Genomic DNA, 55,553 nt, shown 5'->3' on the forward strand with positions numbered 1-55,553 from the left:
CGCCCCTCCTACGACACCGGCAGCCACACACGGGGAGACCACACCGGCACCGGACTCCCCGAGTTCGACACCGGCAACCACACACGCCCCTCCTACCCCGACGGCAACACCCCCCTGTGGGGCGAGAGCAGCGGCACATTCGGCTCCCCGGGCGCACCCACCGTTCCCGGCGTGCAGGGCGGCGGCCCCGGGCTTCCGGGAGGCCCCGGATCCGTCGGCGGACCGGCGGCGCCCGGCTCCCACGCCGGACCCGAGCGGGAGGCTCCGGCGCCCGGCGCGCCCTCCCCCTTCAACGGCGGGCCCGTCGGCCACCCCGTCTACCCGGGCGGTCAGGACGGCGCCCCGTACCCGGGCGGCCCGCAGGGCTACCCTCCCCTTCCGCCCACTGGGGGCTACCCCGCCGAGCAGCTGCGCGGCGAGGTCGCGCCGGGCTACGGCGGCTACCAGGAGCAGGGCGACCGGTTCGGGCGACCGCCCGGCCCCGGCGGCCCGGGCAGCGGCTACTCCGAGATGCTGGGCGGCTCCTACCCGGCCCAGCAGCCGCCGCAGCAGCCCGACTACGGCGGCTACCCGCCGCTGGAGGGATGGCAACAGCACGGTGACGAGGGACGGCCGGACGGCCCCGGGGCGCCGGGGCCCTACCCGCCCGAGCAGCCCCACGACCAGCGGGGCTACGGCCAGGAGCGGTACGAGGGCGGGTACGAGGACGGCCGCTTCCGCTGAACCGGCGCGGTCCGGGCGGCCCTGACGCGCCGTGATCCCCCCGCGCCGCCGGACTCCGTCCGGCCCCACCGCTTCACATCACCGAGGTGCACGGGACAGCCCCGTCACCTCGGTGTTTTTTCTGTCCTGATTTGTCCCCACGTGTTGTGAAGCCGGGAAAACAGCCACTGAAACCACAACAGATGGTAACCCTGAGCGACGAAAGTTGACTACAGTTGGTGATTGACAGGCGACCCTTCGGGGTTTCGTCGTGTCCCCGCGTTCATCCGCACACCCCCCGATCCGGACACCGTCGTCCCCGTGCGCCTACGCCTCACTTGCCTGGTCCAACCCGAACGGAGCAACCATGCGCAACGACGCCCAGGGAGTACAGCCCGACGCGCCGCCCGCAACCGCGGCGCCACCGGGCAGCCACAAGGACCGCAAGGGGGTCGCCGCCGACGTCGGCGCCTCCCTGGTGGTCTTCCTGGTCGCCGTCCCACTGTCACTCGGGATCGCCGTCGCCTCAGGCGCCCCTCTCATCGCAGGAATCATCGCCGCCGTCGTCGGCGGCATCGTCGCAGGACTCGTCGGCGGCTCCATGGTGCAGGTCAGCGGACCGGCCGCCGGGCTGACGATCATCGTCGCCGACCTCGTCGCGACCTACGGCTGGCGGGTGACCTGCCTCATCACCCTGCTCGCCGGTCTGGTCCAGCTCGTCCTCGGGGCCGTCCGCATCGCCCGCGCGGCCCTGGCCGTCTCCCCCGCCGTCGTGCACGGCATGCTGGCCGGGGTCGGCGTCACCATCGCCCTCGCCCAGCTCCACGTGGTCCTGGGCGGGGCCCCGCAGAGCTCGGCGGTGGCCAACATCGCCGACCTGCCCCACCAGATCGCGCACAACCACTCCGCCGCCGTCGCCGTCGGCGTCATCACCATCGCGATCATGTTCACCTGGAACAAGCTGCCCTCCTTCGGGCGGCTGCGCCCGGCGGTGGTCCCGGCCGCGCTGGTCGCGGTCGGCACCGCGACCGTCATCGCGACCGTCGGGGACTGGAGGGTCGAGACCGTCGTCCTCCCGGACTCCCTCGCGGACGCCTGGAACGGACCGATGCTCCCCGCGGCCGGGCAGTGGCACGGCATCGCCGTCGCCGTGGCCACGGTCGCCCTGGTCGCCAGCGTCGAGTCCCTCCTCGCCGGGATCGCCGTGGACCGCCTGCACAACGGCCGCCGGATCATGCTCAACCGCGAGCTCTTCGGCCAGGGCGCGGCCAACACCGTGAGCGGTGCCCTGGGCGGCCTGCCCGTGGCGGGCGTGATCGTGCGCAGCACCGCCAACGTGCGCGCCGGGGCGCACACGCCCCGGTCGACCATCCTGCACGGTGTGTGGATCCTGCTGTTCGTCGCACTCTTCGCGCACGTGGTCGAGCTGATCCCGATGGCCGCACTGGCCGCGCTGCTGGTGTTCATCGGCGTCCAGATGGTCTCGATCGCCCACCTGCGCGACCTGCGGCGCCACCACGAGGCCAGCGTCTACCTGGTGACCCTGTTCGGCGTGGTGCTCCTGGGCCTCATGGAGGGGGTGTTCATCGGTTTCGCCCTGGCCATGATCGTGTCCCTGCGCAGGCTCACCAAGCTGACCGTGACCACGGAGGAGCGCCACAACCGCGTCCACGTCACGGTGCACGGCTCGCTCACCTTCCTCGGGGTGCCCCGGCTCGCCCACGTGCTGCGCACCGTCCCCGAGGGCTCCCAGGTCGACCTGGACCTGCACGTGGACTTCATGGACCACGCCGCGTTCGAGGCCATCCACGCCTGGCGCGTGGACCACGAGCGCACCGGGGGCGCCGTCGACATCGACGAGGTGCACGAGAGGTGGTACGCGCGCAGCTCCACCAGTTCCGCCCCCGCCTCCAAGACCGCGCCCGGCGGCCTGGCGCGCTGGTGGGCGCCGTGGGGCATGCGCCGTGCCCCCGAGGAGACCCCGCGGGAGGTCAACCCCCTGGGCCTGCTCACGGCCGGCGCCCGCGAGTACCACGCCAGCACCGCCGACCGGATGCGGTCGCTGATGGGCCGGCTGTCCCACGGACAGCACCCGACCGCGCTGTTCATCACCTGCGCCGACTCACGGGTGGTGCCGAACCTGATCACCTCGAGCGGACCCGGCGACCTGTTCACCGTCCGCAACGTCGGCAACCTGGTGCCCAGGCGGGGCACCCCCGGCGACGTGTCGGTGGGTGCGGCGGTCGAGTACGCGGTGAACGTCCTGCGGGTGCCGTCGATCGTGGTGTGCGGCCACTCGCACTGCGGCGCCATGAAGGCGCTCCTGGAGAAGGCCCACCAGGAACCCGGGGACGAGCGGACCTCGAACATGTGCCGCTGGCTGGCGAACGGGCACGAGAGCCTGGTGCGGGCCGGGGAGGAGTCCGGGGCCCTGGCCGGCCTGCCCGCCGCGGAGGCACTGCGGCGGCTCGCCCAGGCCAACGTGGAGGAGCAGCTCGGCAACCTCATGGGCTACCCGGTGGTGCGCGAACGCGTGGAGTCGGGCGACCTGGAGCTGTCGGGGATGTACTACGACCTGGAGACGGCGAGGGTCCACCTGCTGGACACCGCGACCGGGGAGTTCCGTCCCGTGCAGGGAGTGCAGGACGTGGGCGATCCCGTTCCGCACCCCCGACCGGGAGCGGACGGGGGTCAGCTTCTGGAGGAGTCGTCGCCGGGCGCGTCGTCACGCTCGTCCTGCTGAACGCCTGAGGCCTGATAGGTGGCGAGCATGACGATCGCCACGATGGCCAGGACCGGCAAACCGAAGAGGACCACCCAGAAGACGGTGGAGTCGAACAAGAGTCACCCATTCCCGTGAACGCGGATGCCCGCTGGGCCGTCGACCCCGGACGTCGGCCCACGGGCGCACGCGCTCCGGCACTCGGCCCGGGGTATGGAGCGCAAGGGCCAATCTATCGGTGCGCATGGGCGGCAGGCCATCACCGGCAGGCTGTATGCCTGTATCCATAGGACTTCCCGCGCCCCGGAGTTCCCACGCGCCGCGCGCGTCGCTCCCCGACCGGGGCCGGCCGGGGTTCGGCGGGGCTCCGGGCGGCGCGGGGCCGGTACGGCTCAGCGCCGGACGGAAGGCCCGCGAGCGCCGCGATCCGGAACTCGGGCGGCGGTGGCGGCGAGCCGATCCCGGCCGCCGCCCCGCCGTCCGCGGCCCCGTCCGGGCGGCACCCGGCCCACCGGGGCGCAGGCGCCCACCGGCTGCGGTCCCGGCCCCGCGGGCGCGAACCCGGCCACCGGAGCCGATGCCGTCGCACGTGGCGGGGAAAGGGGCCGGGGCGGGCGCCGGTCCCCGGGGATCACACCTGACCGGGCCCGCAGTGGGGAGGGCGCGCCGCGGGCCCCGCGATCCGTCCCGGGCCGGGCCCGGACAGGGCGGGACATCCGCAGAGGAGCTGGGACGCGGGGCGATGGACCTGCTCCTGCGGACCCGCTGATCGACCGGAGCAAACAGAGAGCGAACACGGTCGGCTCCCCCGCGCTACGGCGCAGGTCAGAAGCTGAGAGAGGGGGGAGTCGGCCGGTAAGCCGGATTCCACCACGCCCGTTCCGCTGACCTCGACCGATACCCACAGAAGCCGCGTCACCTGCGATGACAGGTCTCGCGGCTTCTCGCTGTTCCTCGGTACTCCCCGACCTGTTCCGGAACACAGACGGAACAAGACTGGGCTCGATAAGTGAACCAAGACTGAAGGAGATGTTTACTTCGAGGGACCATCCCCAAGCTCCGTGCGCTTTTTTCTTCCAATAAATCTTTTGGATTTATCGTTGTGCAATTTCAGTGGGATAATCATAGAAGCCCTTCGCGCTTGACTGATGCTTTCGACTGCACGAGCCAGCAAATCCGGATCCCATGCATCCATCAGGCTTTTTTGGCTTCGATGCACACCAGAAAATTTCTCAATCGACTCAAATGATGCCCAAACTTCATCCTTTCCTTCAAAATCCCGAGTGGCATAGTACTCAGCACGAGCCCTGCCAAGAGAGTCTACAATTGCCATTACGTATTTTTCCCTCTGGCTCCAACTGGTTACATCGATGTCTGCCGAGACAAGCATGTAGACATTTGCAGCATCACCGACATCCAAGAAGCTCGACAGCAGGCTATCGATCCTCGAAGTCTCCCACTTGGCAGTCTCCAGAGACGCCTCCCACCTGACTCGATTCTCAGCGATTCGAGTCTGCGTCCACCACGTCACACCACCAACAGCCAGCACTGAAACCGCTGCAATAATCGACCCAATTAAAGCAACATCCACTTTATTAGTTCCTCCATTCAAGTCGGCAAATAATATGCAACCACTGGAGAGTATCAAGAAACTATCGCCTCTGCCATAAATAATCCTTCACCTCTTTCTCTGCCTCACCTGCTCCTCTGAGGTCCTGCCTTCCGTGTGCTGTCCCGCTCCACGGTTGCTGTCTGGCCCTGGTTGTCTGGCAGACCCGCCGCCCGCCCCGCCCGCTGTCGGTCCACCACACCCCCTGTGTCCCTGGACTGTTGCTGCCCCTGGTTCGCCCACCCTGTGAAGAATCGCCGTGCCCACTGGGCTCGGCGGGGCGCGCGAGGACGCGCCGCGCGGGACGCAGGCGGCAGCGGACGCGGCGCGCCTACCGCCGGACACCCCCGGGTGACCGCAACCGCGCTTGCGCACTCCTGGTTGCCGCGTACATCAACACGCTTCGCACTCGCCCTCTTCGGAGGATGCCCCCCGGGTAGAGATGTGCCCGCGACACCCTCGGCGCCCTGGTCCCGCGCGCTCTCCATCTCCCGCACCCCGCCGGCCTTTTCCGCGTACCCCGCCCGCGGCTTGGTCCTCCCACACCCGACCCGGCCCGCCTCTCCCGTTCCACGCCTCGACCCCCCTGGTCGAACCAGCAAAGGAACCAGGCCCACCCCCGCCTCCCCCTTCCCCACCACGCTCCGACCCCGTCCCTCTTCCCGTCACCCTTCGTCCACGCACCGCGCGACCGCGCCGTTCAGGGGCCACAAGGTGGAGCGCCCCACTGTCCGAACGACCTTGTGGCCCCTGGGCGGTGTGGTAGGTCCCTGACTGGACGAAGGGTGAGGGGGAGAGGGGCGCACCGCCACAGCAGACCCCGGCCGTGCGCGGCTGCCCCCGCTTCCTGGATCCCCGAGTCCCCGCCGGAGGCTGTGTTCTCACCAGGGGAACCGCGGGGCTGCAGCCGCCAGCAACGCGCCCGGCCACCCGCCCTCCGGCCGCGTCCGGCACCCGACCGCCCAGCCCAGCCGCAGGCTGCCCCGCACCGCAGGTGCGGGCTTGAAGACGTAAGGAAACTTCTCATCACCCGGCTCCGGGCATGAAGAAACCCGGCTCACCTCACGGTGGCCGGGCATCTCCTGGCGTCGTCTAGTTGGCGGGCCACTCGTAGTGGAGCTCCCACTGGTAGGTGGGCATGACATGCACACAGATCTCTACCGCCCGGTCGTTCTCGTCCCACGCCGTGTGAAGGATCTCGAACACCTGCTGCTCCGGGTCGGACTTCAGGAAGTCCGCCTCCTCCGGGGTGACGGTACGAATCCTGACGGCCTCAGTGAAGCGCGCAGGACCGAACCCCTTCTCGGCCAACCGGGAGTAGGTCCCACCGGGCCCGGTGTCCTCCTCGACGATGGCGGTGCCTTCGGCCAAGTCCCAAGGGACATACGACGTCGCAACCTGGACAGGAGTCTCGTCCGCGAGCATGTGGCGCTTGCGAATCGCGACGGGCGCACCCTCCTCGATCCCTAGGGCCTGAGCCGCATGCTTCGGAGCTTCGGTCTGTCCATGCTGAACCAGGGTGGTCGTGGTCTCGTGACCCCGTTCCCTCAGCTCGCTGTCGAAGGCACCCCGAGCGCTGCCGGCCTCCCGGTTGGACTTCGCGTAGCGCTTGTTGGCGAACCGGGGAATCGGCGGAACGTCACGGACGTACGCGCCTACGTTGTCCACCACTCGCACCAACCCCTCCCGACGAAGCACAGCGATCGCGTTGCCCACGGTCCGCTGAGTGATCCCGAACTCTTCCGCAAGCTTCGGCTGACTCGGCAGCTTCGATCCCGGGCTGTACTCCCCGCTCGCGATAGCTGCCCGGATGTGGTCTGCGACCTGCTGGTACCGGTGTCGTGGCGACTCAAGGCTCATACCTAGCTCCTTCCCCCTAGCTCGGAGGTTCACGTTACCCCTAGTGGTAACGAAGCGAAAAACGGACTTACCGGGCGTCGGACCTTACCTTTCGGTTAGATCCACATCTCCTGCTTGCCTCCTAGTTACTAGGACTGTACTGTTGGCCTTGTTCCTAGCAACTAGGTTCTAGCTACTAGAAAGAGTTCGAGATGCGCAGTATTCCCGTGGACACGTCCCAGATGGTCTTCATCGCGGCCGGATCCCCGCGTCCCAAGGTCAAGGACCGCACCACCGGCGAGATCAAGTACAACGCCGACGGCTCTCCGATGTGGCAGCTCAAGGTGCTGGCGCAGGTCGAGGACAACGACGCGGAGACGCTGCTGGTCAGCTTCCCTGCGACGCACGCCATCACCGCTCGACTGGGGACCCCGCTCACCGTTCAGGGCCTGGTCGCGATCCCGTGGGAGACCAACGGCCGTCACGGCGTGGCCTTCGGTGCCGCCACGGTCGCCCCCATGGACCTGCGCAAGGCCACGGAGTAATGCCCAGCTGCTTGACCTGCACGGGCACCGGCGAAGTCCGGCACATGCCCGACTACCGACTCACCCTGTGCCCGACCTGCAAGGGCAAGGGCGAAACCTCTTAAGGAAGGGATGACGATGTTCCCCGAGATTCTGTGGGCGGTTCCCCCGGCCGCCGCTGCGGTGCCGCTCTCGGCTGCCGCCTGGCACCATTGGTCCCCGAACACCTGGTCCTACGGACCCGGCCTGGTCGGCTCCGCGTTGCGGGTCCACCTGACCTGGGAGCACGTCTCCCAGGGGTGCGGGCTCTCTGTGACTCGCCGCAAGATGAAGGTCAAGGGCGGTGTCCGGCAGGTCAGCGTGGAGAAGAAGCCGAAGCTCCGCCGCTTCCGGCCGACCCCGTTCGGGTTCCGGGTCCGTGCTCGGCTCCACGACGGGCAGACCCCCGACGACTACAAGGACGCCCTGGCCCGGTTGGCGCACGCCTGGCGGGTGGACTCGGTCCGGCTGCGCACCTCGGGTCCTGGCTGGGTGGAGTTGGCGGCATCGCGACGTGACCCCCTGGGCACCGTCACCGAAGCGGCTCCACTGGGTGAGAACTGGGACCTGCTCAAGGTCCGAATGGGCACGCTGGAGACCGGTGACCCGTGGGTAATCGACTTCCGGGCGGTCCCCCACTGGCTGATCATGGGCGCGACGCAGTCGGGCAAGTCCACCGACCTCAACGCCCTGGTGTACCAGCTGGCTCCTCAGCCGGTGGCTCTGGCGGGGCTAGATCTCAAGGGCGGGGTGGAGCTGACCCCTTACACCAAGCGAATGTCGAAGCTGGCCACGACTCGGTCCGAGTGCATGGGCCTGCTCGATGACGTGATGGTGATGCTGACCGATCGGATGAGTCAGTGCAGGGAAGCCGGTGTCCGCAACATCTGGCAGCTCCCTGAGGCAACCCGTCCGACACCGGTGGTGATCGTGGTCGATGAGGTCGCTGAGCTGTACCTGATGACGGACAAGGCCGAGAAGGACGAGATCGCTCGGACCTCGACTCTGCTGCTGCGCAACGCCCAGCTCGGGCGGGCGTTCGGTATCCACCTGGTGATCGCTGGCCAACGAGTGGGGTCCGACCTCGGTCCCGGGGTGACGGCCTTGCGTGCCCAGATCACGGGTCGGATCTGCCACCGGGTCAACGACGGGGAGACGGCCAAGATGGCGCTCGGCGATCTGGCCCCCGACTCGCTGTCGGCCGCGATGCAGATCCCCGCGGAGATGCCGGGCGTGGCCGTGACGGTGGGGGCAGACGGGCGCTGGTACCGGGTCCGCTCGGACCTGACCACGGAGGAGATGGCCGAAGACGCCTCGCAGGAGTACGCCCACATGGCTCCGGACTGGGACGACCTGGTTGCCGGTAACGCGAACTCGACGGCCCCGGTTCCCGGAGACCTGGACTGGGAGCTCCTGGAGAAGGAGATGTCCTGATGACTCTCTCGTACTGGTGCACCTACTGCACAAAGCCCGCATGGACCAAGACCACGAGCACGGACGAGTGGGTCTGTGAGGAGCACTACCGGAAGATCGAGGGGGCGTGAGATGCGACGCGCACTGTCGGCCTCCGCTGACTGGGGACCGATCCTGGTCCTGGCCGGAATCGCTGCCGCGGGAAGCTTCACCCATATCCGGGATCTGGCGGAGAAGTCGGGGCAGCACGGGTGGATGGCGTGGGCCATCGCGGTATCGATCGACCTGACCTGTGTGATGGCTGCTCGGGAACGGCAGAGGGACGCGACTCGCAAGACCGCTGAGGGGGTGCTGACCTGGCCGACCGTGGTCCTGTTCGGGGCAGTGATCCTGACCCTGGCCGCGAACCTGGCCACAGCGCAACCGACCGTGTGGGGTTGGATCATGGCGGCGGTTCCCGCAGCTGCGTTCCTGGTCGCGATGTCGATGCTCGAACGCCGTGCGGCGCACCGGGTGCCGGCCCCCGACCAGAACCCGGACACGGTCGAATCCTCGGAGTCCTCGGAGGAGCGAGACGAGTTCCGGGTGACCGAGGTCCGCTGGCAGCAGACCGAGACCGTGCCCGCTCCGGAACCTCCGCCGGTCCCGGTGTCCTCACCGCCCGAACCCGCTCCGGCCGCCGTGGAACAGGGCCATCCGTTGGCGCCGTTCGCCGCGCAGCTGGCACAGGACTACCGCATCACCCACGGCCATGAGATCACCGTGACCGCGCTGCGCTCCCGGCTCGGTGTCTCCGAAACGGTCGCCGCATCCCTGCGCGAGCAGATCACCCACTGAAACAGAAAGGTCTGAACATGCCAACCAAGACCGTGAAGTGCCTGGACTGCGCTGGTACCGGCCGCGTGGTGTCCGAGAAGCTCGGCCTCTTCGCCCGCCGCTACACGGCCTGCTCCACCTGCGGGGGCACCGGGAAGGTGACGGTGCTGTGCCGACCGTGACCAGCCACCTGTGCTCGACCTGCAACGGCCACGGGGTCCTCAGCGAGGGAGACACCTGTCGAGACTGCTCCGGTTACGGCATCACCGCTACCTGACCGCAGAGGACCGGTCCTGCTTCCACACACCGGCCGTCCGCCGCAGAACCGCCTGACCAACCAACCCAACACGCGAAAACGAACGAAGGAGAGGGCCTCGTGAACTGCTGGGAGAACCCCACCAAGACCACCGCTACGACACTCGGGGGGAGGAAGGACCGATGAGGCGCAACGAGACCTGCCGCAACTGCGGAGAGACGGTCAGCTACAGCGGCCCGCTCGGCACCGTCCCCGAACGCTGCTTCGGCTGCCCCAAGTAGAAGAGAACGGCCATCCGGTCGATGGCCATGCCGCCCTACGGGGCGGTGTGGGGACCAACCGGGTCCGTCTGAAAGGAGCAGGAGGCTCTTCATGGGACGACTGGAAATCTGTAGCAACTGCGGTGACCTGATCTACAGCGACGGGAGGTCTGACTATCACCCGAACAATTGCCCCAAAGCCTGATCCAAGCCCGGGGTGCGGCGCTGCTTCCACACACCTACCGCACCCCGGTTCACCTACCCAACGAACCCAACACGCGAATGCAAGGAACGAAAGGGGCCCGACCAGCCTATGGCATCGAACGCCTTCCCCACGGTGCTCGCCGCGATGACCGCTGCGCACCACGTGGGCGACTACCTCACGCAGACCGATCACCAGGCGCAGAACAAGGCCGAGTCCTGGACCGCGAACCAGGCGCACGTAGCCAGTTACCACCTGGCCCAACTCGCCGCGGTCGGCATCGTCTCCCGGACCCTCGGACTGCGGCTCTCCCCCCGCCGCCTGGCCGCAGGTGTGGCCGTGTCCTGGGTGTCCCACAGCATCATCGACCGTAGGTGGCCGGTGCGCTGGTGGATGACCCACACCCGTGCCTCCGCCTTCTACGAGGCCGGTGGGGCTCCCCATGTCGATCAGGCCATGCACCACACTGCCCTGTTCGCCGCCGCGCTCATCGCCACCTCGGGCGGTGACCGCTCGTGACCTGCCCGAGTTGCGGTGGCGACGACATCACCGAATACAGCTACGACGGCGGCAAGACCGTCACCGGTTACGAGTGCCGGGACTGCGAAACCACCTGGTGACCTGACCTGCTCGACCGCCCCGGCGACGGCGCTGCTTCCACACACCCGCCTCGCCGGGGCCTCACCTATCCATGAAAGGCCCTGCTTCGTCATGCCCGAACCCGAACACCTCGGCGGTCTGATCGGTCCCGTCCTGGCGCGGATCACCGCGAGGGACGAGAACCACCTGGACCGTTGGATCGACCGTGCCCGCTCGCTCCGCGGCTGCTCCTGCCCCGTCCGGCTGACCGGAGAAACCACCCGTGTGGACGCCACCACGGGCGAACTGATCTCGCAGTACTCCACCGCCTCCGAACCGGCGAACGAACTGCTGGTGCGCTGCAAGAACCGGCGTGCCTCCCGTTGCCCCTCCTGCTCGGAGGAGTACCGGGCCGACACCTACCACCTCGTCAAGGCCGGTGTCGTCGGCGGAGACAAGGGCGTCCCGACTTCGGTGGGCGTGCACCCCCGGGCGTTCGTCACCCTCACCGCTCCCTCCTTCGGGGCGGTCCACCGGGGTCCGGGGAAAGACGGTCGCACGCGCGTCTGCCACCCCCGTAGGAACGACTCGTCCTGCTTCAAGCACCACCGTGCCGAAGACCCCCTGATCGGTCAGCCGCTCGATCCCAGCGTCTACGACTACATCGGCCACGTCCTGTGGCACGCCCACACCGGGGAACTGTGGCGCCGGTTCACCCTGTACCTGCGCAACCACCTCGCCTCGGCCGCCGGCCTTTCCCGCACGGAGTTCTCCAAGAGGGTCCGGGTGTCCTACGCCAAGGTCGCCGAGTTCCAAGCTCGGGGAGCAGTCCACTTCCACGCGGTCGTGCGCCTGGACGGCTACACCAAGGACCCTTCCGGGTGGCCCCCTCCTCCGGTCTGGGCGAGCGTGGACATGCTCGCCGCGGCTGTGGACTCCGCCGCTCGGGCCGTCTCGGTCACCTCTCCCGAGGTCAACGGACGAACCTGGGATCTGGTGTGGGGCAGGCAGGTGGACGTGCGTCCGATCGAGTCCTTCGGCCCCGACCAGGCCCTCACCGACACTGCGGTGGCGGGCTACATCGCCAAGTACGCCACCAAGGCCGCTGAGGACACCGGCACCATCGACCAGCGCATCCACGACATCGACCACGTGGACATGTCGCAGGTGCGCCCCCACGCGGGACGGCTGATCTACACGTGCTGGCGACTGGGCAACGCGCGTCTGTACCCCCAGCTGGAAGACCTCAAGCTGAGGACCTGGGCGCACATGCTGGGCTTCCGGGGTCACTTCTCGACCAAGTCCCGGCGCTACTCCACCACGTTGGGCAAGCTCCGCCAGGTCCGTACCGACTACGCCGCCGGGCGCCCGTGGGATGACGAGACCTTCACTCCCCCCGTGGTCCAGGAGGAGGAGTCCACGCTGACCCTGAAGACCTGGCACTACCTCGGACAGGGGCTCACCCTCGGGGAGCTGGCGTTGGCGTCGATGGTCGCCGGAATGGGCCGCTCCACCGGTAAGGAGACGTCCCCGTGAAGACCCTCGAACGCCTCTGGACCCTGGGCGAAGCCGCGGTCTATCTCGGGGTGCCTCCCAAGACCCTCTACCAATGGCGCTACCTGCGCACCGGTCCCCCATCACACCGGGTGGGCCGCCATGTTCGCTACGACCCGACCGAGGTTCGCGCCTGGGTCCTGGATCAGGACTGAGGTGACTTGATGGGACGCGTACGCGACCTGTGGTGGCGCAAGGCCAAGCAGCCCGACGGAACGATGGCCAAGGAAAAGTCCACCCGCTACGGCAAAGGCAAACGCTACCTGGCCGTGTGGATGGACCCCAGCGGGGATGAGGTGTCCCGGGCGTTCCCTCGCAAGATCGACGCCGAGAACCACGTGGCGCTGATGGAGGCCGACCGCTTGCGCGGGTCCTACGTGGATCCCCGGGCGGGAAAGGTGTCTTTGCGGGAGTACGCCGAGACTCGATGGCTGCCCCAGCTCGTCCACGTGGCCGAGAGCACCCGGGAGACCTACGAACGGCACCTGAGGCACCGCGTCTACCCGGCCTTCGGGGGCCGCGAGGTCGGGAGTGTTACCCGGGCCGACGCCAAGTCCTTCGTGGCCAAGCTGAACGGTGACCCCGGCTTGTCAGCCAGTACGGTGCACATCGCCTTCGCGACACTGCGCATCGTCATGCAGGCCGCCGTCGATGACGAGATCATCACCGCCAACCCGTGCTCCCGGGTCAAGCTGCCCCGTCTCGGTGACCGGGTGATCGACCCCCTTCCCGTGGAAGCGGTTGGGGACATGGCCGACGCGATCACGCCGCGCTACCGCATAGCGGTCTTCCTCGGTGCGGGTGCCGGCCTTCGCCGCGGAGAGGCACTGGGACTCACGATTCCCCGGGTGGCCTTCGCCAAGCGGCACCTCGACATCCGCATGCAGGCGCAGAAGGGCAAGCTCGTCGAGCTGAAGACGAAGTACTCCCGGCGCATCGTGCCCGTGGACGACCTGGTGCTCGAAGAGATCGAACGGCACATGAAGCTGTACGAACCGGCCCCCGGGGACGTGCTGATCAGCAACACGTGGAAGACCGTGGCCAAGCCCTCGGCGTTCAACTCGGCGTGGTCCCGGGCGGTCAAGAAGGTCGGCCTGCCCGAGGGCACCCGCTTCCACGACCTGCGGCACTTCTACGCCTCGGCTCTCATCGCCGCCGGGGTGAACCCCAAGGCCATTCAGCGCCGGATGGGCCACGCCTCCATCACGGAGACCTTCGACACCTACGGGCACCTGTTCCCCGACCACGAGGAACTCGGGCGGGGGGCGATCGACCTGCTCCTGCGCTCCCCCGGCTGAGCCAGAGCCACAACTCCTTGCAAAGAAATCAACCTTGAAGGTCTATCGTCCCTCAGATTGACTAGACGAAAAGCATCATCCCCTGAAACAATACATCAAAATCGATACCAGCAAACACCCACACACTCCGGGGCGGATCTATGGGAATTGGGATCAGCATTCTAGCTCTCAGCATCTCCGTTGCCTCTTTTCTATTTAACTTCTTCTACAACAGAAGCCTCAAAAAGAGAGACCTACTCCTGAGCATGCATCAAGAGATGATAAGCACTGAAAATCAGAGAGGCCGAGGAATTCTCGTTAGGTTAGCAAAAGAGAATCGGGAGGTGACGGAACTAAACGAGGAAGAGCGAGAGGCAGTGAACCACGCCTTGGCTCAGATCGACGTCCTCGGATACTACTGCAAAATGAAGTACATCAAGGAATCCAGCGTCATTGATCTATGGCAGTCTTCCTTCAGGATGATCGAACCGAAGGCAGAAGATTTCGCAAAGATTCTGGACCAAGAGAAAGATATGAAAGTCTGGCCTCACGGCCGCAAACTCCTCGACAAGGCGAGGATGAAGCGACTCACCCGGTAATCCGGAACAGGGCCGGAACACGGTCGGCTCCCCCAACCTGCACCGCAGGCCAGAAGGCCGAAAGGAGGGGAGTCGGCCGGTAAGCCGGATTCTGTCGGTCCCCGGAGGGACCGGACGGTCATCCATCTGGGGCCGCCGTTGCCGACGACCTCGGTGCGGTCTACCCGCGAACTCGGGCGGGCCGCCCTCGAACATCCGCGCGGGAGCCCGGAGGCTCCCTTTTTGACCTTGCTCCGGGTGGGGTTTACCAAGCCGCCCGGATCACTCCGGCCGCTGGTGGTCTCTTACACCACCGTTTCACCCTTACCACCGCGAGCGGTGGCGGTCTGTTTTCTGTGGCACTGTCCCGCGGGTCGCCCCGGGTCGGTGTTACCGACCACCCTGCCCTGTGGAGTCCGGACTTTCCTCGAACCCGCGCACCCGGCGCGGTCCGCGACCGTCTGGCCGACTCCCCTCGCCCCGCATTCTACGCCCGTTCCGGGCCTCCCCGGCCCGCCCGGTCCCGGACCCGGTCCAGGTGGGCGGTGTCGTTGAGGGAGCGCACGACCATCGGCCCGTCCGAGAAGACGTCCACCTCGGTCAGGCAGGCCGTGTCCAGGTGCATCCGGTACAGCGCCGCCAACGGCGCCAGGACGGCCTGCTGCACCGTCAGCTTGATGGGGGTCACGTGCGTGACCACGAGGACGGTGCGTCCCCGGTGGCGTCCGACCAGCGCGTCGCGGGCCTTCTCGACCCGACGGGCGACCGCCGCGAAGCTCTCCCCGCCCGGCGGCCCGACCTCGGGGTCGGCCAGCCAGCGGTCGACGGCCTCGGGCGCGCGCTCACGGGCCTCCGCGAACGTCAGCCCCTCCCACGCGCCGAAGTCGGTCTCCACGAACCCCTCGTCCACCTCGACCGGCAGCCCGAGCTCCCGCGCGGCGAGGGCCGCCGTGTCCCTGGCGCGCAGCAGGGGCGAGGACACCACGGCGTCGATCGGCCGTTCGGCCAGTCGGCGCGCGGCCGCCCCGGCCTGCGCGCGGCCCTCCTCGGTGAGGGGGATGTCGCCCCGGCCCGCGAAACGCCCCTCCACCGACAGGGGCGTCTGCCCGTGCCGGAGCAGGACGAGCCGGGTCGGGGCGGTGTCGGGGGCTCCCCAGCCGGTGCTCACTGCTCGGCCTGGCCGCCCAGCCCGGATTCCTCGGTCCGCACCAGGATGCGGCGGCAGTCCTCACAGCGCACGACCTCGTCGGCGGCGTGGGCGCGGATCTCGTTGAGCTCGACCGTGCTCAGGGCGAGCTTGCAGCCGCCGCAGCGGCCGTAGCGCAGCGGCGCCGCGCCGATCCCGTCGTACTGGGCGCGCAGCTTGTCGTAGAGGGCCAGCAGGTCGGCGGGGATCTCCCCCGCCACGCGCTCGCGGTCCTGGGCGACGCGGGTACGGTCCCACTGGATCTCGGCGGCGGCGGTGTCGCGGCGGGCGACCACCGCGGTGTGCTCGGCGACGGCCTCCTCGCGCTCGGCGGTCAGGCGGGCCACCGTGGCGTTCAGCGCCTCCGCCCGCTCCATCACCTCCAGGACGACCTCCTCCAGCTCGGCCTGGCGGCGGCCCAGCGAGGCGATCTCGGACTGGAGGTTCTGCAGTTCCTTGGCGTTGGTGGTCTGGCCCGACTCCAGGCGCTTGGCGTCCCGGTCGGCGCGGCTGCGCACCTGGTCCACGTCGCTCTCGGCCTTGCGCTGCTGGCGTTCGACGTCGGAGACCTTCGTCTGCGCGGCGATCAGCTCGGTCTCGAGCCGGTCGGCGCGTTCCTTGAGCCCGGCCGCCTCGGCGATCTCCGGCAGGGTGCGGGCCCGGTGGGCCAGGACCTGGAGCTCGGAGTCCAGTTCCTGGAGGTTGAGCAGTCTGGCCTGTGCGGCGGGTTCGGCTTTCACTTGTACACGTCTCCTGGGGTGGCTGGGGAAGGCGAGAACGCCGCCCGCGCCCTACTCTGTGCGGCTCTGTGCAATTGGTGTCGGGGCCGCCCCTCGCGGGGCGGTGTGCTCTCAGACGTGTGGCAAGGCCTGTGACCAGGCGTCCGTCACCGTCGTCGAGACGCGTGTCTCCACGTTAGTCCCCCCGGGGTGCCCCGCGCGCCCGAGTGCCTCCACGAGGCGGGCCGCCCCGTCCGCGAGCCAGGGCCACTCACTGGCGAAGTGGGCGGTGTCGACCAGGGCCGGGCCGCCCGGGTTCTCCACGAACTCCGAGGCGGGGTGGTGGCGCAGGTCGGAGGTGACGAACACGTCGACCCCGGCGGCGCGGGCGGCGCCGAGCAGGGAGTCCCCCGCTCCCCCGGACACGGCGACGGTGCTCACGATGCGGTCCAGGTCGCCGGCGACGCGGACCCCGGCGGCCGTGGCGGGCAGGGCCCGGGCCACCTGGGCGGCGAAGTCGCGCAGGACGGCCGGGCGGTCCAGAGCGCCGATCCTGCCGATGCCCCGGTGGCCCTCGGGGTCGGTGGTGTCGGGGTCGAGGGGGCGCAGCGGCCCGGTGACGCCGACGGCGCGTGCGAGCGCGTCGGAGACGCCGGGCGAGGCGGTGTCCGCGTTGGTGTGCGCCGTGTACAGGGCCGTTCCGGAGCGGATCAGGCGGTGGACGACCCGTCCCTTGGGGGTGTCGGCCGCCACGCTGGTGACACCGCGCAGCATCAGCGGGTGGTGGGTGATGATCAGGTCCGCACCCCAGGTGAGGGCCTCGTCGACGACCGCCTCGACCGGGTCGACGGCGAACAGGACCTTCGCGACGTCCTGCGCCGGGTCGCCGGCCACGAGTCCGACCGCGTCCCAGGAGGCCGCCCAGTGGGGCGGATAGACCTCCTCGAAGGCGGAGATCACGTCGGACAGGCTGGGGTGCGGGGTCGAGGAGCTCACGGCCATGAGACTAGCGCTCTCCCGGCCGCCCGGCGACGCGGTCGCCGCCGTGTCCGAGGCGGGCGCCGAGCGCGCGCAGCCGGTCGGCCACCCCGGGAGGGGCGTCGAGGTCGAACTCGGCGCCGAGAGCCAGCACGGCCAGCGCGTACTGGCAGGCCAGGTCGGCGGAGTCGGTGCTGATCCTGACCAGGCACGTGTCCGGCCCCAGGGGTTCGATCCAGCCGGGGAAGGGGCCGTGGACGCGGGCGCGCAGGTCGGCGGCCGGCATCCGGACGGTGATCCGGGTGGTGTGCAGGTACGTCGCCGCGGCGAACGTCCGCAGCAGGTGGGCGGCCGGGTCGGGCGCGGGCAGCTCCCGCGGGGTGAACCGCCCGTGGGTGGCCCGGGGCCCGATGATGCGGTCGGTCCGGAAGGTGCGCCAGTCGTCGCGGTCGGTGTCGTACGCGATGAGGTACCAGTGCCCGCCGTGGGAGACCAGGTGGTGGGGCTCGACCCGGCGGGCGCGGACGGCGCCCGCCCGGTCCCGGTAGTCGAAGTCGGTGACCACGCGGTCGCGGCGGTGGGCGGCGAGCATGCCGAGCACCGACGGGTCCGCGCTCGCGGGCGCCGCGGGGTGGGCCACCGCGGACGTGGTGTCCCTGACGGCGGCCAGGCGCGGGCGCAGCCGGGCCGGCAGGACGCGTTCGAGCTTGGCCAGGGCACGCAGCGCGCTCTCCTGCACCCCGGTGACGGTGACCAGGCCGAGGGCGATGGCGACGGCCTCGTCGTCGTCCAGGAGCAGGGGCGGGAGGTCGTTCCCCGAGGCCAGGCGGTAGCCCCCCGCGACGCCCGGGGTCCCCTCCACCTGGTAGTCGAGGTCGCGGAGGCGCTCGACGTCCCGGCGCAGGGTGCGCGCGCTGACGCCGAGGCGCTCGGTGAGTTCCGCGCCGCTCCACTCCCGCCTGGCCTGCAGCAGGGACAGCAGGCGCAGCAGCCGTTGGGGCATCCCCTTGCGGACCGACTCGCTCATGGATCCAGTCTGCCGGACATCGCGGTCACGTTGTGACCGCATCGGTTCCTACGGTGGCCCTGTGGACGAGACGAAGAGGAGTGCGGGCATGCCGGAGATCGAGAACACGGGGAAGGACCGGGACCGGGCGGGCGCCGGGGGCAACCCGCCCCGCCCGGCGGACGCGTCCGCCGCACGGGCGGCGGAGTCCCTGGCGGCCCTCGTCGCCGGGCCGGTGCACGCGCCCGGGTCGGAGGGCTACGAGGCGGCCCGCACGGGGATGCAGCTGCTGGACCGCCACCTCCCGGTCGCCGTGGTGGAGGCGCGGGACGCCGGGGACGTGCGGGCGGCCGTGGCCTGGGCCGCCGGGCGGGGCCTGCGGGTCGCGGCCCAGCTGACCGGGCACGGTCTCGGCTCGGGTCTCGGCGGCGGGGAAACCGCGGCCTGCGGCGGGGCGGAGCGGGAGGAGCGCACCGCCGGGTCGGGGGGCGACCGGCCGCCGGCCGGCGTCCTCGTCGCCACCGGCCGCCTGCGCGGTGTGCGGGTGGACCCCGGCCGGGCGACGGCATGGGTCGGCGCGGGATCCACGTGGCAGGACGTCATCGACGCCGCCGCGCCGTACGGGCTGGCGCCCCTGTCGGGCAGTTCCCCGGGCGTGGGCGCGGTGTCGTACACGCTGGGCGGGGGCGTGGGACTGCTGGCCCGCCGGTACGGGTTCGCCGCCGACCACGTGAAGCGGCTCGACATGGTGACGGCCGACGGGCGGCTGCGCGAGGTGACGGAGGAGGCCGAACCCGAGCTGTTCTGGGCCGTGCGCGGCGGAGGCGGCGCGTTCGGCGTGGTCACCGGGATGGAGATCGGCCTGTTCCCGGTCGCGCGGCTCTACGGGGGCAGCCTGTACTTCGACGCGACCGCCGAGCCGGGTGTCCTGGACGCGTGGCGGCGGTGGGCGGAGACGACCCCGGAGGAGCTGACGTCGGGGGCCTCGATGCTGGCGTACCCCGACTTCCCGGGCGTCCCGGGGGCGATGCGGGGCCGCCTGGTCGTCCAGGTGTCGGTGGCCTGGTCGGGCCCGCCCGAGGAGGGGCCCGACCTGGTGGAGCCCCTGCGCTCGGCCGGCCCGGTGCTGGCCGACACCCTGGGGGAGCTCCCGTACGCCGATTCGGGCGCCGTCTTCGACGAGCACGACGACCAGGCCGGGTATCGGGGCCGCAGCGTCCTGGTCGACGGGCTGGACGCGGAGTCGCTGGGCGCCCTGACCCGGCTGGCCGCGACCGCTCCGTCGATGTGCGTGGTCTGGCTGCGGCACCTGGGCGGCGCCCTGGCCCGCGAGCCGGGGAGCGCGAACGCGGTGGGGCACAGGGACGCCGCCTACGCCCTGACGGTGCTGACGTTCGCCGACGGGGAGGACACCGGGGAGTCGGAGGCCCTGCGCGAGCGGGCGGCGGGGCTGGTCTCCGACCGGGCGGTGGGGCGCTCGTCCACCCTGGGCTTCGGACCGATGGACGGGGCGGCGGTGCGCGAGGTGTTCGATCCCGGGGCCTACGCGAGGCTGACCGGGGTGAAGGCCGAGTTCGATCCGGACGGGGTGTTCCACTCCAACCGCCCGATCCCGCCGCGCGGCTGACGGGCCCTCCGGGGGCGGCGCCGGCACGACGCGCGGGCCCCGGCCCGCGATGAACGCGCACCCACGGCCGGTCGCGGCGCCGGGCCCGCCGCAGGCATCAGGACCACCGCGGGGCGGTGCCGCGGGCCCGGAAACCCGGCCGGCCCCGGGGCCCGGTGTGAGCACCGGCACGGACGGTCCGCGCCCGGAGCCCCGTAGGCTTGTCCGTCGATGAGCAACAGTGAGCAGCGGCGACCCGCGTCCCCGGTCGGAGCCCACGTCCCGGTGGCCGGCGGCATGGCCGACAAGGGGCTGGCCTACGCCGAGCAGATCGGCGCCGAGACGGTCCAGGTGTTCGTGTCCAACCCGCGCGGGTGGGCGACCAACGGCGGCGACCCCGGACAGGACGCCCGGATGCGCGAGCGCACCGACCTGCCGAAGTTCGTGCACGCCCCCTACCTGATCAACCTGGGCACCCCCGGGGACGAGACGGCCGGGAAGTCGGTCGCCTCCCTGGAGCACGCGCTGCGGCGCTCCTCGCAGATCGGCGCCCTGGGCGTGGTGGTGCACACCGGCTCGGCGGTGTCCGGCGGACGCGAGGCGGGTCTGGCCCGCACCCGGGAACGGCTCATGCCGCTGCTGGAGAGGGTCGGCGAGGACGTCCCCCCGGTCCTGCTGGAGCCGATGGCCGGCCAGGGCCAGGTCCTGTGCGCCACCGTCGACGACCTCACGGCCTACTTCGAGGCCCTGGAGTGGCACCCGCGCGTGGGCGTGTGCCTGGACACGGCGCACCTGTTCGCGGCCGGGCACGACATCTCGACGGTGGAGGGCATGCGCGCGGCGCTGGACCGCTTCGGCGAGGTCGTCGGCGCCGACCGCCTGAAGGTCGTGCACTGCAACGACTCCAAGGCGCCCTGCGGGAGCAACAAGGACCGGCACGAGAACATCGGCGCCGGGCACATCGGCGCCGAGCCGTTCGGGGAGCTGTTCCGGCACCCGGTCACGGCGGGCGTCCCGCTCATCCTGGAGACCCCCGGCCCCGCCGACCCGCACGCCGCCGACGTGGCCACGCTGAAGAGGCTGCGCGAGGGCGCCTGAGGCCCCTCCCGGCGCCGGCCCCCGGTTCCGGACCGGCTCCCCCGGGCGCCCCGGCGCTCGGGTGCGTCCCGCCGTGCCCGGAGCCGTCGGCCTCCGCCTCGTCGCACGCGCGTGCGGCGTCGGCGACGGCGCGGCGCGCGTGGAGGACCGCGACGGCCATCACCAGGCCTCCGGCCACGAACGGCAGCGCCAGGTCGGTCCGTCCCAGGAGCCCGCCCAGGAACGCGCCCACCGGGGACAGGCCCCAGCCCACGGTGCGAAAGACCGTGGACGCGCGACCGCGCACGTGGGCGGGGACGACCACCTGGAAGTAGGGGGACCCCGCGATGTTGCTCGCGGCCAGGCAGAACCCCAGGAACGCCCAGGCGGGCAGGGCCACGAGGGCGTGCGGCGACAGGCCCATGGCGATCGCGGCGGCCGCCACCCCCAGGTAGCCCGCCGTCATCACGGCCCGGCGTCCCAGGGCGGTGACCAGACGCGCGGCCAGGGCGGACCCGAGGAGCCCGCCGACGGCGATCCCGCCGACGAACAGGCCGTACAGCGCCGCCGGGACGCCGAGTTCGTCCCGCGCGAACAGGACCAGGACGGCCATGCCCATCTGGATGCCGATCATCATCCCGGCGTTGGCGACCATGAGCCTGCGCAGCACGTAGTGGCCGAAGACGTAGCGGAACCCGTCGGCGAGGTCCTCCACCGCGCTCCGCGGCGGGGCCCCGCCCCCCGGTCCGGCTCCGGCGGCGTCCTCCGCCCCGGGCACAGGTCCGCTCCTGCGCAGGAGCAGCGCCAGGCCCAGCACGAGGACGGCGCACAGCACGTAGGCCCCCGCCGCCCCGGCCACCGGGGCCACGGCGGCGACGGCGAACAGCAGGCCGCCCACGGGGGACCCCAGGCAGTCCTGGACGACGAGGCGGCCGCCCTCCATCCTGCCGTTGGCGCGGTCGAGCCGGTCCCTGGCGACCACACGGGTGACCAGCAGTCGGCTCGCGGGGTCGGTCACCGTCTCGCAGCTCATGACCAGGAACATCGCCGCGTACAGCACCCGGAGGTCGGCCTGTCCCGCCGCGACCGCGACGGCGAGGCCGGCGACGGTCACGGCCGAGACGGCGGTGGACACGGCCATGGCGCGCAGCCGGTCGACCCGGTCGAGCAGCACCCCGGCGAAGGGGCCCAGGAGCAGCCAGGGCAGGTAGCGGGCGACGAGGAGCCCCGACACGGCGAGCGGGTCGTGGGTGAGGGTGGCGGCGATGAGCGGCAGGACGGTGGCCAGCACGCCGTCGCCGAGGTTGGTGGCGACGGTGGCGGCCCAGAAGCGGTGGAAGGGCCCGCCCAGGGGGGCGGGGCGGCGGGGGGAGGGGGCCGCTCCCCCGCTGGGAGAAACGGAGTCGGCGGGCCCGGGGGGCCCGCCGGGGGCCCCGGGCGCCGCGGGGGCGGGATTCCCGGCGGGGGCGGTCTCCCCGTACCGGGGTTCGGGCGGCGTGCTCACGGGGTTCCTCCAGTTCGGGGGGTACGGAGGGCGCGGGGCGGGTCCCGGGTCAGGACCCCCCGGCGGCGTCCTCCCCCCGGTCCCGGGGCCCGGCGGGGCCCGCGGGGGGCGCCTGGCGCCCGCCGCCCGGGAGGCGGGGGAAGAGGCTCGTCTGGAGCTCGACGTTCTCGGTGTCCGGATGGCTCTCGGACGTGCGCCCCTGGTACCGCGCCGCGAAGGCCCCGAGGAAGTCCGTGAGGGCCCGGCCGAACTCGCGGCTCTCCTCCGGGGTCATCCGCACGGTGGTGACCGAGTCGAAGGCCGCGTCCTTCCAGCGGCGCACGTCGGCCGACTGCTCGGTTCGCCAGACGTTCGCGGTCCACTCCCTGAACCGCGCCTCCCTCTCCTGGTAGTAGCGGCCCAGGACCGTCTCCGCGACCGTGCGGGTCTCGGGGTCGCCGAGGAACTCGTGGCCGCGCATCCTCCAGCCGCCGGGCCGGATCCGCCACCACCGTTCGCGGCCCCCGGACCGGCCGGGCTCGGCCTCGATGAACCCGTACCGGGACAGCTGCCGCAGGTGGTAGCTGGTCGATCCGCTGCTCTCCCCCAGCCGTCGGCCGAGGATGGTGGCGGTGGCCGGGCCGTCGGACGTGAGCTCGTCGAGGAGGCGCGCGCGCAGCGGGTGGGCCAGGCCGCGCAGGGCCTGCGCGTCGATCTGCATCGACGGCGGGGCCCCGGGGGTCCGCGGTCGCTCGTGGTCGTCGCTGTCGTTCATCCCCCCACCCTAAGGCAAAAGCACCTTTGCAAACGTCATTCTGCAAAGCCTTCTTGGCAGCGGTCCTCAGGGGCGGGACCGACCGTCCGCACGGCCGCCCGAGCGCTCCGGCCCGTCCTCGGCGGCCAGACCCGCGACGGCCTCGTCGCACAGGCGTGCGCCCTCCGCGATCGCCTTGCGGAAGGCGACGACCCCGCCCACCATGACCACGCCGCCGACGAGGCACGGCAGGACGAGGTCGATCCGGCCGAGGAACCCGCCCAGGAGCGCGCCGAGCGGGGCCAGCCCCCAGCCGACGGTACGGAAGACCGCCGAGACCCGGCCCCGCAGCCGGTCGGGGACCACGGTCTGGAAGAAGAGCGAACCGGCGACGTTCGAGGCCGTCATGCAGAACCCCAGCAGCCCCCAGGCCGCCCCGGCGATCCACACCTGGGGAAACAGGCCCATCAGCACCAGGCACACGCCCATTCCGGCGTACCCGCCCACCATGACGGCGCGGCGGCCGGCCGCGGCGGTGAGCCGCGCCACCGCCAGCGAGCCGGCCACACCTCCGACCGCGACGGCGGCCAGGAAGACCCCGTAGAGCGCGGGGACCACCCCCAGCTCGCGCTGGACGTAGAGCACCATCACGGCGGAGCCCGTCTGCATGCCGATCATCGTCGCGGCGTTGTTGAACATCAGGCCGCGCATCACACGGTGTCCGAGGACGTGGCCGAACCCCTCCCCGAGCGAGCGCAGGACACCCCGGACGCCCTGGCCGTCCCCGCCGGCCCCCGCGCCCGCTCCGTGCGCGGCGACGGGGGTCGGGGCGCGGCGCAGCAGGACCGCGACGGTCGCGGCGAGGACACCGCACAGGGCGTAGGACAGGGCGGCGCCCGCCACCGGCAGCACGGCGGCGACCGCGAAGAGCACACCCGCCACCGGTTTGGCCACGCAGTCCTGCGCGACCAGCCGGGAACCCTCCAGGCGGCCGTTGGCCCGGTCGAGGAGCTTCCCCGGCACGACCCCGGCCACCGTGATCCGGGTGGCCGGGTCGGTGACGGTCTCGCAGCAGACCACCAGGAACAGGGCCGCGTACAGGAACCCGACCGAGGCGTTGCCCGAGGCGATCACCAGGGCGAGCAGGGCGACCGCCGCGGCGGCGGTCCCGTTGGCCACGGCCATGGCCCGGACCCGGTCGACCCTGTCCAGCAGCACACCGGCGAGGGGCGCGACCAGCAGCCAGGGCAGGAAGCGGGCGGCTGCCAGCCCCGCGACGGCAAGGGGGTCGTGGGTGAGGGTCGCGGCGACGAGGGGGAGGGCGGTGGCGAGCATCCCGTCGCCGAGGTTGGTGAGGGCGCCGGCGGCCCAGAGCCGGTGGAAGGCCGCGCCGAAGCGGGGGCCCGGGGCCGTGGCGGGCGGGGAGGGCGTGGTGGCCATGGGGGCTCCTGTGGGTCGGGGTGCCTCCACCGTAAGCCAAAGTTTTCTTTGCAAAGAGCTACATGCAAAGGAAACTTTGTAGATACGGAGCGCATCCGTCCCCGCGGACGAACGATCCCCCACCGTTCCTCGCCCGCTCGGCGCCCATGGGCGACAATGGACGCGTGCCCCGTACACGGGCGGGTCGAGGAGAGGAGATGTCGCCGGATGGAACCGGTCTCCATGGTCATCGGAGCGACGATCGCGCTCGGCGGTTTCCTCTTCGGCCGCCTGATGACCCAAAGGCAGTCGAGGACCGCCCTGGAACAGCGGCGCAGGCAGGAGCAGGCCCGCGTCATGAGCGGCCCGCAGAACCCGCAGCCCCTCTGCGGCTGCGGCCACCACCTGGTCTTCCACGACCAGGAGACCAAGAGGTGCCAGACCCAGGTGGTCATCCCCGGCCGCTGGACGGGGCAGGCCAGCTCGACCTATCGGCAGTGCATGTGCCAGGGGTACCGCGGCCCCCTCCCCCTCGACGAGTACTACGCCCCCGACTACCTCAACGGGACCGACGGCTGACCCGCCCGGCCCCGCCCCCGCGGCGGGGCCGGGCCGCCCTGCGGCGGCGTCCCCTCGCGGCCCGCCGGCCACCGCCTCCCCGGCGGAGCCGGTCCACCGCCACCCTCCGTGAGCGCACGCGTCCCCGACCGCAAAGACGCCGCCCGCGCCGCGGCCTCCGTGCCCTCCCCTTCGGGCGACCGCCCCCGGCTCCGGCCCGCGACGCGCCCGCGGCCGCCCGCGCCGGGCCCCCGCCGGAGGGCCCGGCCCCCGCCACCCCGCCGCCCGGGGCCCGCAGCGGGAACGCCCCGGCGGGAAACCGGCCACCGCCCGTGCCCGCGCCCCGTCGCCGCGGGACACGACCACCGCCGCAGTGCGGGAACCTGGGACGTGGGAACGCACCGGGATGACAATGTCCTCCCCCACCACGAGAATGTCCCCGCACCGAACAGCCAGAGAGTGGACGTTAAGACAGTGACGACCCCTGTGACACCCACGATCGACCAGCGCATCGCCGAAGAACTCGGCGTGGGCGCACACCAGGTCACCGCCGCCGTCGAACTCCTCGACAGCGGATCGACCGTGCCCTTCATCGCGCGTTACCGCAAGGAGGTCACCGGCGCGCTGGACGACGCCCAGCTGCGCGCCCTCGAGGAGCGCCTGCGCTACCTGCGGGAGCTGGCCGAGCGACGGACCGCGATCCTGGAGTCGATCCGCAGCCAGGGCAAACTGGACGACGAGCTGGAGGCGCGCATCAACGCGGCCGACTCCAAGGCCCGTCTGGAGGACATCTACCTCCCCTACAAGCCCAAGCGCCGGACCAAGGCGCAGATCGCACGCGAGGCGGGGCTCGAACCCCTGGCCGAGGGGCTGCTGGGCGACCCCGGGCAGGACCCCCAGGAGGCCGCCGCCGCCTTCGTCGACCCGGACCGCGAGGTGGCCGACGCCAAGGCCGCGCTGGACGGCGCCCGCGCCATCCTGGTCGAGCGCTTCGCCGAGGACGCCGACCTCACCGGGGTCCTGCGCGAGCGGCTGTGGGAGAAGGGGCGCCTGGGATCGGCCGTGCGCGAGGGCAAGGAGGAGGCCGGCGCCAAGTTCGCCGACTACTTCGACTTCTCCGAGCCGCTCACCAAGCTGCCCTCCCACCGGGTCCTGGCCATGTACCGGGGCGAGAAGGAGGAGGTGCTCACCCTCACCCTGGAGCCCGAGGAGCCCCCGGCCGCGAACGCCGACGGCACGACGCCCCGCAGCACCTACGAGAACGCCATCGCCCACCACTTCGGGATCGTGGACCGGGGCCGCCCCGCCGACCGGTGGCTCCAGGACACCGTCCGCTGGGCGTGGCGCACGCGCATCCTGGTACGCCTGGACATCGACGTGCGGATGCGGCTGTGGCAGCAGGCCGAGGACGACGGCGTCAACGTGTTCGCCGCCAACCTGCGCGACCTCCTGCTCGCCGCCCCGGCCGGCAGCCGCTCCACCCTGGGCCTGGACCCCGGCCTGCGCACCGGTGTGAAGGTCGCGGTCACCGACGCCACCGGCAAGGTGGTCGCCACCGACACGATCTTCCCGCACGCGCCCCGCCGCGACTGGGACGCCTCCCTCGCCGCCCTGGCCAGGCTGTGCGCGGCGCACGGCGTCGAGCTGATCGCCATCGGCAACGGCACCGCCTCGCGCGAGACCGACAAGCTCGCCGCCGACCTGCTCCGCCTCCACCCCGAGCTCGGGCTCACCAAGGTGATGGTGTCGGAGGCCGGGGCGTCCGTGTACTCGGCCTCGGCCTACGCCTCCGAGGAGCTGCCCGACCTGGACGTGTCGCTGCGCGGCGCCGCCTCCATCGCCCGCCGCCTCCAGGACCCGCTGGCGGAGCTGGTCAAGATCGACCCCAAGTCGATCGGGGTGGGCCAGTACCAGCACGACCTGGCCGAGGCCAAGCTGTCGCGCTCCCTGGACGCCGTGGTCGAGAACTGCGTCAACGGCGTGGGCGTGGACGTCAACACCGCGTCCGTGCCCCTGCTCACCCGCGTCTCCGGCGTGACCTCGACCCTGGCGCGCAACATCGTCTCCCACAGGGACGCCAACGGCCCGTTCCGGAGCCGGGACGCCCTGCGGTCCGTGCCGCGTCTGGGCCCCAAGGCGTTCGAGCAGTGCGCGGGCTTCCTGCGCGTGCCCGGGGGCGACGACCCCCTGGACACCTCGGCCGTGCACCCCGAGGCCTACCCGGTGGTGCGGCGCATCCTGGACCGCGTGGGGACGGACCTGCCGACGCTGATCGGCAACAAGGCGGTCCTGTCCGGGGTGCGCCCCGAGGAGTTCGTGGACGACACCTTCGGCCTGCCGACGGTCACCGACATCCTCGCCGAGCTGGAGAAGCCGGGCCGCGACCCGCGCCCGGCCTTCACCACCGCCGCCTTCAAGGAGGGCGTGGAGAAGCTGTCGGACCTGGAGCAGGGCATGGTCCTGGAGGGCGTGGTCACCAACGTCGCCGCCTTCGGCGCGTTCGTGGACGTGGGCGTGCACCAGGACGGCCTGGTCCACGTGTCGGCGCTCTCGAACAAGTTCGTCGAGGACCCGCGCGAGGTGGTCAAGCCGGGTGACATCGTGAAGGTCAAGGTGCAGGACGTCGACATCCCGCGCAAGCGCATCTCGCTGACCATGCGCCTGGACGACCAGGCTCCGGCCCCGGGCCGGCGCGAGGAGCGGGGCGGCCGGGGCGGGGACCGCCGTGGCGGCGGGAACGGCAACCGCGGCGGAGCCCCGAAGGCCGGCGGCGGCCGGCGGAACGGCGGAGGGGGCCGCGGCCAGGACGACCGCAACGCCCCCGCGCCCCAGGGGGCGATGGCCGACGCGCTGCGCCGCGCCGGCCTGGGCAAGTAGCGCAAGGCCCCGGCGCCGCGGGGGCGGCGCCCCGGCCGGTCGTTCGGGGGAGGGACCCGCACGGGCCCCTCCCCCGCGCTTTCCGTACCGCCCCGGTCCGCGCCCGCCGCCCGGCCCGGGGGCCGGGCGACCCGTCCGGCTCCGAACCGGGCGTGCCCTCGGGCGGGCGGTACGCGGGCCCCGACGCGGTGCCGGGACGGGGCGGGGTCGCTCAGCCGCTCGCGCCGCGGACCCGGTCGCTCAGGGCGCGGAGCAGGTCCTCGGCCACCGGGAGCGCCCGCAGCTCCTCCGGGCCGGGAAGGCGGTCGTCGGTCCCGTCCCCGAGCTCGCGGACCTCGTTGTGCAGGCGCTCCATGGTGACGTCGAGCCGGTTGGCGGTCTCCGCCGCCTCCCGCAGCTCGTCGAGCAGGTCCCGGGGCACGTCCTTGGCGTACTTGTAGTAGATCTTGTGCTCCAGGCTCGCCCAGAAGTCCATCGCGATCGTCCGGATCTGGATCTCCACCGGGACCTGCTCGGTGCGGTCGGACATCCGCACCGGCGTCTCGACCAGCAGGTGCAGGCTGCGGTACCCGTTGGGCTTGGGCGCCTCGACGTAGTCCTTGACCTCCGTCACCCGGATGTCCTCGTGCCCGGCCAGCATGTCCCGGATCGTGTACACGTCGGAGACGAAGCTGCAGGTGATGCGGATGCCGGCGATGTCCAGGACGGTGGCCCGGATGTCCCCCAGGTCCAGCGAGCAGTTCCGGCGGCGCGCCTTCTCCATGATGCTGGCGGGCGACTTCAGCCGCGAGCTGACGTGCTCGATCGGGTTGTGGTCGTGGACGTAGCGGAACTCCTCGTTGAGGATGTTCACCTTGGCCATCGTGGTGTCGATGGCGAACTTGTACGACATCAGGAAGCGGGCCACGTCGTCGCGCGCCTCCGACAACGCCTCGGACACGTCGTCCCCCACCATCGGCCACCCCCCGTGTCCCCGTAGCCTCATGCTAGCGCCAGGGTCACAGTGGGCACGGGGCGGCCGGACCCTCCTACCTGGGTGTGAGGGGGACCTCCGCCCAGAGCGCGCGCAGGGGCTCCGCGTCCGCGGAGCGGAGCGCGTCCTCGACGTCCCACACCTTCACGGCGGTGGCTCCGGCGGTCACGGCGGGCCACCCCGGGTCCCCCGTGGCGGCGAAGTCGCGCCAGGCCGCCACCATGCGCGCGGACAGGGCCGTGTGGGCGTCGGTGGGCTTGCCGTCGAGGAGGAACAGCGCGAGGTCCGTGTCCAGGTTGCCGAACGCGAACGGCAGGTCCAGCACGTGGCAGGCTCCCAGGCGCCCGTCCAGCGCGGGGCTCTCGAAGGCCAGGCGGAAGAGGTGCGCGCGGCCCCCGGCGGCGGCGTGCGCCTCGGCGAGGCGCACCGTGTACTCGCCGAACACGGCGTCGCCCTGGATGGCGGCGTACAGCAGGCGCAGGGAGGCCCCTGGGTCCGCCGCCCGGTAGGCGGCGACCGCGCCCTCCCCGAGCCCCAGGCGGTCCGCCGTCAGCTCGAGGGCCGACTCGCCGTCGATCTCCACGCTCTGCCCCAGTTCGGTGAAGAGCCGGTACTCGTGGGCGTTGTGGCCGGTGAGCAGGTCCACCCCGGCCGCCGCCCCGGCGGCGACCGCCTCCAGCGGGGGCAGGGGCAGCTCGGGACCTCCGACGACGGGCGCGAAGCAGGTGAAGGGCTTGGCGCGCACGCCGTCGGAGGGGGCGGGCAGGCCGGACAGCACGGCGTCGACGGCCTCCAGCACCGCCTCCGGCGCAAGCGCGGCGAGGGCGTCGGCGTCCAGGGGCACCCCGGCGGCCCCGGCCACGCGCTCGGAGACGGAACGGGCGGTGTCCGCGGTGACCATGTCGCCGGGGACGCTGTGCGCGATCGCCCGGCGGAAGAGCCCCTCGGCGGCGGGGGAGGCCATGAGGCACACCACGGACCCGGCTCCGGCCGACTCCCCCGCGACCGTGACGTTGCCCGGGTCGCCGCCGAAGGCCGCGACGTTGTCGCGCACCCAGCGCAGCGCGGCCGCCTGGTCGAGCAGGCCCCGGTTGTCGGGGCGGCCCGGCACGTGGCCGAAGCCCTCGAAGCCGACCCGGTAGTTGACGCCGACGACCACGAGGCCGCTCTCCGCCAGCCGTGTGCCGTCGTAGGCGGCCTCGGAGGAGGCCCCGACGATGTAAGCGCCGCCGTGGATCCACACGAGGACGGGCGCGCGGTCGCCCTCGCGCGCGGCGGACCACACGGTGAGCGAGAGGCAGTCCAGGGACGTCCCCGCGTTCCAGGGCGCGGCGCCGAGGAGCTGGGCGCCCTGCGGGGGCGGCGGGCCGAAGGCGGTGCAGTCGCGTACGCCGTCCCAGCCGGGTGCGGGGGCGGGCGCCGAGAACCGGAGGTCGCCGAACGGCGCCGCGGCGTAGGGGATGCCGCGGTGGACGGTGACCCCGCCGTTCTCGGATCGCTGGGAGACTGCGCCCCGGACCCGTCCGGCCCTCGTCCTCACTGTGTGCTCGGCGTCCACGTGCGTCCTTCCCTCGGTTCACGACACCCCCACCTAACAACGTTAGGTATAGGCGCGCAAGCCCCCCGGCCCCTCCGCACCGGGGCGCACCGGGCACGCGCGCCGCACCGGCCCGGAACGCGGCGCCCCCGCGACCCCGGCGGGCCGGACGCGCCGCGCGCACGGCGGCCGGTAACATACCATCCGGTCGGTACGAACGCACGAAGGAAGGGTCCCCATGCGCGCCATCCAGATCACCGAGTTCGGCGGCCCCGAGGTCCTCGAACTCGCGGAACTGCCCGACCCCGAGCCCGGCCCCGGCGAGGTGCTCGTCGACGTCACCCGCTCGGGCGTCAACTACGCCGACACCCACCAGGCGGAGAACAGCTACCTGTCGCCCGCGGCCCTCCCCCTCGTGCCCGGCATGGAGATCGCCGGCCTCACCCCGGACGGCCACAGGGTCGTCGCCCTGTCCTCCAGCGGCGGCTACGCCGAGCGGGCCACCGCGGCCCCGGGCATGAGCTTCGAGATCCCCGACGAGGTGACCGACGACGACGCCCTCGCCCTGGTCGTCCAGGGCGCCACCGCGTGGGTCCTGTTGAGCAAGACGGCACGGCTGGACCCCGGCGAGTCGGTCGTGGTGCACGCGGCGGGCGGGGGCGTGGGCACGCTCGCCGTCCAGCTCGCCAAGCGGTTCGGCGCCGGGCGGGTCGTCGCGGTGGCGAGCAGCGGGGAGAAGCGCGATCTGGCACTGCAGCTGGGCGCGGACGCCGTCGTGGACTCCTCCGCGCCGGACATGACCGAGGCCCTGATCGAGGCCAACGGCGGACGCCGGGTGGACGTCGTACTGGACATGGTCGGCGGCCGGGTGACGGACGAGAGCGTGCGGGCCCTCGCCCCGTTCGGCCGCCTGGCGTTCTACGGGATGGCCTCCCGCGAGCTGCCCAGCCCGGTCCAGCCGGCCAACCTGATGAAGTACTCCACCACGGTGGGCGGCATGTGGCTGCCCCACGTGTGGCGGCTGCCCGGCGAGGTCATGGGAACGGCGATGGCGGAGCTCTTCTCCCTGGTGGCCGCCGGGAGCCTGAAGCCGGTGCTCGGCGGGACCTATCCGCTCGCGGAGGCCCGCCAAGCGCACGAGGCGCTGCGGTCCAGGGGCACGATCGGCAAGCTCACCCTCGATCCCCTCGTGTGATCCCCCGGCCCGACGGAGGCAGGACAGCGCCTTTACGGTGTAGATTCATCCGTTCGGTCGGACCCTGCGCGTTCGGCCGCCGCCGCGGCGGACCCCGGGGGGCCGCCGGCCCCGCGGGGCCGGCGCCCGCGCCCCCGGCCGGGCTACTCGGACGGGGACCGGTAGACCAGGTCTGCGTACTCGCGGTGCCGCTGGATCCAGCCCTTGACGAAGGGGCACAGCGGCAGGACGGCCAGGCCCCGGGACCGCACGTCGTCCAGCGCGCCGCGGACCAGGGCGCCGCCCAGGCCCCGCCCCTCGAAGGCGGGGTCGATCTCGGTGTGCGTGAAGGTGACCAGCTCGCCGGTGAGGATGTACTCGGCGTACCCGGCGGCCTCGCCGTCGGCGGTGATCTCGTATCGGCGCCGGTCCGGTCTGTCGACGACGTCGGTTGTCATGGGGAGTCCTCTGTTCGCGGCTCGGAGGCGGGGGACGGTGGCCCGCACCGCCATTGTCCCGCTTCCGCGCCGCTCGCGCCCCTTGCGGCACGCACCTCCGGGGACATAGAGTCTCCGTTGCATACCGACCAGTCGGTTTAAGGAGAACGTGATGACTTCCCGGTTCAGCGGCCGGACCGCCATCGTCACCGGCGCGAGCCGCGGCATCGGCCTGGCCATCGCCCGGCGGCTCGTCGACGAGGGCGCGCGCGTGTGCGTCACCGCGCGCAAGCCCCAACCCCTCCAGGAGGCCGTCGAGTCCCTGGGCGGGCCCGGGCACGCCATCGGCGTCCCCGGGCGGGCGGACGACCCTCGCAACCAGGACGAGGCCGTCGCCGCGACCCTGGAGGCCTTCGGCAGTGTCGACATGTTCGTCAACAACACCGGCATCAACCCGGTGTACGGGCGGATGGTGGATCTGGACCTGGACGCCGCCCGCAAGATCTTCGAGGTCAACGCCCTGTCCGCGATCTCGTGGGTGCAGAAGGCGTACAAGGCCTGGATGTCCGAGCACGGAGGGGCGATCGTCAACGTCTCCTCGGTCGCCGGACTCAAACCGGCCCCCGGCATCGGCTTCTACGGGGCCACCAAGGCGATGCTCCTGCACATCACCGAGGAGCTCGCCGTCGAACTCGGCCCCGGCGTCCGTGTGAACGGGGTCGCCCCGGCGGTGGTCAAGACCAGATTCGCCGCCGCCCTGTACGAGGGACGCGAGGAGAAGCTCGCCGCCGAGTACCCCCTGGGCCGCCTCGGCGTGCCCGAGGACGTCGCGGGCGCGGTCGCGTTCCTGCTCTCGGACGACGCCTCCTGGGTCACCGGCCGCACGCTCGTCCTCGACGGCGGCGTCACCCTGACCGGGGGCGTGTGACATGGACCTGACCGACAGCGGGGCGGTCGTCACCGGCGCGGGCAACGGCATCGGCGCCGCCCTCGCGCGCAGGCTGGCCGGGGCCGGGGCGCGCGTGGTGGTCAACGACCTCGACGCGGGCGCGGCCGAGGCCGTGGCCGCGGAGATCGGCGGGGTCGCCGTCCCGGGCGACGCCGCGAGCGAGGCGGGCGTGACCGCGCTCATCGCCGAGGCCGGGGCCCACCTGGGCGCCATCGACCTGTACGCCGCCAACGCGGGGGTGGGGGCGGCCGGCGGCCCCGAGGCCCCCGAGCAGGACTGGGACCTGGCCTGGCAGGTCAACGTCATGGCGCACGTGCGCGCCGCACGGGAGCTGCTGCCCGGCTGGCTGGAGCGGGGCAGCGGACGGTTCCTGTCCACCGTCTCGGCGGCGGGCCTGCTCACGATGCTGGGAAGCGCGCCGTACTCGGTGACCAAGCACGCCGCCCTGTCCTTCGGCGAATGGCTGTCGGCCACCTACGGGGACCGCGGGATCACCGTCCAGTGCGTCTGCCCGCTCGGGGTGCGCACCAACCTGCTGGAGGCCTCCGGGGACACCGGCAAGGCCATCCTGGCGGCGGAGGCCATCACCCCGGAGGAGGTCGCGGACGCCGTGATGGCCGGCCTGGCCGACGGGCGGTTCCTGATCCTGCCCCACCCCCGGGTCGCCGACCACTACGCCGCCAGGGCGAACGACACCGACCGCTGGCTCGCGGGGATGCGCCGCCTCCAGGCCAAGGTCTTCGAGGGGAACGCATGAGCGACGAGCGAACCGACCTGCCGGGGCTGGACCTGGACCGCCTGCACGCCCACCTGGACGCCGCGCGGCCGGGACTGGTCGCCGGGCCGCTGCGCGGAAGGGTGGTCGCGGGGGGCAAGTCCAACCTGACCTACGTGGTCGGCGACGGGACCGGCGAGTGGGTCGTGCGCCGGCCCCCGCTCGGGCACGTGCTGGCGACCGCCCACGACATGTCCCGTGAGTACCGGGTGATGACCGCGCTGCGGGACACCGCGGTACCGGTCCCCCGCACCCACCTCCTGTGCGAGGACCCCGAGGTGCTGGGCGCGCCCTTCTACGTCATGGAGTACGTGGGGGGCACGCCCTTCCGGACCCGGGACGAGATCGCCCCGCTCGGGCCGGGCGCGGCCCGAAGGGTCGCCGAGGAGCTCATCGCCACCCTCGGCGCGCTGCACGCGGTGGTGCCCGAGGAGGTCGGGCTGGGCGCCTTCGGCCGCCCGGAGGGGTTCCTGGAACGCCAGGTGCGCAGGTGGGGCAAGCAGTTGGACGCCTCACGCAGCCGGGACGTCCCGGGGATCGACGAACTGCGCGCGAGGCTCGCCGCGTCCCTCCCCGAGCAGTCGGCCCCCGCCGTCGTGCACGGCGACTACCGGCTCGACAACGTGCTGGCGACCCCGGAGGGGCGCATCACCGCGGTGCTGGACTGGGAGATGGCCACGCTCGGCGACCCGCTCGTGGACCTGGGCCTGATGCTCGTCTACCAGCGGCAGCCCGTCGGGATCGGCGGGGCCCCGGCGACGTCCGCCGAGGGGTTCCCCCCGCCGGAGGAGCTGGTGGCGATGTACGCGGCCACCACCGGCCGGGACGTGTCCCGGCTCGCGTGGTACGTGGCCCTGGGCTGCTTCAAGCTGGCGGTCATCGCCGAGGGCATCCACTTCCGGCACGGCAAGGGACTGACCGTCGGCGCGGGCTTCGACCGGATCGGCGACGTGGTCGCCCCCCTGGTCGAGCGCGCCCACACGATGCTCGAGGAGGACTGATGGACTTCGCCTACGACGAGGCGACCGAGGAGCTTCGCCAGAGGCTGCTGGCCTTCATGGACGAACACGTCTACCCGGCCGAGGCGGTGCTGGAGGAACAGCTCGCCGCGCGGGAGGACCGGTGGTCGACCGCTCCGGTGGTGCGCGAGCTCCAGGCGCGGGCGCGCGAACAGGGGCTGTGGAACCTGTTCCTGGCCGGGCACCCGGAGCACGGCGGGCTGGACAACCTGCGGTACGCCCCGCTGGCCGAGATCACCGGCCGCAGCCCGAGGCTGGCGCCCGCGGCGCTCAACTGCGCGGCGCCCGACACCGGGAACATGGAGGTGCTGACGATGTTCGGCACCCCCGAGCAGAAGAAGCGCTGGCTGGAGCCCCTGCTGGCCGCGGACATCCGCTCGGCGTTCGCGATGACCGAGCCGGAGGTGGCCTCCTCCGACGCCACCAACATCACCACCGGCATCGTCCGTGACGGTGACGAGTACGTGGTCAACGGGCGCAAGTGGTTCATCACCGGCGCGCTCAACCCCGAGTGCGCGGTCTTCATCGTGATGGGCAAGACCGACCCCGACGCCGACCGGCACCGCCAGCAGAGCATGGTGCTGGTGCCGCGCGACACCCCCGGGCTGACGGTGCGGCGCGGCATGTCCGTGTACGGCTTCGACGACGGCGACCACGGAGGCCACGCGGAGGTCCTGTTCGAGGACGTGCGGGTGCCCGTGGAGAACCTCGTCGGCGGGGAGGGCGAGGGGTTCGCCATCGCCCAGGCCCGGCTGGGCCCCGGCCGCATCCACCACTGCATGCGGCTCATCGGCATGGCCGAGCGGGCCCTGGAGCTCACCTGCCGGCGCGTGCTGGACCGGGTGGCGTTCGGGCGGCCCCTGGCGGAGCAGGGCGTGGTCCGCGAGTGGATCGCCGAGGCGCGCGTGTCGATCGAGCAGCTGCGGCTGCTGGTGCTCAAGACCGCCTACCTGATGGACACGGTCGGCAACCGCGGCGCGCACACCGAGATCCAGGCGATCAAGATCGCCACCCCGCGCACGGTGGAGTGGATCATGGACAAGGCGATCCAGGCGCACGGGGCCGCCGGGGTGAGCCAGGACCTGCCGCTGGCCGGCTGGATGGCGGGCGTGCGCTCCCTGCGGCTGGCCGACGGCCCCGACGAGGTGCACCTGCGCTCGCTGGGCCGGGCCGAGCTGCGCAAGTACCGCTAGCGCGACCGGCGCCCGGGACGACACGTCCCGGGCGCCCGCGGGGTCGCCCGGGGCGCCGCGGCCGGGTTCGCGGGGAACGGGCCGACCCGCCGCGGGCTCCCGGCGCCCCCGGGTTCCGGGGGGACCGCGGGCCGAGGCGGAGCCGAGGCCCTCGACAGGCACGGCCCGGGCGCCGGCGGGGTCCCGGAGGCGCCGCGGGCTCCCCCGCCGTCGGACTCCTGCCCCGGCGTCCTCAGGACGCCGGGCGCAGCCCCGCGACGAGCAGGTCGGCGAAGTGGCGGCCGACGTCCTCGCCGGTCAGCGGACCGCCCGGGTGGTACCAGGTGCTCAGGTGGTGGACCGACCCGAAGAAGTAGTTGACCACCAGGTCCGCGGAGACGTCGTCGCGGAAGACGCCCTCGCGCTGCCCCTGGGCCACCATGTCGCGGAAGACCTCGTGGTAGCGGCGCCGTTCGGCGCGCACGGCGCGCTGCTTCTCCTCGCTGAGCTGGTGCATGGAGCGGAAGAAGATGACGGTGTCGTCCAGGTTGGCGACGCTGGTGACGATGACGTCGGCCGCGGCCGCGTGGACGCGTTCGGCCACCGGCGCCTCCCGCCCGGCGATCCGGACCAGGTGCTCGGTCTGCATGCGCAGGACCCGGGCGTAGACCTCGTAGAGGAGGTCGTCCTTGGACCCGAAGTAGTGGTACATCGCCCCCTTGGTGACGCCCGCGGCGAGGACCACCTCCTGGACGGAGGTCCCCTCGTAGCCCCGCTCGGCGAACAGCCTGGTCGCCGCCCCCAGCAGCCTCTCGGGGACGGATCCGGCGCCCGTTCCCGGGTCGGTCGCCTGCTGTACTCGCGCCATGTCCTGCCTCACCTCGTGCCCCCGCCGTCCTGAGGACGCCCGTCGGGAAAGCATACCGACCGGCTGGTACCTCGCGCACACGCCGGGGCTCCCCGCGCGGCCCGGGACCTCACACCGCGACCACGTCCACCGCGCGGCCGTCGGGGTCGGTGAGCGTGTGGCGGCCGGGCTCCAGGGGAGGCGTCGCGAGGCGGCCGTTCACGGTGAACCCCAGGCGGACGGCGCCCGTGGAGCGTTCGGCCGTCGCCGGGTAGATCTCGAACACCACCCCGTCGGCCAGCACGGCCGCGTGGTGCACGGCCCCCCGGCCGTGCTGTTCGCGGAGGAAGCCCAGACCGAGAGCGGTGTAGAAGGACCGGCACTCCTCCGCGCGGTCGGTGTAGATGACCACGAGGGTGGACCTGGGGGTGGCCACCGGCCCCGCGGGACGCCTGTGGTCCGGCCCCGGACCCTGGCCCGGACCCGCCGCACCGCCCAGGGGCGGCACCGCCGCCAGCCCGCCCTCCAGGATCTCCCGCGCGCGGGCGTACTTGGCGCGCAGCCGGTCCGCCTGCTCCGCGGGCAGCGCGGCCAGACGGCCCTCGTCGGAGTTGTGGCGGTTGTCGGCGAGCTTGACCAGGCGCCCCAGGGGATCGGCCGCGGCCCGCCGGACCAGGTCCCCGTAGGACTCCCCCGGCCTCCGGCTCACCGCCTCGACCGCCCGGACGACCACCTCGGGACAGCCGCGTCCGCGCAGGTCGTCGGCGGTGACGGGGGTGTCCTCCAGGACGTCGTGCAGGACCCCGGCCATCTGGGCGTGCACCCCGTGGGGGGCCAGCAGGTCGCGGACCGCGAACACGTGCTCGCTGTAGGGGCGCCCGGCGCGGTCCACCTGCCCGGCGTGGACGGACCACGCCAGTCGCGAGGCCTGGTCCAGTGTCATCTCCACGGTGTGCGCCCCCTGTCCCGTCGGCATTGCCGCCGATCCGACCGTACCCCCGCGAGGGGCGCCCGACCAGACCCGTCCGGGCCCCTCCCGCACGGCGGGGCGGGGCTCCCCTCAGGAGGCGGTGTAGTTCTCCTCGTAGCCGCCCGTGGGAGGGACGGGCGTGATGACGTCGACGAGCACCCCGGAGGGGTCGGCCACGATGAAGTGCCGCTGCCCGAAGTCCTCGGTGCGGATCCCCAGCTCGGGGCGGAGCCCGCCGCGCACGACGAGTCGCTCCCACTCCGCGTCGACGTCCGCCACCTCGAAGTTGAGCAGCACGCCCTGCGCCGGCCGGCGGTAGCCCTCCGGGACGGTGGGGTGGCGGTGGTCGAGCAGTGCCAGCTCGTGGTCGGGCGGCCCGGGACGGCGCAGGCTGACGTACCAGTCGGCCGCGAAGGTCTCCTCGAAGCCGAACAGCTCCACGTAGAAGTCCCGGGCCTCCTGGATCCGGGTGGTGCCGATGACCGGGTAGAAACCGCTGAGCTCCATGCCTCCGCCTTTCACATACTTTCGGTATGTGGAGTACGCTATTCGCGTACCTTCGGTATGTCAACAGGTGGGGGAACATGACCGCGGAGACCGGAAGCCGGGCCAGGCAGCGCGAGCGCACCAGGAGGGCCCTGCTGCGCGAGGGGCGCCGACTGTTCGCCGAGCACGGGTACGCAGGCGTGGGCCTGAGCGGGATCGTGGCGGCGGCCGACGTCACCAAGGGCGCCCTGTACCACCACTTCGAGGGCAAGCCGGACCTCTTCCGCGCCGTCCTGGAGGAGGTCCAGGGCGAGGTCGCCGACGCCGTGGCGGCCGCCGCGGACGCCCGGCGGGACCCGTGGGACCAGCTGACCGCGGGCTGTCGGGCCTTCCTCACCGCGAGCACGGCCCCGGACGTGCGGCAGGTCATGCTGGTGGACGGGCCGGCCGTGCTCGGGTGGAGCGCCTGGCGCTCCCTGGACGAGGCCGGGTCCGCGCGGCACCTCCGGGAGGCGCTCACCGGCCTCGTCCGGACGGGGGCCCTGCGCCCCCAGCCGGTGCCGCCCCTGGCCCATCTGCTCTCCGGGGCCATGAACGAGGCCGCGCTGTGGCTGGCCGAAAGCGGGGACCCCGGCGACCTGGACGACGTCTGGACCGCGCTCTCGGGGATGCTGGAGTCCCTGCGCTCGCCGTGACCCGGGCCGCTTCCGAGGACGCCCGGGCACGTCCGGGCGCTATCGTGGCTGCCATGGCGGAGAGTACCGGGGCGGCGGACACCGACGGGGACGAGGGGTTCCGGGACGACTTCGTCCGCAGGTTCTCGGAGTACTGGCAGTCGCAGGGCCGCCCCAGGACCGAGGGGCGCATCGTGGGCTACCTGCTCCTCGCCGACCGCGAGGCGGTGAGCGCCGAGGAGATCGCCGAGGGCGCCCGGGTCAGCCGGGGCTCGGTCTCCCAGTCCGTGCGCCGCCTGCGCGAGATGGGCTTCGTCGAGGTGGTCGGCGTGCCGGACCGCCGCTCACGGCTGGTCGCCATGGACGAGGACGTGTGGGGCGGGTTCCTGCGCAACGAGCGCTCCTACCTGCGCCGGCAGAGGGAGCTCGCCGCGTCCGCGCTGGAGCGGCTGCCCTCCCTGAGCCCGCCCGCGCGCAACCGCCTGCGCAACATGCACGACTACATGAGCTGGCTGGACGACTACCACGACACCCTCCTGTCCCACTGGGAGGAGTTCAAGGCCGAGCGGGACCGGGGGGCGGCGGACGGGGGCGGCGCCTGAGGGCGCCGCCTCAGGAGCGCTCGTGCGGGATGACCAGCGGCGTGCGGGTGCGCGGGTCGGGCACCACGTCGCAGGGCAGCCCGAACACCTCCTCCACCAGTGCCGCGGTCACGACCTGGCCGGGCGGGCCGTCCGCGACCACCCTCCCCCCGTCCATGAGGACCAGGCGGGTCGCGAACCGGGCGGCCTGGGCCAGGTCGTGCAGGACCGCGACGATCGTGCGCCCCTGGCGGTGCAGGTCGGCGAACAGCTCCAGCAGGTCGTACTGGTGGGCGATGTCCAGGAACGTGGTCGGCTCGTCCAGCAGCAGGACGCCGGTGTCCTGCGCCAGGACCATCGCCACCCACGCGCGCTGCCGCTGGCCGCCGGAGAGCGACCCGACGTGGGTGTCGGCCAGGTCGGCCAGCCCTGTGAGCTCCAGGGCCCGGGAGATCGCCGTCTCGTCCCGGGGGCTCCACTGCCGCACCAGCGTGTGGTGGGGGAACCGCCCGCGGGCGGCGAGGGCCCGCACGGTGATGCCCTCCGGCGCGACGGGGCTCTGCGGCAGGAGCGCCATCCGGCGGGCGACCGCCTTGGCGCGCAGCCCCCGGATGTCCTGGCCGTGGAGGAGCACCCGGCCCGACATCGGCTTGTTCACCCGGCCCAGCGCCTTGAGCAGCGTCGACTTGCCGCACCCGTTGGGGCCGACGATGACGGTGAACTCCCCCTCGGCCACACCGAGGTCCAGGTCGCGCACGACCGGATCGGCCCCGTACCCCAGTGTGAGGCCCTCCGCGGACAGTACCGGACTCACAGCACACCCTTTCGCCATTCACGAACCAGCAGGTAGCCCAGGTAGACGCCCCCGAACCCCATGGTGAAGATCCCGACCGGCAGCCCGTCGCCCACCGGCGACTGCTGGACGGCCAGGTCGGCCACCACCAGCAGGAACGCGCCGACCAGGGCCGACAGCGCCAGGTTCGGGCCGGGGGCCCCGCTGAGCCGGCGGGCGATCTGCGGGGCCGTCAGGGACACGAACGCGATCGGGCCGGCGACGCTCACGGCGGCGGCCGAGAGCACCACCGACAGGACGACCGCCCCGGTCCGGGTCGCGGAGGCGCGCGCGCCGAGGGCGTCGGCCAGCTCGTCGCCCATCTCGTTGACGGTGACGGGTCCCGCCAGCAACGCCGCGAAGGGCAGTGCCAGGAGCAGGACCGCCCAGATGGTCCAGGCGTGCTCCCACGCCCTGGCGCCCAGGCTGCCGTTGACGTAGGCGGAGAGGACCCCGGCCTGGTCGCGGGCCATCACGGACACCACGAAGTGCGTGAACGCCTGGGCCATGGCGGCCACGCCGATCCCGGCGACGATGAGGCGCCCCGGGTGGCGCAGCCCGGTTCCGGTGGCCGCGGCCACCACGGCCATGGCCAGGGCCGCTCCCGCGAGGGCGCCCATCGGCACGGGGACGACGCCGGGCAGGACGAGGGCGGCGAAGGCGGCCCCCGCCCCGGCCCCCGCCCCGAGGCCGATGACGTCCGGGCTGCCCAGCGGGTTGCGGGTGACGGACTGGAAGAGCGCGCCGGCCAGGCCGAGCGCGGCCCCGGTGCCCACGGCGACGGCCAGGCGGGGGCCGCGCAGCCGTCCGAGGACGAACGCCTCGGTGGCCTCGCCCGCGCCCGCGAGCACGGCGGGCAGGCGGGTGAGGGGGATGCCGAGCCTGCCCATGGCGAGGGTGGCCGCCGCGGCGGCGGCCACGAGCACCAGGAGGAGGACCGCCCACAGCACGGAGCGCGGGTGGACGGGCAGGGCGACCGGCCCGAGCGCGAGCACGGGCGGGGCGGCCCCGCGCGGCGGCCGCGGCCGCCGCGTCCGGGTGGTGGACCGGGTCATGAGGCGCTCCGCATCTTCCTGACCGCGTACAGCAGGACGGGGGCGCCGACGAACGCGGTGACCACGCCGACCATCAGCTCCGTGGGGCGGACGATCGTGCGGCCGACGACGTCGGCGGCCAGCAGCAGGGTGGGCCCGACCAGCAGGGCGAAGGGCACCTGGACGCGGAAGTCCACGCCGACCAGGGCCCGCACCACGTGGGGGACGGCGAGGCCGACGAAGGCGATGGGGCCCGCCGCCGCGGTGGCCCCCGCGGCGAGCACGGCGCCCGCGACCAGTCCCGCCGAGCGGATCCACACGGTGTTCGCCCCGGTGGCGATCGCCGCCTCCTCCCCCAGGGCCAGGGCGTTGAGGCCCCCCGCCACGAGGAACGCCAGCAGGACGCCGGCGCCGATGACGGGCAGCACGGACAGGACGACGTCGTAGCCGCGTCCGCCCAGGGAGCCGACGACCCAGTAGCGGTAGCTGTCGAAGGTCTCGGGCATGCTCAGCGCCACCGCCTGGACGTAGGCGTTGAGCACGGCGGAGACCACCGCTCCGGCCAGGACCAGGCGGACCAGCCCGCCGTCGCCGCCCCGGCTGCCCACGGTGTAGGCGGCCAGCCCGGCGGCGAGGGCGCCGGGCAGCGCCCACCAGACCGTTCCGGCCACGGAGGTCGGGCCGAGCAGCGCGGTGGCGGTGACCACCGCGGCGGCGGCGCCCGCGTTGACGCCGAGGAGGCCCGGGTCGGCGAGGGGGTTGCGCGTGATGCCCTGCATGAGGGTGCCCGCCAGGGCGAGGGCCGCCCCGGCGACGACGCCGAGGAGGGTACGGGGGTAGCGGCTCTCCACCACGGTGGTGGTGAAGGGGTCCGCCCCGCCCGTCAGCACCTGCCACACCTCCAGGGGGGAGGTGGGCTTGCTGCCCATGACGAGGCTGAGGAGGACCGCCCCGGCGAGGGCCGCGGCGCCCGCGCCGAGCATGAGCACGGCGCGGGCGGGACCCGGGCGGGACGGAGCCGTGAGTGTCTTCACGTTCGCCCTGTCGGTGGGGATCAGCTGTCGGCGTTGGCCGCGGCCTCTTCGATCATGGGCACGTAGCGCTCGATGACCCAGGGGACGGTGAGCGGGTTGATGATGGAGGACGCGGTGACGAAGGAGGTGTCGTCGGCGGCGACCACGGCCCCGCTCTCGACGGCGGGGATCGCCGCGTAGAGGTCCTGCGCCTCGATCTCGGCGCGCGTCTCCTCGTCGGTGTAGAACGTGAAGAGCAGGTCGCTGTCGGCGAGCTGGTCGGCGTTCTCCAGGCCGATGATGGCGGAGTCGGTGCCCTCGGTCTCGGGGAAGGTCTCGACGACGGGGTCGACGGTCAGGCCCAGGCCGCGCACCATGGCGACGCGCTGCTCGTCGGGGAGGAAGACGCCGAGCGTGCCGGGGCCGTCGGTGTAGACGTAGGAGAAGGTGAGGTCGGCGAACTGCTCGTTGGCCGCCGCCGCCTCGTCGAACTGCGTCTCGATGTCCCCGATGAGGCCCTGTGCCTCCTCGGGCTGGCCCAGCGCCTCGCCGATGATCTCGATCTGCTGGTCCCAGTCGGTGCTCCAGGGGAGCTCGGGGTAGGCGACCGTGGGGGCGATGTCGCTCAGGATGTCGTACTGCTCCTGGGTGACGCCGGACCAGGGGGCGAGGATGACGTCGGGGGCCAGCTCGATGATCGCCTCGAAGTCGATGTCGTCGGCGCCGGCGAACTGCTCGGGCAGCTCCCCGCCCGACTCGGTGACGGCCTCGTGGATCCAGGGGAGGTACCCGGTGTCGTCGCTGCCCCACTCGTAGCTCTCGACGCCGACCGGCACGACGCCCAGGGCGATGGCGGTCTCGGCCGAGCCCTGTCCGAGGGTGACGACGCGCTCGGGCTGCTCGGGGATCTCGGCGGTGCCGAGGGCGCTCTCGATACTGACCGGGAACGCGCCGCCCGCCGTGCCGCCGCTCTCGCCGCCGCTCCCGCCGGAGTCCTCCTCGGCGCCGCCGCAGGCCGCGAGGCCGAGGGCGAGGAGGGCGGTGAGTCCGATGCCGCTGGCGCGGTGGAAGGTGGAGGCCATGCTCACACTGCTTTCTTCGTCATGAGGGTGGCCGCGTCGTACCCGGCGGGCCCGTTCCGCGCAGGGGCTATCGGCCCCGAGGGGAAACACGGAGGACGAAACGGGAGAACCCCGACAGAACGAAGGTTAGTCTAACCTCACTTCCCATGGATTTCAAAAATTCTGAACCCGGCGGACGGGCTCCGCCCCAGGTCAGGTGCGACAGGGGCGCACCCCGGTCCGGGGACCCGGCCCCGGACCGGCGGGGAGGGTGTCAGGACCTCGCCAGGTGGACGCGGGCCTCCCACGGGCGCAGGGGCGCGAACAGCCCGTCCTCCTCGGGGTAGTTGCCGATCAGCCTCTCGGGATCGCGCCCGGCGACCTTGGGGTCCAGGTCCAGCGGAACCGTGTCGGCGCTCCAGTTCACCAGCACCGTCAGCACCCGGTCGTCCAGGGTCCGGGTGTAGGCGTACACCGCGGGGTCCTCCTCCGCCAGGGGCTCGAACCGGCCGTGCACGATCACCGGGTGCTCCTTGCGCAGCGCGATCAGGCGGCGGTAGTAGTGGAAGACCGAGCCCTGGTCGGCGACGGCCGCCTCCGCGTTGATCTCGACGTGGTTGGGGTTGACCCCGATCCACGGCGTGCCGGTGGTGAACCCGGCGTTGGGCGAGGCGTCCCACTGCATGGGCGTGCGCGCGTTGTCCCGGCTCATCCGGGCGATGCCCGCCATGGCGGTGTCCGCGTCCACCCTGCCGCCCTCCACCGCGGCGCGGTGGTAGTTGAGGGTCTCCACGTCCCGGTAGTCGCCGATGTCGGCGAGGTGGGCGTTGGTCATCCCCAGCTCCTCGCCCTGGTAGACGTACGGCGTCCCCTTCATCATGTGCAGGGTCGTGGCCAGGGCGGTCGCCGACTCGACCCGGTACCGCTCGTCCCCGAAGCGCGACACCGCCCGGGGCTGGTCGTGGTTGTTCCAGTACAGGCTGTTCCAGCCGGTCCCGCCCAGGCCCTCCTGCCAGCGGTTGAGGGAGCGCTTGAGCTCGCGCAGCTCCAAGGGGCGCGGGTCGAACTTGCCGCCGGGGCCGTGGTCGAGGTCCACGTGCTCGAACTGGAACACCATGTCGAGCTCGCGGTTGGCGGGGTCGGTGTGCACGCGGGCCTGCGCCACTCCCACCCCGGGCATCTCGCCGACGGTGAGCACGTCCCTGCCCGCGAAGACCTCCCTGTGCATCTCGTGCAGGAACTCGTGCAGGCGGGGGCCGTTCACGGCGTACTCGGCGAAGGACCCGTGCCCGTGTTCCCCCGAGACCGGGCCGTCGGGCATCTGCCGCGTCTTGGAGACGAAGTTGATCACGTCCATGCGGAACCCGTCGGCGCCCCGGTCCAGCCACCAGCGCGCCACGTCGTGGACGGCCTCGCGCACCCGTGGGTTCTCCCAGTTCAGGTCGGGCTGGCGCCGGGTGAACAGGTGCAGGTAGTACTCGCCGGTGGCCTCGTCCGGGGTCCAGGCGGGGCCGGAGAACACCGAGCCCCAGTTGTTGGGCGGCCCGCCGTCGCGCCCGGGCCTCCAGAAGTAGAAGTCGCGCTTGTCGGGGTCCCCCGCGCGGGAGGCGGTGAACCACGGGTGCTCGTCGCTGGTGTGGTTGACGACCAGGTCCATCACCAGGCGCATCCCGCGCTCGTGCAGCCCGTCGCGCAGCCGGTCCCAGTCCTCCAGGGTGCCGAACCGGGGGTGGATGTCCCGGTAGTCGCTGATGTCGTACCCGTTGTCGTCCCAGGGCGAGGGGTAGACGGGCGAGAGCCACACGACGTCGACGCCCAGGAGTTTCAGGTAGTCGAGCCTGGCGATGACGCCGGGCAGGTCGCCGACCCCGTCGCCGTCGCTGTCGTTGAAGCTGCTCGGATAGATCTGGTAGACGACGCTGGACTTCCACCAGTCGGCGCTCTGCTCCAGGGGCATAGGGGTCCTCTCCTCCGCGGCCGCGTGTGAGCCAAGTTACTGGAGCGCCCCGGGGCGGGACAGTTTTCCTCGACCCCCCTTCCCGATTCCCGCAAGATCCCCGCCAACTGGTCTGGACCGGTAGGGTGGCGAACCGCTCGGACGAACCGTGTCCGATTGAAGGAAAGCGGGAAATATGGGGCGCGGCGCACTGTCGGAGCAGGCCGAAGGCGCGTGGCGTGCGGGCGGCGAACGGAAGCTGTGGTCGCGGAACTTCTCCCTGTTCTTCTCCGCCCGCGTCGTGGCCAAGCTCGGCGACGGGATGCTGCCCGTCGCCCTGTCCGCCGGGCTGATCGCGCACGGCCACGGGGCGGGCGGGATCGGCCTCGCGATGGCGTCCTTCTCGGCGTGCTTCGTGGCCTTCGTGGTCTTCGGCGGGGTGCTGTCCGACCGCTGGGGGGCGCGCCGGCTGATGATCGCGGCCGACCTGGTGCGCGTGGTGACCCAGGGAACGGTGGCGGTCCTCTTCCTGACAGGACACGTGGTGCTGTGGCAGATCTGCGTGATCGGCGCCGTGAACGGGATCGCCGCCGGCGCGTTCCAGCCGGGTGCGGGCTCTGTGATCCCGAGGGTGGCCGGGGACGTGCACGGGGCGAACGCGGTCATCCGCACCGCCGAGGCACTCGCCATGCTGCTGGGACCGGCCGTGGCCGGGCTGCTGGTGGCCCTGTTCTCCGCCGCCGGCGTCCTGGCCGTCCACGCGGGCGCCTACGCGCTGGGAGCGGTCCTGCTGGGGCTCGTCCGGCTGCCCGGGACGGCCGGGCGGCGGGGCCGGGGGCCCGGCTACGCCGCGGACCTGGCGGAGGGGTGGCGCGAGTTCCGCAGCCGCACCTGGATGTGGTCGGTGATCCTGTTGTGGATGGTGCTGATGGTGAGCATGTGGGGACCTCAGGTCCCCCTGACCGCGAGTGAGATCATCACCGGCCACGGCGCCCAGGCGTTCGGCCTCGTCAGTTCCGCCCTGGGCGGCGGCACGGCCCTGGGCGGCCTGGTGGCGATGCAGGTGCGGCCGCGGTTCCCCCTCAGGGCGGGCACGCTCGCGCTGTTCGGCGCCGGAGCGTTCTCCGTCAGCGTGGGGCTGGGCCTCCCTGCGCCCGCGCTGGCCCTGGGGGCGGCGGTCAGCGGCGCGATGATGGGCTTCTGGGGCGTCATGTGGAGCACCAGCGTGCAGACCCACACCCCCCGCCGGGTGCTCGGCCGGATCCACTCCTACGAGATGGCGGGCTCCCTGGCGATGATGCCGGTGGGCCAGGCCCTGGCGGGACCGGCCGCGGAGCTCTTCGGGGCGCGGCCCCTCCTGCTCGTCGGCGGGGCGGCCACCCTCGTGGTGGGCCTGGTGCTGCTCCTGGTGCGCCCCGTCCGGAACCTCCGCGCCGTCCCGGCGCGGCGCTGACGCCGCCCGCGGCCGAGCCGGCGCCGACCGCGCCGAAACATCCTCACACCGCGTCCGACCCGCACAGGCCCTGATCGGCCGCCGCCCCGCCCTCTCGCGCACCGGCGCGGTGGCCGGACGCGCCCAAATAGTCTATATTTCCTACTGCTTTAGTCGGGAGATGGCGCCGCGCACCCGCCGGCCACGACACCGCGCAACGAGAAAGGAGTCCCGATGGGCGCAGAACCGCTCCTGTCCGTCGACGGGGTCGCGATCGGGTACCCGGGCCCGCGCGGCCGCGTACCGGCGGTCGCCGGCGTCGGCTTCACCGTCGGCCACGGCGAGACCGTGATGCTGATCGGCCGTTCCGGCTGCGGGAAGTCCACCGTCCTCAAGGCCGTCGCCGGCTTCCTCGCCCCCTCCGCCGGGCGGATCTCCTTCCACGGCGCGGAGGTGGAGGGTCCCGGCCCGGACCGGGCCGTGGTCTTCCAGGAGCTGGACCAGCTCTTCCCCTGGCGCACCGTCCTCGGCAACGTCGCCTACGCGCTGCGCGCGACCGGCACGCCGCGCGACGAGGCGCGCGCACGCGCCACCGTCCAGCTGGAGCTGATGGGGCTCGGACACGCCCTGGACCGCCACCCCCACCAGCTCTCGGGAGGCATGAAGCAGCGTGTCGCGATCGCCCGCGCGTTCGCCCTGGAACCCCGCATGCTGCTGATGGACGAACCCTTCGGGGCCCTCGACGCCCAGACCCGCGGCCGCCTCCAGACGGAGCTGGCCGGACTGGCCCGGCGCACCCGCGTGAGCATCCTCTTCGTCACCCACAGCATCGACGAGGCCGTGCTGCTCGGCGACCGGGTGGTGGTGCTGGGCGGGCGCCCCTCGTCCGTGGTGGAGACCCTCGACGTCGCGGGCCTGGACCGTCCGGACACCGAGGAGTTCACCGCGGCGCGCCGCCGCCTGCGCGCGCTGCTCTCCGACGAGAGGGAGGAGGCCGGCCGTGCCGTCCTCGACTGAGACCGTGCCGCCCGCCGACGCAGGGCGCAGGCGGTCGGCCGACCCCTGGTCGCGGCTCCCCGTCGGCCTGCGCAGGAGCGTCCTCCTGGTGGCGCTGCTCGGGGTGTGGCAGCTGTACGTGGTCGCCGCCGGCGTCAGTCCGCTCGTCTTCGCGGGGCCCTGGGACGTGGCCGCCGCGTTCGCGGAGGGCTGGACCGGCGGCGCCCTGGTGGGGCCCACGCTCACCACCCTGCGGATCCTCGGTCTGGGAATGCTCATCGGCACGGCGCTGGCCGTCGTGCTCACCGCCCTCGCGGTCGCCACGCGCTTCGGCGACGACCTGCTGACGCTGCTCACCGCGATGGTCAACCCGCTGCCGTCGGTGGCGATCCTGCCCCTGGCCATGCTGTGGTTCGGCCTCGACGAGACCGCCCTGGTGTTCGTGGTGGCCAACGCCGTCCTGTGGCCGATGGCGGTCAACATCGGCATGGGCTTCCGCACCGTCCCGGCCACCACGCTCATGGTCGGCCGCAGCCTCGGCCTGCGCTCGTGGCGGCTGATCCGGGACGTGCACCTGCCCGCGGCCCTGCCGCACACCGTCGCCGGGGTCAGGACGGGCTGGGCGTTCGGCTGGCGCACCGTCATCGCCGCCGAGCTGGTCTTCGGGGTCGCGGGCGCGCAGGGAGGACTCGGGTTCTTCATCAACGAGGCCCGTTTCCACCTGGACATCCCGGACGTCTTCGCGGGCCTGGTGACCATCGCGCTGATCGGGATAGCGCTGGACCTGCTGTTCACACTGCTGGAGCGGCGGACCGTCGTCCGCTGGGGGATGAAAGAGGGAGCCGCCCTGTGACCGCCGTCAGAACACCACGGTCCCCCGGACGCCGCGACGTGCTCCGCGGAGGCCTCGGCCTGCTCGCGGGCGCCGCCGTCGTGGGCGCTGCGGGGTGCTCCGACCGCTCCGGGTCCTCCGGGGACGGATCCGGCACGGTGGCGATCGCCACCGGATACGGGCTCAGCTACGCGTCGCTGACCGTCGTCGAGGCCAGGGGGTGGCTGGCGGAGGCGCTTCCCGACCGCACCGTCGAATGGCAGGTGCTGAGCGGGGGCTCGGCGAGCCGGGACGGCATGCTGGCCGGCAGCCTCCAAGCGGGCACCGGCGGCCTGGCGCCCTTCCTCCAGGCGCGCGACAGCGGCGTTCCGTGGAAGGTCGTCACCGGCCTGAACAACATGCCGCTGTGGATGGTCACCATGGACGACCGCATCCGGAGCCTGTCCGACGTCACCGGCGACGACCGCATCTCCTCGCCCCAACCGGGCTCGATCCAGTCGATCGTGCTGGCGCACGCCGCCCGGGAGGAGTTCGGCGACCCGGACCGGTTCACCGGCAACCTGGTGGCCATGCCCCACCCCGACGCTCTCCAGGCCCTGCTCAGCGGGCAGATCGCGGCGGCGGTCACCGCCCCGCCGTTCCAGTACCAGGCCGAGGCCGAGGGCGCGCGGGTGCTCCTCGACAGCTACGAGGTCCTCGGCGGTGCGCACGGCTTCAACGTGGTCACCGCCCTGGAGGACTACGCGGAGGAGAACCCCGACGTCGTCGAGGCCCTGCACGCCTGCGTGGAACGCGCCAACGAGCTGATCACCGGAGACCCCGAGGAGGCCGCCCGCATCCTGTCCGAGGCCGAGAACGGGGCGGTCACGGCGGAGGAGTACCTGGAGCACCTGGGCCGGGACGGCATCGAGTACACGACCGCGCCGCAGGGCCTGGAGAGGATCGGCTCGTTCATGGCCGAGATCGGCGCCATCGGCGCCGCCCCGGAGAGCTGGGGCGACCTGGTGTTCGACACCGTCGCCGACGAGGACGGCAGCTGACACGGTTCCCGGCGCCGGACCCGCGCGGGGGGCTCCGCGCGGATCCGGCGCCCGCCGGCCTCCGCGCCCGGTAGCGTGTCGGAACCCGTCCACAGGGGGCCGCGCACGGGTTGTCCCGGTCCCCGGCCGGGCATACGGCAGAGGAACCACGACACGAAGGGGTGCCCATGTGCCTCCACGGAACCGGTGAGACCGTCCGCGCGCGGAACGGCCGGTCCGACTCCGCCCCGGCAGACGCCCCGCACCCGCCGCCCGGCCCCCTGCCGTGGCCCCGGGCCTTCCACCGGGTGGCCGACCTGAGCCACGTGATCTCGCCGACGATGGCCGGGTGGGACGACGTGAAACCCGTGCGGGAGACGGTCTCCGAGGCCGCCCCCGAGGGGGAGTTCGGCCTCTACCTGCAGCAGTGGACGTTCGGTGAGCACACGGGCACGCACCTGGACGCCCCCGGGCACGTGATCGGCGGCGGCCGCCTGGTCCCCGACATCCGTCCGGAGGAGCTGGTCGCGCCCGCCGCCGTCATCGACGTCAGGGCCCGCGCCGCGGAGGATCCGGACACCACGGTCACGGTGGACGACGTCCTGGCGTTCGAGCGGGCGCACGGGGAGATCCCGGCCGGGGCGGCGGTGCTGATGAACTCGGGGTGGAGCGCCCGCTGGGCGCGGGGGGACGAGGCGGTGCGCGGGGTGGCGGCCGACGGCTCGTGGCACTTCCCCGGCTTCGGCGCCGAGGCGTGCGAGTTCCTGGTCGCCCGGAGGCGGGTCGCCGGGGTGGGGGTCGACACGCTGAGCACCGACCCGGGTTGCTCCACGGACTTCGCCGCGCACGAGGTGCTCGGCCGCGCCGACCGGTGGGGGCTGGAGTCGCTGACCGGCCTGGACCGGCTGCCGCCGAGCGGGGCGCTGCTCAGCATCGGGGTCATGCCGGGGCTGGACGCCTCCGGCGGACCGAGCAGGGTGCTGGCCCTGTGGTGACCCCGGCGCGGCGGCGCGGCCGGGAGCCGCGGGCGGTTCCTCAGCACCCCCGGGGGTGCGGCGCCCTGCCGCCGTCCGGGTGCCACTCCAGCAGCATGATGGTGGCGTCGTCGGTGAAGCTGCCGCGCTGGTGCTCGTGGATGGCGTGGATGAGGCGCCGCAGGGTCTCGGGGGCGGGCTCGTCGGCGGAGGCCGCACGGATGACGAAGTCCGCGAACTGTTCGAGGCCGAACATCCGCCCCTCGCTGTCGTGGGCCTCGGTCACGCCGTCGGTGTAGAGCAGTACCTGGTCTCCGGGTTCGAGCTGGAGGCGGTGGACGGCGCGCGCCTCGGTCCCGCCCAGGACGCCGCCGAGGCCGAGGGGGACCTCCGGCTCCCGGTCCAGGGCCCCGGGCACCAGTCTGCGGTCCCGGATGAGCAGGGGTGTGGGGTGGGCGCAGTTGGCCCAGGAGAACATCCCGTCGGCCAGCTCCAGGGTGGCGAAGACACCCGTGCAGAAGCGTTCGGGAAGCCACTGGAACAGGGCCTGCTCCACACCCGCGGTCAGCTCGGCGAGGTCGGCCCCGTTGCGCCTGGCGCTGCGGGCCCCGGCCATGGCCACCGACGCGGTCAGGCCGGAGGCCAGGTCGTGGCCCATCGCGTCGAGGATGACGGCGTGCAGGGTGTCCTTCGTGATCGAGTGGTCGAAGGCGTCGCCGCCGAGTTCGTAGGCGGGTTCGAGGACGGCGGTGGACACCCCCCGTGTGGTGCCGAGCGTGCGCGGCGGCAGGAAGGCGCGCAGCATCTCGGTGCGCAGCCGCACCGGCCGCGTGCGGGTGTGGCGGACGTAGGTGTCGCTGTAGGCGCGTTTGGAGGTGACCACCAGGGCCAGGAGGGAGGCCAGCGTCTGGCAGCGGCGCAGGGTGGGCTCGTCCAGGGACTCCGTCCTGACGTGCAGGACGCCCATGCGGTCGGCGCCGTCGCGCAGGGGGAGCCACAGGCTCAGCTCGCCGTCGCCCCCCTCGTCGAGCCGCAGCGTGTCGGAGCGGTAGGCCTCCCCCGCCTCGGTGGAGTCGACACCGAGCGGGGGGCCGCCGGTGAGGGGGAAGAGGAGGTTCTGCTGGATGTCGACGACGTGGACGGTGACCGCCGTGAGGCCGATGGCCTGGCCGTAGCGCTCGGCCGCCTCCAGGACCTCGATCGGCCCGCAGCCGTGCACGGACCTGACCAGCTCCTCGAACAAGAGCTCGCCCTCACCGATCGGGGTCCCGCCGACCATGCGCCCACCTCCCCCGCAAGTCTCACACCGGGGGGCGCGCTCGGGGCGGCACGAAGGCCGCGTGTCCCCGGGGACCCGCTCCTGCCGTCCGCCCCGCGGGGCGGGGCCGCCGGGGTCAGGCCGAGCGGTCGCGGCGCCGCCTGCTCTGCTCGGTGCGGATGCGCGGCACGATCGTGGGGTTCACGTTGTCGATCACCGTCTCCCGACTGATGATCACCTGCCCCACATCCTCACGCGAAGGCACCTCGTACATCACCGACAACAACACCTCCTCGATGATCGCCCGCAACCCACGCGCACCCGTCCCCCGAATAATCCCCTGCTCCGCGATCGCCTCCAAAGCCTCCGGCGTGAACTCCAACCCCACACCGTCCAACTCGAACAACCGCTGATACTGCTTCACCAACGCATTACGCGGCTCCGTCAAAATCCGGATCAACGCCCCACGATCCAGATCATCCACACTCGTGATCACCGGCAACCGACCGATGAACTCCGGAATCATCCCGAACTTCAACAGGTCCTCCGGCATCACCTCACCGAACAACGCCGACTCCGCCACCTCACCCCGAGGCCGCAGAACCGCATTGAACCCCATCCCCTGCTGACCCGTCCGCGACTCGATGATCTTCTCCAGACCCGCGAACGCCCCACCACAGATGAACAACACATTCGTCGTATCGATCTGGATGAACTCCTGGTGCGGATGCTTGCGCCCACCCTGGGGCGGCACACTCGCCGTCGTCCCCTCCAAGATCTTCAACAACGCCTGCTGCACACCCTCACCCGACACATCACGCGTGATCGAGGGATTCTCACTCTTACGCGCGACCTTGTCGACCTCATCGATGTAGATGATCCCCGTCTCGGCCTTCTTCACGTCGTAATCGGCCGCCTGGATCAACTTGAGCAGGATGTTCTCCACATCCTCCCCCACATACCCCGCCTCCGTCAGCGCCGTCGCGTCCGCGATCGCGAACGGCACGTTCAGGATCCGCGCCAACGTCTGCGCCAACAACGTCTTGCCCGACCCCGTCGGCCCCAACAACAAGATGTTGGACTTCGCGATCTCCACGCCCTCCGACCCCGGACGCTCACCCTCCGACCGCACACGCTTGTAGTGGTTGTACACCGCCACCGACAAGGCCTTCTTCGCCTGGTCCTGACCGATCACATACGAGTCCAGGAACTCGTAGATCTCCCGCGGCTTCGGCAACGAGTCCCACGGGGCGTCGGCGTGGAGGACGGTGTCCTCCTCCTCCATGATCTCGTTGCACAGTCCGACGCACTCGTCGCAGATGCAGATGTGGCCGGGCCCCGCGATGAGTCTGCGGACCTGGCTCTGGTCCTTGCCGCAGAACGAGCACTTGAGAAGGGGTGCGCTGGCGCCGGTGCGTGTCACTAGAAACGTTCTCCTCACGCGGGCCGTGCCCGGGTGGATCGGCGGGGAGTCCCCCCTGAGCCAGATGACCGCAGCATCCGGATTCTCACGGTAACCCCTGCTGGTACAGGTCGCAAAGCCGCGCCCGCCGCCCGAGGGGGAGGGCCCGACCGGCGGGCGCCCCCGTCCCCCGGCCGGTCCCCCGCAGCGGTCGGCGCGACGGGGACACGACCGGCGGCGCGCCGCGGAGGGCGGGGAGGGTACGCCCCGGTGCTGCCGAGCGTACCCCCGGCCGCGCCCCGTACCCGTTCTCCACAACCCCGCTTTGGTCAACCACAGTTGACTTTTCCTGCGAGTCAACCTAAGTTGACTTTCGGGGGAGCGCCGTCCGTGGGCGCCGGCGGACGACCGTGGGCGCCGACCGCGTGCCCCGCCGCGGCCCGACCCCCGGACCCGCCCCCCGGCGGACGGCGCCGGGGGCGGGCGCCCCGGAACCGCGGCGAACGACCACCGGGGCCCCCGGCCCCGGGAGAGGAGAACCGACCATGACCGTCGCCTTCGACGACCACAGCCCCGAGCCCGAGGACCTGCACGCGTGGACCGCCCGCGGGTTCGCCGTGGCCGACGCGCTCCACTGGATCGACGCCGGCTTCCGGCTGGACGCGGCCGAGCGCTGGCGGGCCAGCGGCGTGTACCGGCCCGGCCCGGCCGAGGAGTGGCGCGCGGCGGGACTGACCCCGTACACGGTGCGGACCGCCCTGCGGGCCGGGATGGCCCCACGGGACGCGGTGCGCTGGAACGAGATGGGACGGTCCCCCGCCGACGCGACCGAGCGGCACCTGGCGGGCGAACGGCCCCGGCCCCGCCGCCTGCTCGGCCCGGTTCTCCACGGGCGGCGGGGCGGGGCGCTCCGGGCCGGGGAGGGACTCGGCCTCAGCGACGGCGAGGCCGAGTCCCTGAACGCCCTGCTGTCGTCCGGCGTCCCGGCCGCCGCCGCACGGGCCTACCTGGACGCGGGGTGGGAGGGCGCGGACGGGGTGCCCTGGGCCGTGGCCGGGGTCAACGCGGCCCGGGCCCTGGTGTACCGGGCGCTCGGGTTCTCCCCCTCCGAGGGCGCGGCGCTGGAGTCCGACGGGCACGACGCCGTGGCGCTCATGGCCGAGTGGTGGGGCGCGGGTGTGCCCCTGGCCGAGGTCGCCGCCTGGGCGGCGGCCGGGTTCGACGCGGCCGGGGCCGCCCGGGCCCGCGCCTCGGGCGCCGCCCCGCGCGGGACCGGCGGCGGACGACCGGACGGCGAGCCCTGACGCTCCCCCGCCGGACCGGGACGCCGCCGGTCCGACGCGCCACGGCGTCAGGTCACCGCCGGGACCTGTCTCCTCCGCGGGCGGGGGCGAAGGAGCCGACGGCGTGGCCGGCGCCGCGGCCGTCGGAGCGTGCCACCACGCGGCCGCCCACCACGCGGACCGCGATCTCGGTGGTGTCCTCCACCGAGGCGGCCCCGGCCGCCTCGGCGATCGCGCCGTCGTCGTCGAACACCACCCTCAGGCGGGGCCAGGCCGCCTCGGGGAAGGCCTGGCGCAGGCACCCGCACAGGTCGGCGACGGCGAGCCTGGCCAGGGGCCCCCGCTCGGCGGGCTCGGCGGTGACCACCACGGCCGTGACCGCCTCGTCGCCGGGGGCCGCGCGCAGCGCCTCCTCGACGGCTTCGAGCCGGTGCAGTCCCAGGACGGCCACCACTCCGTCGCCGGCGAGGGAGACGGTCCGGCGCCGGACGGCGTCGAACCCCTCCGGCGGCGCCCAGTCCTCGTCCACGGGGGCGGCGGGCGGGATGTGCGCGACGTGCGGGAGCGGCCAGGCGTCGTCCGGGTTCAGGCCGGCGAGCCGCTCACAGGCGCGGACGACGTTGAACGGGTCGACGAAACCGGGGGCGGCGGCCGCCGTCTGCCCGGCGCCGTAGAGGGTCGTGAGCACGGTCTCGGCGACGCGCACCCGACGCCCCCCGGGCTCCGCCGGTGGCTCCAGGGCCTCCAGGGACAGGCCGAGCAGGATCGCGTCCAACCGCATCAACTGGGCGAACGCGCGCCGGGTCGGCTCGTCGGACAGGACCTCGGGGGTGAGCCCGGCCGCGCTCCGCAGG

At 72.6% G+C, this 55,553-nt stretch carries 50 protein-coding genes, 1 other RNA gene and 1 pseudogene (1 of these 52 running past the window's edge); 28 read left to right on the forward strand and 24 right to left on the reverse strand.

Features of this window, described 5'->3' with window-relative positions; translation table 11 throughout:
- Together ACIRPH_RS27020 and ACIRPH_RS27025 are read left to right on the forward strand one after the other, a co-directional pair.
- Positions 1-723, forward strand: a pseudogene (locus ACIRPH_RS27020) (hypothetical protein); the annotation flags it as partial.
- A 346-nt stretch (positions 724-1,069) separates the two neighbouring features.
- Positions 1,070-3,445, forward strand: a complete 2,376-nt coding sequence (locus tag ACIRPH_RS27025; protein ID WP_402919253.1) for a SulP family inorganic anion transporter — start codon at positions 1,070-1,072, stop codon at positions 3,443-3,445.
- A gap of 1,012 nt (positions 3,446-4,457) precedes the next feature.
- Here ACIRPH_RS27025 and ACIRPH_RS27030 read toward each other — a convergent pair.
- Together ACIRPH_RS27030 and ACIRPH_RS27035 are read right to left on the reverse strand one after the other, a co-directional pair.
- A complete protein-coding gene (locus tag ACIRPH_RS27030) occupies positions 4,458-5,036 on the reverse strand; it encodes a hypothetical protein (RefSeq protein ID WP_402919255.1) in 579 nt (192 codons plus the stop codon).
- A gap of 1,089 nt (positions 5,037-6,125) precedes the next feature.
- Positions 6,126-6,893 (reverse strand): GntR family transcriptional regulator, encoded by a 768-nt coding sequence (locus ACIRPH_RS27035; RefSeq protein ID WP_402919257.1) that lies wholly within the window; start codon positions 6,891-6,893, stop codon positions 6,126-6,128.
- 191 nt (positions 6,894-7,084) lie between these two features.
- Here ACIRPH_RS27035 and ACIRPH_RS27040 point away from each other — a divergent pair, with 191 nt between their 5' ends.
- The 9 genes from ACIRPH_RS27040 (at position 7,085) to ACIRPH_RS27080 (ending at position 14,391) form a co-directional block, all read left to right on the forward strand.
- Entirely contained in the window at positions 7,085-7,417 is a 333-nt protein-coding gene (locus ACIRPH_RS27040; protein WP_344184436.1) for a hypothetical protein, read from the forward strand.
- A gap of 117 nt (positions 7,418-7,534) precedes the next feature.
- Positions 7,535-8,869, forward strand: coding sequence for an FtsK/SpoIIIE domain-containing protein (locus tag ACIRPH_RS27045; RefSeq protein ID WP_402919260.1), 1,335 nt, complete (start codon positions 7,535-7,537; stop codon positions 8,867-8,869).
- Positions 8,870-8,980: 111 nt separating this feature from the next.
- Positions 8,981-9,685, forward strand: a complete 705-nt coding sequence (locus ACIRPH_RS27050) for a DUF2637 domain-containing protein (RefSeq protein ID WP_402919262.1) — start codon at positions 8,981-8,983, stop codon at positions 9,683-9,685.
- Positions 9,686-9,702: 17 nt separating this feature from the next.
- Entirely contained in the window at positions 9,703-9,846 is a 144-nt protein-coding gene (locus ACIRPH_RS27055; protein ID WP_402919263.1) for a molecular chaperone DnaJ, read from the forward strand.
- Positions 9,847-10,493: 647 nt separating this feature from the next.
- The gene (locus ACIRPH_RS27060) at positions 10,494-10,901 is read left to right on the forward strand and encodes a DUF3307 domain-containing protein (protein WP_402919265.1); all 408 of its coding nucleotides are present in this window, start codon (positions 10,494-10,496) and stop codon (positions 10,899-10,901) included.
- Between the two features lie 192 nt (positions 10,902-11,093).
- Complete coding sequence (locus ACIRPH_RS27065) at positions 11,094-12,497, forward strand: replication initiator (RefSeq protein ID WP_402919267.1); 1,404 nt, start codon at positions 11,094-11,096, stop codon at positions 12,495-12,497.
- Positions 12,494-12,670: a helix-turn-helix transcriptional regulator gene (locus tag ACIRPH_RS27070; RefSeq protein ID WP_402919269.1), complete on the forward strand. Its 177-nt coding sequence runs from the start codon at positions 12,494-12,496 to the stop codon at positions 12,668-12,670. The genes ACIRPH_RS27065 and ACIRPH_RS27070 overlap by 4 nt, the downstream gene beginning before the upstream one ends.
- Before the next feature lie 9 nt (positions 12,671-12,679).
- On the forward strand, positions 12,680-13,813 hold the full coding sequence (locus ACIRPH_RS27075; protein ID WP_402919271.1) for a tyrosine-type recombinase/integrase: 1,134 nt from the start codon (positions 12,680-12,682) through the stop codon (positions 13,811-13,813).
- 140 nt (positions 13,814-13,953) lie between these two features.
- Entirely contained in the window at positions 13,954-14,391 is a 438-nt protein-coding gene (locus tag ACIRPH_RS27080) for a hypothetical protein (RefSeq protein WP_402919273.1), read from the forward strand.
- Between the two features lie 64 nt (positions 14,392-14,455).
- Here the strand turns inward: ACIRPH_RS27080 and rnpB are convergent.
- From rnpB to ACIRPH_RS27105, 5 genes are all read right to left on the reverse strand, one after another.
- Positions 14,456-14,843: RNase P RNA component class A (gene rnpB / locus ACIRPH_RS27085), an RNA gene on the reverse strand.
- Positions 14,844-14,857: 14 nt separating this feature from the next.
- The gene (locus ACIRPH_RS27090) at positions 14,858-15,538 is read right to left on the reverse strand and encodes a histidine phosphatase family protein (RefSeq protein ID WP_402919275.1); all 681 of its coding nucleotides are present in this window, start codon (positions 15,536-15,538) and stop codon (positions 14,858-14,860) included.
- Positions 15,535-16,296 carry a zinc ribbon domain-containing protein gene (locus tag ACIRPH_RS27095; protein WP_402919277.1) on the reverse strand — a complete coding sequence of 254 codons (762 nt, stop codon included), beginning with the start codon at positions 16,294-16,296 and terminating at the stop codon, positions 15,535-15,537. Before ACIRPH_RS27095 ends, ACIRPH_RS27090 begins: the two co-directional genes overlap by 4 nt.
- Positions 16,297-16,407: 111 nt before the next feature.
- Entirely contained in the window at positions 16,408-17,277 is an 870-nt protein-coding gene (locus ACIRPH_RS27100; protein WP_402919279.1) for a Nif3-like dinuclear metal center hexameric protein, read from the reverse strand.
- A 4-nt stretch (positions 17,278-17,281) separates the two neighbouring features.
- A complete protein-coding gene (locus tag ACIRPH_RS27105) occupies positions 17,282-18,280 on the reverse strand; it encodes a helix-turn-helix transcriptional regulator (RefSeq protein WP_402919281.1) in 999 nt (332 codons plus the stop codon).
- Positions 18,281-18,368: 88 nt separating this feature from the next.
- Between ACIRPH_RS27105 and ACIRPH_RS27110 the strand changes: the two genes are divergently transcribed.
- Positions 18,369-19,886: an FAD-binding oxidoreductase gene (locus ACIRPH_RS27110; RefSeq protein WP_402919282.1), complete on the forward strand. Its 1,518-nt coding sequence runs from the start codon at positions 18,369-18,371 to the stop codon at positions 19,884-19,886.
- A gap of 210 nt (positions 19,887-20,096) precedes the next feature.
- Positions 20,097-20,963 (forward strand): deoxyribonuclease IV, encoded by an 867-nt coding sequence (locus tag ACIRPH_RS27115; protein ID WP_402919283.1) that lies wholly within the window; start codon positions 20,097-20,099, stop codon positions 20,961-20,963.
- On the opposite strand, the gene ACIRPH_RS27120 is transcribed toward ACIRPH_RS27115, so the two are convergent.
- From ACIRPH_RS27120 to ACIRPH_RS27130, 3 genes are all read right to left on the reverse strand, one after another.
- Positions 20,884-22,446 carry an MFS transporter gene (locus tag ACIRPH_RS27120; protein ID WP_402919285.1) on the reverse strand — a complete coding sequence of 521 codons (1,563 nt, stop codon included), beginning with the start codon at positions 22,444-22,446 and terminating at the stop codon, positions 20,884-20,886. The two genes, ACIRPH_RS27115 and ACIRPH_RS27120, sit on opposite strands and share 80 nt — an antisense overlap.
- Before the next feature lie 49 nt (positions 22,447-22,495).
- Complete coding sequence (locus tag ACIRPH_RS27125; protein WP_402919287.1) at positions 22,496-23,200, reverse strand: ArsR/SmtB family transcription factor; 705 nt, start codon at positions 23,198-23,200, stop codon at positions 22,496-22,498.
- A 66-nt stretch (positions 23,201-23,266) separates the two neighbouring features.
- The gene (locus ACIRPH_RS27130; RefSeq protein WP_402919289.1) at positions 23,267-24,619 is read right to left on the reverse strand and encodes an MFS transporter; all 1,353 of its coding nucleotides are present in this window, start codon (positions 24,617-24,619) and stop codon (positions 23,267-23,269) included.
- Positions 24,620-24,826: 207 nt separating this feature from the next.
- Between ACIRPH_RS27130 and ACIRPH_RS27135 the strand changes: the two genes are divergently transcribed.
- Together ACIRPH_RS27135 and ACIRPH_RS27140 are read left to right on the forward strand one after the other, a co-directional pair.
- Positions 24,827-25,177, forward strand: coding sequence for a hypothetical protein (locus tag ACIRPH_RS27135; protein ID WP_402919291.1), 351 nt, complete (start codon positions 24,827-24,829; stop codon positions 25,175-25,177).
- Positions 25,178-25,642: 465 nt separating this feature from the next.
- Positions 25,643-28,033, forward strand: a complete 2,391-nt coding sequence (locus ACIRPH_RS27140; protein ID WP_402919293.1) for a Tex family protein — start codon at positions 25,643-25,645, stop codon at positions 28,031-28,033.
- Positions 28,034-28,244: 211 nt separating this feature from the next.
- On the opposite strand, the gene ACIRPH_RS27145 is transcribed toward ACIRPH_RS27140, so the two are convergent.
- Positions 28,245-28,925 (reverse strand): GTP pyrophosphokinase family protein, encoded by a 681-nt coding sequence (locus ACIRPH_RS27145; RefSeq protein WP_402919564.1) that lies wholly within the window; start codon positions 28,923-28,925, stop codon positions 28,245-28,247.
- A 136-nt stretch (positions 28,926-29,061) separates the two neighbouring features.
- Positions 29,062-30,564, reverse strand: coding sequence for a carboxylesterase/lipase family protein (locus ACIRPH_RS27150; protein ID WP_402919295.1), 1,503 nt, complete (start codon positions 30,562-30,564; stop codon positions 29,062-29,064).
- Between the two features lie 217 nt (positions 30,565-30,781).
- Here ACIRPH_RS27150 and ACIRPH_RS27155 point away from each other — a divergent pair, with 217 nt between their 5' ends.
- Positions 30,782-31,738: a zinc-binding alcohol dehydrogenase family protein gene (locus ACIRPH_RS27155; RefSeq protein WP_402919297.1), complete on the forward strand. Its 957-nt coding sequence runs from the start codon at positions 30,782-30,784 to the stop codon at positions 31,736-31,738.
- 143 nt (positions 31,739-31,881) lie between these two features.
- Here ACIRPH_RS27155 and ACIRPH_RS27160 read toward each other — a convergent pair whose 3' ends face one another.
- Positions 31,882-32,175: a GNAT family N-acetyltransferase gene (locus tag ACIRPH_RS27160; protein ID WP_402919298.1), complete on the reverse strand. Its 294-nt coding sequence runs from the start codon at positions 32,173-32,175 to the stop codon at positions 31,882-31,884.
- A 151-nt stretch (positions 32,176-32,326) separates the two neighbouring features.
- On the opposite strand from ACIRPH_RS27160, the gene ACIRPH_RS27165 reads away from it, so the two are divergent.
- The 4 genes from ACIRPH_RS27165 to ACIRPH_RS27180 are packed head-to-tail and all read left to right on the forward strand — an operon-like array spanning position 32,327 to position 36,090.
- A complete protein-coding gene (locus ACIRPH_RS27165; protein ID WP_402919300.1) occupies positions 32,327-33,082 on the forward strand; it encodes an SDR family oxidoreductase in 756 nt (251 codons plus the stop codon).
- Between the two features lies 1 nt (position 33,083).
- The gene (locus tag ACIRPH_RS27170) at positions 33,084-33,860 is read left to right on the forward strand and encodes an SDR family oxidoreductase (RefSeq protein ID WP_402919302.1); all 777 of its coding nucleotides are present in this window, start codon (positions 33,084-33,086) and stop codon (positions 33,858-33,860) included.
- A complete protein-coding gene (locus ACIRPH_RS27175) occupies positions 33,857-34,879 on the forward strand; it encodes a phosphotransferase family protein (RefSeq protein WP_402919304.1) in 1,023 nt (340 codons plus the stop codon). The genes ACIRPH_RS27170 and ACIRPH_RS27175 overlap by 4 nt, the downstream gene beginning before the upstream one ends.
- Positions 34,879-36,090: an acyl-CoA dehydrogenase family protein gene (locus ACIRPH_RS27180; RefSeq protein WP_402919306.1), complete on the forward strand. Its 1,212-nt coding sequence runs from the start codon at positions 34,879-34,881 to the stop codon at positions 36,088-36,090. The genes ACIRPH_RS27175 and ACIRPH_RS27180 overlap by 1 nt, the downstream gene beginning before the upstream one ends.
- Positions 36,091-36,322: 232 nt before the next feature.
- Here the strand turns inward: ACIRPH_RS27180 and ACIRPH_RS27185 are convergent, their stop codons facing one another.
- From ACIRPH_RS27185 to ACIRPH_RS27195, 3 genes are all read right to left on the reverse strand, one after another.
- On the reverse strand, positions 36,323-36,937 hold the full coding sequence (locus ACIRPH_RS27185) for a TetR/AcrR family transcriptional regulator (protein WP_402919308.1): 615 nt from the start codon (positions 36,935-36,937) through the stop codon (positions 36,323-36,325).
- A 109-nt stretch (positions 36,938-37,046) separates the two neighbouring features.
- Entirely contained in the window at positions 37,047-37,892 is an 846-nt protein-coding gene (locus tag ACIRPH_RS27190) for a metal-dependent phosphohydrolase (RefSeq protein WP_402919309.1), read from the reverse strand.
- An 84-nt stretch (positions 37,893-37,976) separates the two neighbouring features.
- The gene (locus tag ACIRPH_RS27195; RefSeq protein WP_402919311.1) at positions 37,977-38,393 is read right to left on the reverse strand and encodes a VOC family protein; all 417 of its coding nucleotides are present in this window, start codon (positions 38,391-38,393) and stop codon (positions 37,977-37,979) included.
- Positions 38,394-38,470: 77 nt separating this feature from the next.
- Between ACIRPH_RS27195 and ACIRPH_RS27200 the strand changes: the two genes are divergently transcribed.
- The gene (locus ACIRPH_RS27200) at positions 38,471-39,067 is read left to right on the forward strand and encodes a TetR/AcrR family transcriptional regulator (protein ID WP_402919313.1); all 597 of its coding nucleotides are present in this window, start codon (positions 38,471-38,473) and stop codon (positions 39,065-39,067) included.
- A 53-nt stretch (positions 39,068-39,120) separates the two neighbouring features.
- Positions 39,121-39,648 carry a GbsR/MarR family transcriptional regulator gene (locus ACIRPH_RS27205; RefSeq protein ID WP_402919315.1) on the forward strand — a complete coding sequence of 176 codons (528 nt, stop codon included), beginning with the start codon at positions 39,121-39,123 and terminating at the stop codon, positions 39,646-39,648.
- A 10-nt stretch (positions 39,649-39,658) separates the two neighbouring features.
- On the opposite strand, the gene ACIRPH_RS27210 is transcribed toward ACIRPH_RS27205, so the two are convergent.
- From ACIRPH_RS27210 to ACIRPH_RS27230, 5 genes are all read right to left on the reverse strand, one after another.
- A complete protein-coding gene (locus tag ACIRPH_RS27210) occupies positions 39,659-40,441 on the reverse strand; it encodes an ABC transporter ATP-binding protein (RefSeq protein ID WP_402919317.1) in 783 nt (260 codons plus the stop codon).
- Entirely contained in the window at positions 40,438-41,514 is a 1,077-nt protein-coding gene (locus ACIRPH_RS27215) for a FecCD family ABC transporter permease (RefSeq protein WP_402919319.1), read from the reverse strand. The genes ACIRPH_RS27210 and ACIRPH_RS27215 overlap by 4 nt, the downstream gene beginning before the upstream one ends.
- Positions 41,511-42,476, reverse strand: coding sequence for a FecCD family ABC transporter permease (locus ACIRPH_RS27220; RefSeq protein WP_402919566.1), 966 nt, complete (start codon positions 42,474-42,476; stop codon positions 41,511-41,513). The genes ACIRPH_RS27215 and ACIRPH_RS27220 overlap by 4 nt, the downstream gene beginning before the upstream one ends.
- Positions 42,477-42,547: 71 nt before the next feature.
- On the reverse strand, positions 42,548-43,588 hold the full coding sequence (locus ACIRPH_RS27225) for an iron-siderophore ABC transporter substrate-binding protein (RefSeq protein ID WP_402919321.1): 1,041 nt from the start codon (positions 43,586-43,588) through the stop codon (positions 42,548-42,550).
- Positions 43,589-43,841: 253 nt separating this feature from the next.
- On the reverse strand, positions 43,842-45,524 hold the full coding sequence (locus ACIRPH_RS27230; protein ID WP_402919323.1) for an alpha-glucosidase: 1,683 nt from the start codon (positions 45,522-45,524) through the stop codon (positions 43,842-43,844).
- A gap of 175 nt (positions 45,525-45,699) precedes the next feature.
- On the opposite strand from ACIRPH_RS27230, the gene ACIRPH_RS27235 reads away from it, so the two are divergent.
- The 5 genes from ACIRPH_RS27235 (at position 45,700) to ACIRPH_RS27255 (ending at position 50,777) form a co-directional block, all read left to right on the forward strand.
- Positions 45,700-46,956, forward strand: coding sequence for an MFS transporter (locus ACIRPH_RS27235; RefSeq protein ID WP_402919324.1), 1,257 nt, complete (start codon positions 45,700-45,702; stop codon positions 46,954-46,956).
- 213 nt (positions 46,957-47,169) lie between these two features.
- Positions 47,170-47,952 carry an ABC transporter ATP-binding protein gene (locus ACIRPH_RS27240; protein WP_402919326.1) on the forward strand — a complete coding sequence of 261 codons (783 nt, stop codon included), beginning with the start codon at positions 47,170-47,172 and terminating at the stop codon, positions 47,950-47,952.
- Positions 47,936-48,784, forward strand: a complete 849-nt coding sequence (locus ACIRPH_RS27245; RefSeq protein ID WP_402919327.1) for an ABC transporter permease — start codon at positions 47,936-47,938, stop codon at positions 48,782-48,784. The genes ACIRPH_RS27240 and ACIRPH_RS27245 overlap by 17 nt, the downstream gene beginning before the upstream one ends.
- Positions 48,781-49,803, forward strand: coding sequence for an ABC transporter substrate-binding protein (locus tag ACIRPH_RS27250; protein WP_402919329.1), 1,023 nt, complete (start codon positions 48,781-48,783; stop codon positions 49,801-49,803). Before ACIRPH_RS27245 ends, ACIRPH_RS27250 begins: the two co-directional genes overlap by 4 nt.
- 167 nt (positions 49,804-49,970) lie before the next feature.
- On the forward strand, positions 49,971-50,777 hold the full coding sequence (locus ACIRPH_RS27255) for a cyclase family protein (RefSeq protein WP_402919331.1): 807 nt from the start codon (positions 49,971-49,973) through the stop codon (positions 50,775-50,777).
- Positions 50,778-50,817: 40 nt separating this feature from the next.
- On the opposite strand, the gene ACIRPH_RS27260 is transcribed toward ACIRPH_RS27255, so the two are convergent.
- The gene (locus tag ACIRPH_RS27260; protein WP_402919333.1) at positions 50,818-52,035 is read right to left on the reverse strand and encodes a PP2C family protein-serine/threonine phosphatase; all 1,218 of its coding nucleotides are present in this window, start codon (positions 52,033-52,035) and stop codon (positions 50,818-50,820) included.
- A gap of 115 nt (positions 52,036-52,150) precedes the next feature.
- Positions 52,151-53,437: an ATP-dependent Clp protease ATP-binding subunit ClpX gene (clpX, locus tag ACIRPH_RS27265; RefSeq protein WP_402919335.1), complete on the reverse strand. Its 1,287-nt coding sequence runs from the start codon at positions 53,435-53,437 to the stop codon at positions 52,151-52,153.
- Between the two features lie 524 nt (positions 53,438-53,961).
- Between clpX and ACIRPH_RS27270 the strand changes: the two genes are divergently transcribed.
- A complete protein-coding gene (locus tag ACIRPH_RS27270) occupies positions 53,962-54,720 on the forward strand; it encodes a hypothetical protein (protein WP_402919336.1) in 759 nt (252 codons plus the stop codon).
- Between the two features lie 52 nt (positions 54,721-54,772).
- Here the strand turns inward: ACIRPH_RS27270 and ACIRPH_RS27275 are convergent, their stop codons facing one another.
- On the reverse strand, positions 54,773-55,553 hold the 3' portion of the coding sequence (locus ACIRPH_RS27275) for a TetR/AcrR family transcriptional regulator (RefSeq protein WP_402919338.1). It continues 326 nt past the right edge of the window; only the last 781 of its 1,107 coding nucleotides appear in the window; its start codon lies off the right edge, out of view; the stop codon is at positions 54,773-54,775.

It is taken from the genome of Nocardiopsis sp. NPDC101807 (genome assembly GCF_044766605.1).
Taxonomy (GTDB): Bacteria; Actinomycetota; Actinomycetes; order Streptosporangiales; family Streptosporangiaceae; genus Nocardiopsis; species Nocardiopsis tropica.

What these genes read in the sequence shown, in the direction of transcription:
- ACIRPH_RS27105 (WP_402919281.1), bottom strand. Translation starts at nt 18,280, where the DNA reads ATGAGCGAGTCGGTCCGCAAGGGGATGCCCCAACGGCTGCTGCGCCTG.
- ACIRPH_RS27025 (WP_402919253.1), top strand. Translation starts at nt 1,070, where the DNA reads ATGCGCAACGACGCCCAGGGAGTACAGCCCGACGCGCCGCCCGCAACC.
- ACIRPH_RS27035 (WP_402919257.1), bottom strand. Translation starts at nt 6,893, where the DNA reads ATGAGCCTTGAGTCGCCACGACACCGGTACCAGCAGGTCGCAGACCAC.
- ACIRPH_RS27130 (WP_402919289.1), bottom strand. Translation starts at nt 24,619, where the DNA reads ATGGCCACCACGCCCTCCCCGCCCGCCACGGCCCCGGGCCCCCGCTTC.
- ACIRPH_RS27200 (WP_402919313.1), top strand. Translation starts at nt 38,471, where the DNA reads ATGACCGCGGAGACCGGAAGCCGGGCCAGGCAGCGCGAGCGCACCAGG.
- ACIRPH_RS27110 (WP_402919282.1), top strand. Translation starts at nt 18,369, where the DNA reads ATGCCGGAGATCGAGAACACGGGGAAGGACCGGGACCGGGCGGGCGCC.
- ACIRPH_RS27045 (WP_402919260.1), top strand. Translation starts at nt 7,535, where the DNA reads ATGTTCCCCGAGATTCTGTGGGCGGTTCCCCCGGCCGCCGCTGCGGTG.
- ACIRPH_RS27180 (WP_402919306.1), top strand. Translation starts at nt 34,879, where the DNA reads ATGGACTTCGCCTACGACGAGGCGACCGAGGAGCTTCGCCAGAGGCTG.
- ACIRPH_RS27175 (WP_402919304.1), top strand. Translation starts at nt 33,857, where the DNA reads ATGAGCGACGAGCGAACCGACCTGCCGGGGCTGGACCTGGACCGCCTG.
- ACIRPH_RS27115 (WP_402919283.1), top strand. Translation starts at nt 20,097, where the DNA reads ATGAGCAACAGTGAGCAGCGGCGACCCGCGTCCCCGGTCGGAGCCCAC.
- ACIRPH_RS27135 (WP_402919291.1), top strand. Translation starts at nt 24,827, where the DNA reads ATGGAACCGGTCTCCATGGTCATCGGAGCGACGATCGCGCTCGGCGGT.
- ACIRPH_RS27195 (WP_402919311.1), bottom strand. Translation starts at nt 38,393, where the DNA reads ATGGAGCTCAGCGGTTTCTACCCGGTCATCGGCACCACCCGGATCCAG.
- ACIRPH_RS27080 (WP_402919273.1), top strand. Translation starts at nt 13,954, where the DNA reads ATGGGAATTGGGATCAGCATTCTAGCTCTCAGCATCTCCGTTGCCTCT.
- ACIRPH_RS27235 (WP_402919324.1), top strand. Translation starts at nt 45,700, where the DNA reads ATGGGGCGCGGCGCACTGTCGGAGCAGGCCGAAGGCGCGTGGCGTGCG.
- ACIRPH_RS27155 (WP_402919297.1), top strand. Translation starts at nt 30,782, where the DNA reads ATGCGCGCCATCCAGATCACCGAGTTCGGCGGCCCCGAGGTCCTCGAA.
- ACIRPH_RS27145 (WP_402919564.1), bottom strand. Translation starts at nt 28,925, where the DNA reads ATGTCGTACAAGTTCGCCATCGACACCACGATGGCCAAGGTGAACATC.
- ACIRPH_RS27065 (WP_402919267.1), top strand. Translation starts at nt 11,094, where the DNA reads ATGCCCGAACCCGAACACCTCGGCGGTCTGATCGGTCCCGTCCTGGCG.
- ACIRPH_RS27215 (WP_402919319.1), bottom strand. Translation starts at nt 41,514, where the DNA reads ATGACCCGGTCCACCACCCGGACGCGGCGGCCGCGGCCGCCGCGCGGG.
- ACIRPH_RS27165 (WP_402919300.1), top strand. Translation starts at nt 32,327, where the DNA reads ATGACTTCCCGGTTCAGCGGCCGGACCGCCATCGTCACCGGCGCGAGC.
- ACIRPH_RS27055 (WP_402919263.1), top strand. Translation starts at nt 9,703, where the DNA reads ATGCCAACCAAGACCGTGAAGTGCCTGGACTGCGCTGGTACCGGCCGC.
- ACIRPH_RS27125 (WP_402919287.1), bottom strand. Translation starts at nt 23,200, where the DNA reads ATGAACGACAGCGACGACCACGAGCGACCGCGGACCCCCGGGGCCCCG.
- ACIRPH_RS27040 (WP_344184436.1), top strand. Translation starts at nt 7,085, where the DNA reads ATGCGCAGTATTCCCGTGGACACGTCCCAGATGGTCTTCATCGCGGCC.
- ACIRPH_RS27220 (WP_402919566.1), bottom strand. Translation starts at nt 42,476, where the DNA reads ATGCTCGGCGCGGGCGCCGCGGCCCTCGCCGGGGCGGTCCTCCTCAGC.
- ACIRPH_RS27270 (WP_402919336.1), top strand. Translation starts at nt 53,962, where the DNA reads ATGACCGTCGCCTTCGACGACCACAGCCCCGAGCCCGAGGACCTGCAC.
- ACIRPH_RS27160 (WP_402919298.1), bottom strand. Translation starts at nt 32,175, where the DNA reads ATGACAACCGACGTCGTCGACAGACCGGACCGGCGCCGATACGAGATC.
- ACIRPH_RS27260 (WP_402919333.1), bottom strand. Translation starts at nt 52,035, where the DNA reads ATGGTCGGCGGGACCCCGATCGGTGAGGGCGAGCTCTTGTTCGAGGAG.
- ACIRPH_RS27190 (WP_402919309.1), bottom strand. Translation starts at nt 37,892, where the DNA reads ATGCCGACGGGACAGGGGGCGCACACCGTGGAGATGACACTGGACCAG.
- ACIRPH_RS27240 (WP_402919326.1), top strand. Translation starts at nt 47,170, where the DNA reads ATGGGCGCAGAACCGCTCCTGTCCGTCGACGGGGTCGCGATCGGGTAC.
- ACIRPH_RS27230 (WP_402919323.1), bottom strand. Translation starts at nt 45,524, where the DNA reads ATGCCCCTGGAGCAGAGCGCCGACTGGTGGAAGTCCAGCGTCGTCTAC.
- ACIRPH_RS27185 (WP_402919308.1), bottom strand. Translation starts at nt 36,937, where the DNA reads ATGGCGCGAGTACAGCAGGCGACCGACCCGGGAACGGGCGCCGGATCC.
- ACIRPH_RS27100 (WP_402919279.1), bottom strand. Translation starts at nt 17,277, where the DNA reads ATGGCCGTGAGCTCCTCGACCCCGCACCCCAGCCTGTCCGACGTGATC.
- ACIRPH_RS27205 (WP_402919315.1), top strand. Translation starts at nt 39,121, where the DNA reads ATGGCGGAGAGTACCGGGGCGGCGGACACCGACGGGGACGAGGGGTTC.
- ACIRPH_RS27255 (WP_402919331.1), top strand. Translation starts at nt 49,971, where the DNA reads ATGTGCCTCCACGGAACCGGTGAGACCGTCCGCGCGCGGAACGGCCGG.
- ACIRPH_RS27170 (WP_402919302.1), top strand. Translation starts at nt 33,084, where the DNA reads ATGGACCTGACCGACAGCGGGGCGGTCGTCACCGGCGCGGGCAACGGC.
- ACIRPH_RS27075 (WP_402919271.1), top strand. Translation starts at nt 12,680, where the DNA reads ATGGGACGCGTACGCGACCTGTGGTGGCGCAAGGCCAAGCAGCCCGAC.
- ACIRPH_RS27225 (WP_402919321.1), bottom strand. Translation starts at nt 43,588, where the DNA reads ATGGCCTCCACCTTCCACCGCGCCAGCGGCATCGGACTCACCGCCCTC.
- ACIRPH_RS27060 (WP_402919265.1), top strand. Translation starts at nt 10,494, where the DNA reads ATGGCATCGAACGCCTTCCCCACGGTGCTCGCCGCGATGACCGCTGCG.
- ACIRPH_RS27050 (WP_402919262.1), top strand. Translation starts at nt 8,981, where the DNA reads ATGCGACGCGCACTGTCGGCCTCCGCTGACTGGGGACCGATCCTGGTC.